Consider the following 57,671-nt stretch of genomic DNA (forward strand, 5'->3'; position numbering starts at 1 on the left):
CGATTGAAAAGTTGTATGCTATAGCAGAGATATTGTCGATTGGTATTGTAGACCTAATTCCTGTATCAAATGAAAAAATCTGTCTTGAAGATGAGGGAGAAGAAATACTAAATCTAGTAAGAGAATATAAAAAGATTAATGATCAGGAATTACGTAGAATGTTTTGTTTACTAACCAAATTTGTTCAAGTTAGTGAGAAAAATAGTAAAAAAACGGAGAGAATAAAAATTGCAAAAGGTCTTATTAAAGCAGGAGTTTCTGTTGATACTGTTTCAAAAACAATTGGTCTGTCTGCTGATGAATGTGTTGAAGAAAAAACGGGTTCTATCTACTACCAAATAGGAAAAAAGATAAAGGAGTGGAGGGCAGTACGGGAGTATACTCAAAAGGATTTGGCTGAGAAAATGGATACAACACGTGATGAAATAAGCAACTATGAGCAAGGACGTGTGGCCATTCCACTGGAAAAATTATATGCAATAGCAGAAACATTATCAATTAGCATTACAGATCTGCTCATAGAGGAAGATGAGATAGTAGAAAGTGAGCTACCTGATTTAATAAAAGAATACAAAAAAATTGAGAGTCAAGAATTACGCTATGCGCTAATAAAATCTCTGTTTGAAAGCATACAAATTTGTGAGGAGAAAATTAGAGAAGAAGAAAGAATCAAAATTGCAAAAGATTTAGTAAAAGAAGGAATTTCTGTTGATATTATTTTGCAAGCGGTAGGCATCTCTTTGAACGAAATTCAACAAATTTAAAATAAAAAATCATTATATATTAATATTTTTACTTCTTAATGAAAAAATAAGTAAAAAAGATTGAAAAATTGATTTGACTTCACTCGAAAGCTATGGCTCTATGCCAATGCTGATAAAAAAACAGCAGTAAATATTTAAAAAAAGTTTGTTGTTAGTGAAGGGTAAATTATATGAATAAAAGTAAAGAAGAAATCGAATTCAGAATATTAGAAAGCAAAGGCAAAGCACTACTTGATCGTGAAATAATGGAAACGTTTTTAAGTGCAGTACATGAAAGACCACAAGCTCAAGAAATTGCTAAAAATCTGGTGAACACTTATACGGGAGTAGGAAGGATTTTAGGCCGAGAAATGGATGACCTGAAAGTTATAGAAGGAGTAACTGATTCTGCAGTAGCAATGATTATGTGTGTTAAGGAAACACTAGAAAGGGTACTGAAAGAAAAGCTTAAGAGTGAGCCAATAATGGACTTACAAGGGCTAGTAGAGTACTTAAACGTAAGTATAGGTCATGCAGAGAGGGAATGTGTAAAAATACTGTACTTGAATAAAAGGCGTCAACTAATTGGAGAAGAATCCTATATTGGTGAAATGGAAAAAGCACCAGTATACATAAAGGAAATTATAAGAAAAGCATTAATAAAGAATGCAACATTAGTAATAATGTCACACAACCATCCTGGGGGACGCTTAGAACCATCAGAAGAAGATCAAGAAGTAACGAAGAGCTTAGCAGCAGCATGTAGTACTGTAAGCGTTAGGTTATTTGATCACATTATCATCACAAGTGGTGGCTATTTTAGCTTTAGAGAAAACGGATTGTTATAGCAGAAAGTATTTGCAAATCTACTCACTATAATTTATAATAAGTAATACAGTGTATAATAACTATACACTTAGAAAGTATATTTAATAGCGGAGGCTAATATGAATAATAAAATAATTGTACCTTTTAGTGATAAAGAGGGGGGTGTTTACGAGTTAAACGTTGATCTTGATAGATTATCAAAAGGTGAGATGTTAAATGCTATTGTAGGAATTGGTCGTACTAAGGAGCAATCCACCTTTGTAAGCAAAATTAATAATGCTAAAAAGCTTGGAGATAAAGAAGTAGTACCTTTCCCTTGTAGAGAAGTTCGCGAAAACCAAATCAACTATGGGAAAGGATTTGACTATATTTATGGCACAAAACCTTTGAGTAATCAAGCAGATTATCCAGAAGGGTTAAATCCATTTGCTTCAGCTTTGCAAAAAATAAAGCCAAGTATAAGCGAAAGCGAAAAGTTGAGCTGGTTTAAAAGTGAAGTGGTAGAGGCAAAAAACGTAAATGAATTGCACAAAACTATAGACCAAGTACTAGCCTCTGGAGCAAGAATAAATGCATATAACGATGGGGAATGGAGCATTGCAGAGTATGTAGTATTGGGTACACATTTTCATAAATTTGATAAGACTGATCGAAAAAAGATAATGCGTAAATTAATGCTAAGTGGTGCAGATTTTCATGATACTTTATTGCAGAATAAACTAATAGGTGAAATCTATAATGAGCTACAGCCAGAAGTTTGACCTTACCCAGAAAAAGTAGACAGAAAGTTAAGACGTTTTTGCTATGAGAATGATGAATCAAAAAGCTCAGGAATGCAATAGTTAATAGTAGAATGTCTACGCTGTTTATTATAAAAAATTTCTATATATTCAAATATTGCGGTTTTAGCTTGTTGTGCAGAGTGTTGTGAAGTATCAATGAGTAACTCTCTCTTAAGTGAACTAAAAAAGCTCTCTGAAACAGCATTATCATAACAACAACCTTTGTGACTCATACTAGAAGTAATATTTTTTGTACTTAGTAAAAATTGATAATTTTTAGAGGTGTATTGCGATCCTTGATCGCTATGAAATAGTAGGGGAATGTTCAAAAAAGTGTGTCAAAGCGAATTTTTAGTTCAACTCAATTTTTAACCTATCAGGAAAAAAGATATCAAGTTGAGATATAGTTAGAGCCCAATTAGGCAAAGCCATAGCCCATTTTTGCTCTATCTTTTTTATAGCACAATATACCAATTTGTACAAGGCATTTGTACTGGTAAATGAACCTTTGGTTTTAGTAAATTTTCTGATTTGTCTGTGCAACCCCTCAATTGGATTGGTGGTATAAATTAGCCTTCTAACAGGGCCAGAATACTTAAAATAACTAGACAAATTTTCCCAATTGTTTTGCCACGATTTTATGACTAAAGGATATTTTTCACCCCATTTTTCCTCCAGTTCAAGTAAATAATTTTCGGCGATTTCTCTACTTGTAGCACGGTATATTTTTTTCAAATCATTCATAAAAACTTTTATATCTTTGCTGGATACGTATTTTAGTGAATTTCTTATTTGGTGCACAATGCATAACTGTACCTCAGCATTGGGAAATACGCTATTTATAGCTGTAGGGAAGCTTTTCAGACCGTCAACACAAGCTATCAAAATGTCTTCTACTCCTCTCTCTTTTAAGTCATTTAATACGCCTAGCCAGAAGTTAGCTCCCTCACTTTCTGCTAAGTAAAAACCCAGTACTTCTTTTCTGCCATTTTGGTCTATTCCTAATATATTGTACATGCATTTACTTATGCAATGTCCATTCTCTTTGACCTTAAAAAACATCCCATCCATAAATACTATCGGGTATACTGATTGTAGGGGACGACTCCTCCATTCATTGATTATAGGCAGTAATTTATCTGTAATTCCAGATATCTCTGCTGCAGATATTTTATGGTCATAGATTTCTTCCACATAGGATGCTATATCCCTGTATCCCACACCGCTTGCAAACATGTTCAAGACCTTTGTTTCAAGTTCTGGATGTAAGCTTGTTTGCCTTTTTTTCACTATCTGTGGTTCGAAACTTCCCTCTCTATCTCTTGGTGTCAATAGTTCAAATACTCGTCTTCAAAGTTTTGCCATTCTTTCCGTTTCTTCGATTCTTTTCTTCTCTTTCATTGGATAAATGATGCTCTATTTCACCTTCTAGACTTGCTTCCAGCAGCCTTTTTACAAATGGTGTTAATGCTCCATCTCTCCCCATCAATGGTTTACCTTCCCTTATTGATGACAGTATATTTGCTTCCAGCTCTTTGTAATCTACCAGGCCAGTCGTTCCATTTTCTATTTTGTAACTCATATATCAAACCTCTATTTTTTGTTTCTATTTTATTTTTATTTCTCGGTTTGACACACTTTTTTGAACATTCCCTGAAAAATCATCTTCTTCTAGATAAGAACTCCCTAAAAAAATAAATGTAACAAATAAAATGCCCATCTCAAATGTTGCTATATTTCACGATATTTCCTTAACTTGACGCGTATGGTTTATTTAACACTCCCATTTATCTTATTTTTTATTGGCAGACAGCTTGCTTAAACCCATAAAATCTCTTCATCTGCTTACTCCACAGCATCGGTATTTCTCTCAAGTCAACCAACTTCAAATCTCTTGGCTGCCTTCCATTTACTATATCTTCTTTAATTTTTGGTGCTAAATAATTTAATCTTAAAATTTGGTGTATACGTCTTGTACCTATATTAATTTTGGCACTCAGCTCTTTCACACTTCTGTATTTTCCTTCTTCTAGTTGCCGTTTCTACAGATGGGCTCTTACCACTGCTTTGAGTAACGCATTATTTGTTTTTCCTTCTGGCTCGATTACTGTGCATTTGTTTCCTTTCTTCTTCATTGGTATAAATTTTTCCTCTGATTCAGAACTCACCTCTATTCCATCCTCTCTCACCAATACTGTTCTTATTAACTTTTTCACTACTTCTTTCTGTTTTCCAAAACTTAAATTTTTCCACTCTTCTGCTTTTTCTCTCCATTTTTCATATAGCTGCTCCGCTTTCTTCATTATTTCTTTTTCCACTTCTCCTGCTACTATTGTTCGGTTTATTGATTCACAATTCTTTCCCCTTAAGTGATTGTTGCATACGTAATATCGGTACCTTTTATTCTCTTTTTTTGAGTACGTCAAAGGGTTCTGTCGCATTTGTAGGGAAGTAGAAAGAAGAATGATATAATTGTCTAAAAAAAAAGCAAAGATGTTTCGTATCAATCAAAAATTGTTGCCATATTTCAAAGGATTTAGCTTTTCAGCGGATGTTATCTGTATACATGAAATGTCGATTCTCTTTGAGCTATCGAGATTTGGAAGAAATGATGAGTATAAGGGGAGCAAAATGCTACGTTACAAAGGTGGGTTATCACCACTGATAGATGAGGCAGTAAGGAAAAGAAAGAAGCAGGTTGGTAGTAGTTGGAGAGACTTACATTAAATTAAACGGTAAATGGGTTTATTTATATATTGTAGACTTCCTCTTGTGTGTTAGTAGAGACAAGTCTGCAGCACTTGCATTCTTTCGTAAAGCCTTCAGGAGTAACTATCTTCCTGAGAAAATTGTAATTGATAAAAGCGGCAGTAATACTGCTGCTCTTGATGATTTGAATGCAGAAATTTCTGAAGATTACAGTTCTTCAAATAAAATATCTAAATAATATTGTTGATAGATTTATCAAAAAACTAATAAAGCCAATGCTTGGGTTTAAAAGCTTCCATTCCGCAAAGATTACCATCACAGGCATAGAAAATATTCGTATGATTCAAAAAAGACAAATTATTAAAATAATGTTTCTACTTTTGAGAATTTTGCTATGTTAATGGCTTCATAACTCCTATAATCCCACCTTTAATGATCTTCTTTCCTATGGTTTATAGATGCAACAGAACCTTTTTTAGTGCTGTGCATATTTGGCAGTAGACGTTTACTTATTACTAAATTTATTATAGTATAATTTAAAATCCTCATGGTATCGAACCATTTCACTAAGTACAATGATAAAAAAACTAGCCTTTCTATGTCTAATATTCGTTTTGATGAGTAGTTGTAGTTTTAGCAATAGGTGTAATCACACTGCAGGTCATTATAAAATTGGCAATAGCTATACAATAAATGGTATCACCTACCACCCAAAATACTGTAGCTGTTACGAAGAAGTAGGAATAGCATCGTGGTATGGAATAGAAGATCATGGCACAATTACAGCCAACGGTGAAGTGTTTAATCGTCACTTGATTTCTGCAGCACATAAGACCTTGCCCCTACCCTGCTTTGTTCGTGTTACTAATTTAGAAAATGGAAGAAAGCTTGTTATAAGAGTTAATGATAGAGGGCCATTTGTTGAAGGTAGAATAATAGACTTGTCAGAAAAAGCAGCACAATTTTTAGGACTTCATAAGTCTGGGCTTGCGAAGGTAAAAGTCGAGTACTTAAGAAAGAGGTCAGAACAATTGATACAAAATACTCCTCATTACAAAAGGCAATATGAAAAAGAAATGCAGAAACGTCACCCAAAACAAAACAATGCAGAAAGTAAGGGATATGTAGCATTTTTTGTAAACGCTCAAGTAGCTAAATCAGCTGCATCAAAGCTTCGTAATCAAGGAATAGAAAATGTTAGATTGCTTTTCAAGAATGATCAATATTGCGTAAAAGTAAGTTAAAACCTGCATTACAGATTGTGTAGCATGCCAGAAACTATTTGACAAATGAGAATGTTCCAAAAGCATGTGCGTCAAGTTGAGAAACTATCGTGAAATATAGCAATATTTAAGATTGGTATTTTATTTGTTACATTTCAGGTAGTGACAGCTACCTCAGCTAGAGCTGTAAAAAATAATCTACCACTCAAGAAATTTCATTAAAATTTCTCGGGAGTGTTAAATAAACTGTGTCAAACCGAGAAGTAAAGTAATAAATTGATAAAAAAATGGAGGTTTGACAATGAGTCAAGCAAACACAACTACCGGTTTGGTAGACTATAAAGAATTAGAAACAAATATCTTATCATCTATACGAGAAGGAAGACCATTGACAGGAAGAGATGGAGCATTAACACCATTTATAAAAAAACTGCTAGAGGGAAGGCGAGATAGAAAACCATTTGTCGGCTGAAAGCGAAGAAAACAACCGAAGAAATTCAAAGACTTTACGGACAAGTATTTGAACTATTGACACCAAGAGATAGAGAGGGAAGTTTCGAACCACAGATAGTGAAAAAAAGGCAAACAAGCTTACATCCAGAACTTGAAACAAAGGTCTTGAACATGTTTGCAAGCGGTGTGGGATACAGGGATATAGCATCCTATGTGGAAGAAATCTATGACCATAAAATATCTGCAGCAGAGATATCTGGAATTACAGATAAATTACTGCCTATAATCAATGAATGGAGGAGTCGTCCCCTACAATCAGTATACCCGATAGTATTTATGGATGGGATGTTTTTTAAGGTCAAAGAGAATGGACATTGCATAAGTAAATGCATGTACAATATATTAGGAATAGACCAAAATGGCAGAAAAGAAGTACTGGGTTTTTACTTAGCAGAAAGTGAGGGAGCTAACTTCTGGCTAGGCGTATTAAATGACTTAAAAGAGAGAGGAGTAGAAGACATTTTGATAGCTTGTGTTGACGGTCTGAAAAGCTTCCCTACAGCTATAAATAGCGTATTTCCCAATGCTGAGGTACAGTTATGCATTGTGCACCAAATAAGAAATTCACTAAAATACGTATCCAGCAAAGATATAAAAGTTTTTATGAATGATTTGAAAAAAATATACCGTGCTACAAGTAGAGAAATCGCCGAAAATTATTTACTTGAACTGGAGGAAAAATGGGGTGAAAAATATCCTTTAGTCATAAAATCGTGGCAAAACAATTGGGAAAATTTGTCTAGTTATTTTAAGTATTCTGGCCCTGTTAGAAGGCTAATTTATACCACCAATCCAATTGAGGGGTTGCACAGACAAATCAGAAAATTTACTAAAACCAAAGGTTCATTTACCAGTACAAATGCCTTGTACAAATTGGTATATTGTGCTATAAAAAAGATAGAGCAAAAATGGGCTATGGCTTTGCCTAATTGGGCTCTAACTATATCTCAACTTGATATCTTTTTTCCTGATAGGTTAAAAATTGAGTTGAACTAAAAATTCGCTTTGACACACTTTTTTGAACATTCCCAGTGAATATGTTGATAAGTAAATTTCCGCTTTTTTGTACGTATAAAATTAATTTACTTATCAACATATTCACTAACCAGTTACAAAATTTGTGTAAGATACTATTTTACATAATTGGAGCGTTTTTTGATTTTAAAGCACTAAACTTTCAGCCAAACTCCTAGCTCTGTAGTTTTTGATATGATCTGGATCAAAAGCCTTCTTTGACCTTAAAACACCAAAAACAATATGGAGTAACTTACGCATTGCAGCTCCCACAATGGCCATGTTATGCTTGCCTTTCTCTTTTAACCTTTTGCAAAAAGTCATAATAGTAGGATTATGATTCTTAGCTACTATGGCAGGAAAGTACATTGCCTTACATAATGTTCGTGAACCGGATTTACTTAATCTGGGCTTGGCATGTACAGACGTACCTGACGTTATATTTCGTGGTATAGCTCCAGCATATGCTGCCAATTGCCTGGCATCCTTGAAAGCTTTTATGTTAGGAACTTCAGCCAAAATAGCTACTGCTGATTCTTCTCCTATTCCTGGAATGGTCAATAGAAGTTGAAAATTTTCCAACAATTCTTTGTGTTTATTTAATAGTTCACGTAAGGAGTTTTTTATTCTTTCTATTTTTTGTTTTATGTTCATTGCAAGGTCTTCCCAAGCATTTGCAACTTCTTTAGGCAGTCTCTCTTTTTTTTCTAAGTGGTTATTTACTAATGTCAATTCATCTTTTAACGCAGCCGAGCAACGATAAAGATGCTTTAATTTCTTTAACTCAGGAGAAGGTGGTGCCCAACGAATAGGTTCCTGTCTTTGGCAATAATCGGCAATTATCTCTGCATCAGTCTGATCATTCTTTTGTCGTATAAGCTTACTTGTATCTTCAAGGAGTAGGGCATTGTAGCTAAAATGTCTTGCAGGGAAGGTGAAGCCGATAGATTACTTATGCCAAAAAGGCTGACAAAAAGATTTTGCTCCCTTCCCATATAGAGTTAAAAGACAGAACAGTATCTTTGGAATTATATCCCGTATTACAAGGTTGGTCTAAACTCTCAATTCGTTATAGTCCTAGAGGAAATTTTATGCAAGTCAATGCTATTTTAGGTGTAGACATTTCTAAAAAGAAACTTGATGCTTGTTTATTGATAGACAACAAAGAACGACATAAAGTTTTTCACAATAACAAGGAAGGTTTTGAAAAGCTTGTAGCTTGGTGTAATAATCACGGAGCAGTCCTTATTCATCTCTGCCTAGAAGCGACTGGTTGTTATAGTGAAAATATAGTTAATTTTATGTATGACCTTGGACATAATGTAAGTGTGGTAAACCCTGCTCAAATCAAAGCTTTTGGCAAAAGTGAGCTACTCAGAAACAAAACAGATAAGTCAGATGCTGCCATGATTGCTAGGTTTTGTATTGCTAATAAACCTAATCTTTGGAAACCTGCGCCTACTGAAGTCAAGCGTTTAAGAGATCTCTATCGTTGTTTGCAAGCACTTAAAGACGACAAGTTACAACAGATGAATCGCTTGGAAAATAAAAATATGGATTCCCGTTGTAAGCAAGCCATACTTGAAGTAGTTGCTACAATAGAAACAGAAATTTCTGCTATAGAAAAAGAGATTTGTGAGCATGTTAATAACCATTCACACCTAAAAAATATGATAGAAAACATCAAGACTGTAAAAGGTATAGGACATCTTACTGCTGTTGCTATCGTTGCAGAAATGCCATCTGTTGATAATTTTGATAATGCTAGACAATTTACAGCCTTTGCCGGTCTAAATCCTGAATATTACCAATCAGGTTCATCTGTCAGTAAAAAAAGTAGAATATGTAAAATAGGGTCGGAACGTATTCGCAAAACTCTTTATATGCCAGCTATAGTAGTCAAGAATCATAATTCTCACTTTCAAAAGTTTTGCCAACGTTTAGCAAGCAAAGGAAAATGTCCAATGGTAATAATTGTCGCATTAATGAGAAAATTAATGCATGTGGTTTTTGGTATTTTAAAAAATAATCAACCATTTAATGGTGATTTAGTGAAATAATCAGTTGACATGAGAGACAGTATCTTTTAGCTCCAGCCCTGGTCCTTTTAAATAATGATTTGTTCTATGCGAAGTTATGATATAATTTTACCTTACATATAGTAAAGGTGTTTTATAGATAATTATGATTAGCTCTATACAAGAACCTAATGAACTCAGAAAACGTTTACAAGGATTTTATCGTACTGATGAAAAAAGCTGTGTACGTTATCTTGTAGAAAAAGTAGAACTTTCGGTTGATTCGAAAAACAGAATTTACAATATTGCAAAACAAGTTATTGAAAAAATCAAACACAATAAATTAAGTATTGTAGATTCCTTTATGCAGCAATATTCGCTTTCCAATGATGAAGGAATAGCATTGATGTGCCTTGCTGAATCGCTACTTAGAATACCAGATGATTACACAATAGACGAATTGATCAAAGATAAAATTACCAACCAAGAATGGAATAAACACTTGGGGCGTTCCTCTTCATTGTTTGTTAATGCTTCCACATGGAGCTTGATGATAGGTAGCAGTATATTGAGAGATAATGAAGGCGATTCGAAGTTCTATTACGCAATTTCTAAGTTACTTAAGAATTTAGGAGAACCGATCATTCGCAAAGCAGTAAAACAAGCAATGTCTATGCTTGGTAATCATTTTGTTGTTGGAGAAACCATAGAAGAAGCTTTAAGATATGCAAAACTAGATGACAATAGTAAGTTTTTATACTCTTTTGATATGCTTGGCGAAGCTGCTCACACAGCTGAAGATGCAGAAGAGTGTTTTGATTCATACATGCACTCAATAAAAGCTATAGGTGCAACTACTGAAGTGAATGATTGTTTTAAATCCCATGGAATTTCAATAAAACTTTCTGCTTTGCACCCACGTTATGAATTTGGTCAATTTGACCGAATTGCTGGTGAGATATTTACTAGGGTTTTAGAGCTCTGTCGTGAAGCAAAAAAATACAACATTTCACTATGCATAGATGCAGAAGAATCAGAAAGACTTGAGATGTCATTAGTTTTATTCGAGCAACTGCGTCTTGATGAGTCACTTTCTCAGTGGGGAGGGCTTGGCTTGGCTGTACAAGCATATCAAAAACGTGCTTTATCTGTGCTTGATTTTGTTGAGGATGTTGCTATCCGATCAAAGCATAAAATTATGGTGAGGCTTGTGAAAGGTGCATATTGGGACTCAGAAATCAATTGTGCACAAGAGCTAGGGTTAAGTGGTTATTCAATATTTACAAGAAAAAGCTATACTGATGTATGCTACCTTGCGTGTGCACAGAAGCTTTTAAGCAAAGTAAATCACTTTTACCCATGCTTTGGAACTCATAATGCCTATACTTTTGCTACTATAATAGAGCTTGCTGACAAAGATCATCCTGGATTTGAGTTTCAGCGTTTACACGGAATGGGTGAGGATTTATATGATTATGCAATGTCAGAACTTGCAACAAGCATCAGCTGTCGTATATATGCACCAGTTGGTAAACGTAGTGATTTATTACCATATCTTGTTAAGCGTCTTCTTGAAAATGGAGCTAATAGTTCGTTCGTCAATCAAATAAATGATCCTAACGTTAAAATTGAAGAATTAGTCTCGGATCCATTAGAAAAAGCTAAAAGTTTAGAATATGAACCTCATCAAAACATTCCATTGCCACAAGATATTTTTGGAGAGGAAAGAAAAAACTCCTTGGGGATGGATATTAGTGATTCAATTACAGTTTCGCAATTTGCAAATGATATAAAAAAATTTAGTGAAAAGAAATGGCAAGTTGGGGCAATAATTGATGGAAAGGCACTACTTGATAGTGCTGAATTTATCGAAGTAGTAAATCCTGCACATTTGGAAAATGTAATTGGAGAAGTGTCAAGTACAACAAGCGCTCAGGCTTTAAATGCTCTTGAAATAGCACATAGTGCTTTTACTAAGTGGCAGAATATTTCAGCAGAAGAGCGCGCTAAATGCCTTGAAAAAGCTGCAGATTTGCTTGAGGAAAGGATGAAAGAGTTGGTTTACATTCTCATCTTGGAAGCAGGAAAAATTTTATCCGATGCAATAGCAGAAGTAAGAGAGGCAATCGACTTTTTGCGCTATTATGCAATGATAGCAAAAAACGAACTGAATGACTGGAAAAAATTGCCAGGTCCAACAGGTGAAGATAACTTCATCTTTTTTGAGGGCAGAGGAGTTTTCTTATGCATATCACCGTGGAATTTTCCACTTGCTATCTTCATTGGGCAGGTTTCAGCTGCACTTGTAGCAGGTAATGCAGTGCTGGCAAAACCGGCAGAGCAAACGCCGATTATTGCCTATGAAGCCGTTAAGATACTACACGAAGCTGGAATACCAAAAAATGTATTACATCTTGTTCCAGGAGATGGTCGATATTTAGGTAAAATATTAGTGCCAGATAATAGAATTTCCGGTGTAGCTTTTACCGGCTCAACACAGACCGCTCAAATAATTAATAGAATGCTTGCCAGCAGAGATGGTCCTATTGTGCCACTTATCGCTGAAACTGGTGGATTAAATGCTATGATTGTTGATAGTTCTGCTCTTTTAGAGCAGGTAACTAAGGATGTTTTAATTTCTGCATTTCGCAGTGGCGGTCAACGTTGTTCTGCTCTCAGAGTGCTATTTATTCAAGAAGATATAGCAGAAAAACAGATAAAAATGATATGCAATGCAGCTCAAGAACTAAAGATAGGTGACCCAATACAACTGAGCACAGATATTGGTCCAATAATTGACAAAGCATCTATTGATATGCTCACTAAACATACGGAAAAAATATCAAGGGATGAAGATTCAAACCTTTTGTCCAAGGTACCCATGGATACAAATTCTTATAATGGTTATTTCTTTCCTCCGTACATTTATGAGATACAAAAAATTTCGCAATTAAAGCAAGAAGTGTTTGGGCCTATTTTACATATCATACGTTTTAATAAGTCGCAGTTAAATGAAGTTATAAGTGATATAAACAATACAGGATATGGACTTACGTTTTCTTTGCAAAGCCGTGTACAAAGTAAGATCGATTTAATAAGCAAGAAAATATCAGTTGGAAATGTATACATCAATCGCAATCAAATAGGTGCAGCAGTTGGAATGCAACCATTTGGCGGTAGAGGACTGTCAGGTACCGGACCAAAAGCTGGTGGTCCTAATTATCTGCAACGTTTTTCTATAGAAAAGGTTGTAAGTGTCAACACTACAGCATGTGGCGGTAACATTACACTTGCGTGTTTGGATTGATTTGCAATTTCTAAGTTGGAAGTCCGTGCAGTTGTGTATGCAGTACTAAAACCTAAAACTCATACACTGAAAGGATAGTTGTGATTCTAAGGAGGATTCAAAGAAAGTCTTGTCTTTAATAAAAGAAAAAGGTTGCTATAATTCTGATAAAAGCACTATAAACAAAATGAATGTAAAAAATATCTTATTAGCGTTTTTAGTACAATTTATATTCGATTTGTCATTATTTGCGGCTGATCCTATTTTGCTTAATTGTATTGAAACTCCAGGGATTTATGATCTTGAAACAAGGCCAAAAAGCTTTAACTCTTCAAATAATTTAAGAAGAAAACCTGGCTCTCCAAATAATGCAGCAGGAGAATTAATAAATGTAGTGGGTAGAGTTACTGATGTAAATTGCTTACCGATACAAAATGCTGTGGTTTCTATATGGCACGCAGACTCACTTGGCATGAGCTATTATGATGAAAATGTGGAGCTTGATCCAAATTTTGCTGGATCAGGAAGATTTGTAGTAAATAACCTTGGCTATTATAATTTTATTACAATAGTACCAGGTAAAATTGGTGATAGGGCTCCACACATCAACTTTTTGGTCCAACATCCAGATTTTCCAGAATTCACAACACAAATGTTTTTTGCTGATCATAATTGCGATAACTGTGATGATCTTCTTCTTGGTAATCTTATTGAGAGTGGACTTGCAAGCCTTCTGATAGCACCATTTACTTATAACAATCAGGCCATGAAGACCTACACATTTAATATAACCCTAGGTGGGCATAACAAATTTTCTGATAAAAGATAAAGCCCTTGCATATCAGGGGAGTTCATAGTAGTCTTAAGCGCTATTGTACTTAAAATGTATATGAAAAATATCTTACTAATGTTTTTACTATGTTTTATGTGCAGCTTACAATTATTTGCAACGGAGATGTCAACGATGAAGATAACAATTTCTAAAGCTTTACCCGATTTTGAGACGCTAGTGGTAGGTTTGTTTGAGGGTGATAAGCTCATAACTAATGTTCTACAAGATAAGCAAGCTATAGATAACATCAAGAAATTTAGTGGTTTTAATGGAGGTTTTGGTGAATTTTTCTCCGTTACTTCATCAGAGGGAAAAAATATTATAGTTGCTGGTCTTGGAATGAGAGATGAATGGGATGAAAGCAAAGGATTAAATATTGGTGGTAAAATATATTGTGAGCTAAGCAGATTAAGAATCAAGCGAGCAGCTATTTCAATCGAGGGCAGTACAGCAAATGTTGCATATGGAGCATTTCTGCGCAGTTTCAAGTTTAATAAGTATAAAACTAAAAAGGATGAAAAAATTACAGAAGTAGAGGAAATTACATTATTAGTAAAAGATGAACAGTTAAGTAGCATTGAAAAATCATTTGAGCGTTTAAAACACGAAGGTGAAGGTATCTTTCTTGCACGTGCTTTTACTACTGAGCCACCTAATATTTTATATCCAGAGTCTTACGCTAATCGTATAAAAGCTGAACTTACTAAACTTGGTCTTGAGGTTGAAGTGCTTGATAAAAAGCAAATGGAAGAGAAAAAAATGGGAGCCCTGCTTGGAGTAGCACAAGGAAGTAGTAAAGAGCCAAAGTTAGTGGTGATAAAATGGAATGGGGCTTCTCAAGAACAAAAACCAATAGCTTTTATAGGCAAGGGTATAACGTTTGACACTGGTGGAGTGTCACTTAAACCCTCACGCGGTATGGAGTCAATGAAATATGACATGGCAGGTTCTGCTACTGTAGTTGGAGTGATGCATACTCTAGCTGGGCGAAAAGCAAAAGTAAATGCAATTGGTGTGGTTGCACTTGCAGAAAATGCAGTGGATGGTAATGCTCAAAGACCGAGCGATGTAGTCACTTCAATGTCTGGACAAACAATAGAAATATTAAATACCGATGCAGAGGGAAGACTAATACTTGCGGATGCTTTATGGTATACACAAGATAGATTTGCACCGAAATTTATGATCGACCTTGCAACTTTAACTGGTGCTATAGTGGTTGCACTGGGAAATAATGAATATGCTGGTCTTTTTTCAAATAACGATGAATTAGCGAATCATCTGATTGATGCAGGAAATGAAGTAAATGAGAAATTATGGCGTTTTCCTATGAATGAAACTTATAACAAAATTATTGATTCGCCGATTGCTGATGTGCAAAATATAGCTCCTGCAGGTTCTGGTGGAGATAGTATAATGGCTGCACAGTTTCTACAGCGTTTTGTAAACGACGCTTGTTGGGCACATTTAGACATTGCAGGCACTGCTTGGCACGAAAAAGGCACTGATATTTCTCCAAGAGGGGCAGTAGGTTTCGGTGTAAGGTTGCTAAATAAGTTGGTTGAGAAGTACTATGAGATTAATAATTAAGGATCTTTGTATTGAGTTTATAGCTTAATTTACGGCTACATGAATGTCTATTTATAAGACGTAGAAAATGATATCATCAAAGTAACTTACATTTTCTTTTTTGGGGATTCTAAAGTTACACACTTGAGCAGCATCAAGAGAAAGTATTTTGTTCAAATGATGATTGTAATGATGGACTATTAAAACTTTAAAGCTATTTGGTATTGACGGTATATACTTAAGTGTTAGAATAAAATAGGAAGTTTTTAGGAGTTTATATGGCAGCAGGCGGAAAAGCGAAAACAGCTAGTAAAAATAACCCTACTCAGCGTAAGAAAGCAGAACAAAAAATGTATAAGGATAAACCGGTAAAGCCGGTTAGATATATAGACCGTGATTCACGTATGAACTATATGTCTGCTCAATACGATAACGGCAATCTAGTTGAAGATGAGGTAAGCGGCAATCCTATAAAGTGGGAAGCTGTATAGTAGTTGTGGTTAAAGTTACTATTAATTCTAAGGAATGTGAAGTAGAGCATGGGCTCACTATAATTCAAGCTTGTGAAGTTGTGGGCGTTGAAGTTCCGCGGTTTTGTTATCATGAGCGTTTAGCAATTGCTGGTAACTGCAGAATGTGTTTGGTTGAAGTTGAGGGTGGCCCTCCAAAACCAGTAGCTTCTTGTGCAATGCCAGTTGCAGAGGGTATGGTTATTCACACGGATACTCCCAGGGTAAAAAAGGCGCGTGAAGGTGTGCTTGAGTTTTTGCTAATAAACCACCCGCTTGATTGCCCAATTTGTGATCAAGGTGGTGAATGCGATTTGCAAGATATCACGATGGCTTATGGTAAAGGAATCAGCAGACTTGATGAATATAAGAGGGCTGTGCCAAAAAAACATTTTGGTCCGCTGATTGAAACTGCAATGAACAGGTGTATTCATTGCACTCGGTGTGTTAGATTTTTGTCTGATGTTGCAGGTACAAATGAACTTGGAGGAATTGGAAGGGGAGAAAATATAGAGATTAGTACTTACATAAAAAGGCATATTAGCTCTGAATTATCTGGGAATATTATAGATCTTTGCCCGGTGGGAGCTTTAACTTCAAAGCCCTATTCTTTTACAGCACGTCCATGGGAGCTATCACATTGTGAAACTATAGATGTGCTAGATGCTGTGGGAAGTAATATTAGAGTTGATTGTCGTGGTCCTGAAGTTATGCGAATATTGCCAAGACTCAATGAAGAAGTGAACGAAGAATGGATATCAGACAAAACTCGTTTTGCTTACGATGGACTCAAAGTACAACGCCTCGATCGACCTTATATAAAAAAAGAGTGCAAATTAATTCCAGTTGATTGGAATGAAGCATTGGCTTTTGCTGCAAAGAAACTAAAGAGTACGAAATCAAACAAAATAGCTGCAATTGCAGGTGATTTAGCAGATTGTGAGTCTATGCTTCTACTCAAAGAAGTGATGCAGAAGCTTGGTTCGGGGAATATAGACTGCAGGCAAGATGGTGCAAATCTTATATCAAGTAATCGTGGATCTTATGTGTTCAATACCACTATTCAGGGTATAGAAAGTGCAGATTTATGCTTGCTAATCAATACGAATCCAAGGATAGAAGCACCAATAATTAACGCAAGATTGAGAAAGAGATATTTACAAGGTAATTTCACTATTGCAAATATTGGTCCTAATCTTGAATATCTATATAATGTTGAAAGATTAGGTGATGGTCCAAACGTTCTAAAAGAAATAGAAGAGGGAAATCACAAATTCTGCGAGTTACTGAGTGCGGCTCAGAACCCTATGCTAATTATCGGTCAAGATGCATTAATAAGAGATGATTCTGAATCAGTTTTAGCTCTAGCTGGCAAAATTGCAGAAAAATTTAACATGATCAGAGATGACTGGAATGGCTTTAACGTACTGCATAAGGCTGCAGCAAGGGTTGGTGGACTCGATATTGGATTTGTTCCTAGCAAAGGTGGAAAAGACATTAATCAGATGCTAAAACAGGCAGAAAGTGGCGAGGTGGAAGTTGTTTATCTTCTTGGTGCAGATGAAATTGATACATCAAAATTAGAAAATACATTTGTAATTTATCAAGGCCACCATGGTGATAGGGGAGCGCATATAGCAGATGTCATTCTACCTGGAGCTGCATACACAGAAAAATATGCAACTTATGTAAATACTGAAGGGCGAGTACAGAGAACAAATTTAGCTGTTTTTCCTCCTGGTGAAGCAAAGGAAGATTGGTTGATTATTAAAAATTTATCCCAATATTTGAGCCTTTCCTTGTTATATGATAGTTTATTTGATGTGAGAAAAAAATTAGATACTATCGGTCCACAGTTTAGAAGTGTTGATCAAGTGGTAAAAAATACATGGGTACCAATCAGCAATGGTAAAATAAATTTAAGTAATACGCCTTTTACTTTAAAGGAGTGTAATTTTTATATGACAGATTCAATAGGTCGTGCTTCAAAAATAATGGCAGATTGTACTAAGGATTTTTATGAACACTCTACTTAATATTTTATTTATTCTAACACCATTATTACTAATAACTCTGGTATATTTTCAACGAAAATTAAACTCTATATTTTTGTGTAAAGAACAAAATACATTAGAAAAACAGTTCGTTTATAAGCTAGTTGATTTTATCAATGATATTATTGCACTATTTACGGAAGGATATGTATGGATGGCAATAACATTTATTATAGTTACCGAGGGAAGAGGGAATTATTTACCTCTCACAATGATCTTAATTATGATGTCACTAGTGTCATTCATATGCATATCATTTTACTATTCTATTAAGCTAAATGCTGTACAGAAAAGTGTTGTCCTATTGATTTCAATAGGGACATTGTCTTTTGTGTCTAGAGCATTTGCTGTATTTTTTATTGCCACAATTATGAACTATTTTTTTGATTTAGGGTTGCATGTACTTGATATTTGATATTCTTTTTCTTCTTATTCCACTTTTGCTTTCAGTAGCATATTTAGTGTACTTTGAGCGTAAAGTTATTGGTGCAATTCAACTAAGGCATGGTCCAAGTGTAGTAGGGCCATTTGGGCTACTACAGCCATTTGCAGATGCTATCAAATTGATAATTAAAGAGCCGATAATACCATTTAGAGCAAACACCATACTGTTTATTATGGCTCCAATGCTCACCTTTATTTTAGCATTCATTTCCTGGGCAGTTATACCATTTGGAGCTGAAATAATTACAGAAAATGGACAGCAGGTAATAATCCCTAAGGTAATATCAAATATTAATGTTGGAGTGCTTTATGTGCTAGCTATATCCTCTTTGGGAATATATGGCATTATTATTGCAGGCTGGTCTAGTAATTCTAATTATGCATTTCTTGGCGCTATAAGGTCAGCTGCTCAAATGATTTCATATGAAGTTTCAATAGGTCTAATAGTTGCTACAGTTGTTATTACAACTGGCACATTAAATCTTGGAGAGATGGTGGTAGCGAAACATAATATGCCATTTTGGATTGATTTATTACTAATGCCTATAGGAATAATATTTTTTATTTCTTTGCTTGCCGAAACTAATCGTCACCCATTTGACTTACCAGAAGCTGAAGCAGAGCTCGTCTCTGGGTATAACGTCGAGTATTCATCAATGCCTTTTGCTCTCTTTTTCTTGGGAGAATATGCAAATATGATTTTAGCAAGCGCTATGATGACAATATTCTTTCTAGGAGGGTGGTATCCTCCATTAGAGCTTAGTTTGCTGTATAAAATTCCTAGTTTAATCTGGTTTGTTTTGAAGATAGTTGTACTTTTGTTTATATTTGTTTGGATTAGAGCTACAATACCTCGTTATCGTTATGATCAATTAATGCGTCTTGGTTGGAAAGTATTTTTGCCAATATCGGTACTTTGGGTAATACTCATTTCAGGAGTGTTGCTTTTTACTGGGAATTTGCCTGGATCCAATGTTTAATTTCCCAAATACAAGGTTAAGGCGTAGGCGCTCAGGCAAGTGGATTCGCAATTTAACAAGTGAAAGCACTTTATCAGTAAATGATTTGATTTTTCCCTTATTTGTTCATGACGGAGAAGAAACAATTGAGCCAATTTCTGGCTTACCTGATATCAAATGTTATTCAATAGATGGATTAATTTCTATAATTCAGAAAGCTAAGGACTCGGGGATTAATGCTGTTGCAATTTTTCCTGTAGTTGATAGTAAACTAAAATCTGAAAACGCCGAGGAAGCGTACAATCCTGACAATTTAATCTGTAAAGCAATTTGTGCTGTAAAATCAAATGTACCGGATATTGGCATTATTGCAGACATTGCACTAGACCCATACACTACTCACGGTCATGATGGCATTTTAAAAAGCAGTAGGATAGATGTAGAAAATGACGAGACTGTGTCAGCATTATGTAAGCAAGCACTTGTTTTAGCAAAAGCAGGATGCGATATAGTTGCTCCTTCTGATATGATGGATGGCAGGATAGGAAAAATAAGAAAAACATTGGATGATAATAACTTTCAGAATGTGTCAATATTGTCCTATGCAGTAAAGTACTGTTCTAGCTTCTATGCGCCGTTCAGGCAAGTTGTCGGTTCGTGCGCATCATCAAATTTCATCGACAAAAGTGGTTATCAAATGGATTATAGAAATGCACGTGAAGCAATCTGCGAAATCGAAATGGATATAGATGAAGGTGCAGATTTTATTATGATAAAGCCGGGTATGCCATACTTAGATGTAATAAAAACAGCAAGTGAAAAGTTTAATTTTCCGATTTTTGCTTACCAAGTAAGCGGTGAATACGCAATGATAAAAGCTGCAGCAAATAATGGCTGGCTGGATTATAACAGAGTGATTTATGAGTCCTTAATTGGTTTTAAACGTGCAGGTGCAAGTGCAATATTTACCTATGCTGCACTTGATGTTGCAAAAAATTTGGTATCTACTTAGCAGTGTGGAACATCTAAGTAGGTAGCTGGCCGAAGTGACTTGACAAACCTTCCCACTTTCCTTATCATATCAATAAGAGTATTTATCCTTGTTTTTAATCTTTGCAGATTTAACAACAAAAATTCAGTAAAAAACTCAGGTATATATTGGCAGATTACATAAAATTATAGCGGCTGCATGTCTTTTTTATTTTTTCTACATTCAGCCAAATCGCGCTTAAAATAAGCGTTAGCACATTATTACAATGCCAATTTAAATTATAAAACTCACTACTGGGGGATTCTTTCGCCTTTTTTTTCGCCTGGTAAATTTTTTAATATTTTGAATTAGCTATACATACTGACATCATATCACAGTGCGTGACACTGTGATCCAGAAAAACTAACCGCAAATTGAATCATAATAAAGACTAGATTCCAGCGTCATGAGCTGGAATGACATCAACTTTTGAATTCCAGTTATGCAAGAGATCTAATGACGCAAAGGGGCTACTTGAATGACAGGAAAAGGAGCACTGGGATAGAGGCACTAATATGAAGAAAGAAGGGATAACGGTTATTGGTAAATTTAGATCGTTTTTAACTATTTGCCTTTTTTCTATGCAAGAAGTGTATTGATAAGTCCATTACAATTCAGTATTGTGAAAAATATAAGTCAAGTGTTAGTTAGGACATGGGGATTTTTTTTCAATTTTTGGGTAAGGTGCTAGGCAAGGTTTTTCCTGCCAAAATAGTAAGCTCTTTTTTAGGAGTAGGATATTTACCGGGTTGGCAGCATTATTGGTCTTCTTTTCTAATATTATTTATTACCGACATTATATTAATGCTTACATACGGAGGTGATTTTATACTATATAAAATGCCGAATTCAGGCATAGTTGTAGCTGCTATTTTTACCAAGCTAGCAATAGTTATGTTAGTGCTGCAATTAGTTGGCATATCTATTTTTCATACTCAAGATCCTTCAGCCAGCAGTGATGAGAATATAGTAATACAAATAGCATCAGGACAGGTGATGACTGTTGCGTTTTCGATGCCGGCAATAATGTCAATTTATTATATTGTAAGTAAATTCTATTTAAGTATATGCAAGGCAATACTTCAATGTCCATTTTGGTTTAATGATCTTATGCATTTGTTCTTTTTCTTTATAATACCTTATTTATTTTTTAATATTGTAGAAGTAATAAAACCATGGCCGATAAGTACGATACAGCTTAGTTATAACAATGCAATATCAATCACATTTGAAGGGATTTTTCATGTGTTTTATGCAGTGATTTTATTGTACTTGACTGCATTTATATTCTGCGATCTGACTATGCATGATGCGATTGTTTTAAACAAAAGCATATTTGAGTATGTAAAAGAAAGTTCAATAGCCTTGAGTGACTATTTTCATGGCACTATTAAAAAAATAAGTATAGAATAGTACTTATTTGCTTATGTATTCAGTTTAAAAGATATACAGTTTGCGTGAATCTACAGGATATAATAAAGGGATTACAAGATTTTTGGGCAGATGAAGGGTGTACTATACTTCATCCATATACGTCTGAAGTTGGAGCTGGAACACTACATCCCGCAACAATCATGTCAGCGATTGACGAAAAATCAACAAAAATTGCGTATCTACAACCAGTAATCAGACCTGCAGACGGACGCTATGGCGACAACCCTAATCGTTTATATCAGCATCATCAATACCAAGTTATAATAAAACCATCTGGCAGCAATTTGCAAGATATTTACTTAAATAGCTTAAAAGCTCTTGGTGTATCGACAAAAGAATATGATATTAAGTTTATTGAAGATGATTGGGAAAACCCAAGTGTTGGCGCATCCGGTCTTGGTTGGGAGGTTACATGCAACGGAATGGAAGTAACACAACTTACTTATATACAGCAAGTGGGAGGTATTGACTGCATAATAATTCCTGGTGAAGTAGCATATGGGTTAGAGCGTTTAGCAATGTGCATACAGGGTGTAGATAATGTTTACGACATAATGTGGAACGGTAGCGGTGCAACTTATGGAGATATTTTTAAACAAAGAGAGCGAGAGTTTTCTTACCTGGCACTTGATTATTATGATACTAAAGTAGTACAACAGCAGTTTGAGGATACAGAAAAACTGTGTAAATTCCTTGTTGAAAAAGAATTGCCGATAGCAGCTTATGACCAATGTATTAAAACGAGCCATCTACTTAATCTACTTGATGCAAGAGGTGTGCTTGGTGTGAATGAACGTACAGCCTATATTGGTAGAGTGAGAGAGTTAACAAAAAAATGCTGTGAATTATATAGAGCAAAGTAGAATATGTTGTCACAATTATTGTTTGAATGTCTTTCAGAAGAAATTCCATCAAGGATGCAGAATTCATCTGCAGCTCAGGTTAAGAGCTATATCACTAATGCTTTTAGTAAAAATAATGTGAAATTTGCATCTATAGAAGTTTATGTGACTGCACGTCGCATTGCTCTTTTTATTGATGGCATAAGTGCTTTGGAGCTAAAAGATTCTAACAATGAGATTAAAGGACCAAGAGTTAATGCACCGAAAAGTGCTATCGAAGGTTTTTTGAGAAAAAATCGGAAAGGTGAAGAAGATTTACTCATTCGCAAAGTAAATGATGAAGATTTTTACTTCATTAAGAGAGAAAGCTGCTTATTTAACATCAACGGGTTTCTCAAAAATCAACTGGAGGAAATGCTAAAAAACTTTTCTTGGCCAAAGAGTATGAGATGGAGTGAAAGAAAAGAGAGATGGGTTAGGCCAATTAAAAATATTCTATGTATTTTAAATGACGAAATAATACCTATATCTTTTGCAGGGGTTACAGCATTCAACGTGACGTATGGTCATAGGTTTCTTTCAGGTGATGCAGTACTTACTGTTAAAACACCCAAAGACTATTTTGAATTGTTAGAAAAAAATAATGTCATTCTCCAGTTGGACAAAAGAAAGCAATTTATACTAGATCAGATTAATAAGTTTACAAAAGAGGAGAACTTACAACTTGAAAAAAATGATTATTTACTTAATGAATTGGCAGGGCTTATAGAGTGGCCAATAGTATTATTTGGTAAAGTAAAATCATCAGAATTACCAAAGGAAGTAATACTTAGTATAATTAATACGCAGCAAAAGTATCTTGCTTTAAGTGATGGACAGAAAATATCACATTTTGTTACTGTTGTAAATGTTAACAACAATGAAGTTGTCAAAGGCCATGAAAGAATATTAGAAGCACGTCTTGCTGATGCCCAGTTTTTGATATCTCAAGACAAGAAGGAAAACCTAGATTACTATGTCAAAAAATTGAGCTCTATTTCATTTCATGCTTCGCTCGGTAGCGTAGAAGAAAAAGTGAAGCGTATTATCGCTCTTTCAAAGTATATAGCGATATTTATTCCACATGCTTCATTAATTAAAGTTGAACGTGCTGCATATTTAGCAAAGGCAGATCTTGCAACGTTGATAGTGAAAGAATTTCCGGGATTGCAAGGAGTAATGAGTGGATACTACGCTTCTTATTTTCAAGAGGATAAAGAAGTAGTGGAAGCTATAACTGAGCACTATAAGCCAATTGGATCGGACCAAGAATGCCCTAAATCTCCTACTGCGATTGCTGTAGCTATTGCAGACAAAATGGATAGTTTGGTTGGCTTAATTGCAGCAGGTGAGAAAATCTCTGGTTCGTATGATCAGTTTGGTTTGCGGAGAATGACAATTGGTATAATTAGAACAATACTTGAAAATAATTTGCATATTCCAATTAGATTGCTGATAGATAAGTCAGTATCTTTATGTTCAAGGCTTCTATTGAATAAAAATATAACTCCAGTTGATAAGCCAAGTGAAAAACAAATTTCAGAACTAGTATTTAAATTCTGCTTAGAAAGGTTCAAGATTATTTTAAAAAATAGAAATATAAGGCAAGATGTTGTAGATTCAATACTATATAAAGTCGATATTAATGATCTGCTGAAAGCGGAAAAGCAAACTGTGATATTGGATCGTTATCTTAGTACAAAAGAAGGTGAACAGGTTCTAAGCACTTATAAAAGAGCCAGTAACATGATGAGCAAAGTGAGAAAAAGTGATGGCACTACTTATAATGCATCTTACAGTAAGAAGTTTTTGATTGAAGATGAGGAGATTGCGCTATCAAATTGTGCTATAGCTGCTTGTAAAAACATCAAACAAGCGATAGAAAATAACGACTTTAATACAGCGCTTGATGAACTTGCTCGTTTTGCTCCATTTATCAATCAATTTATGGACAGTGTAAAGATTAACTGTGATTCTAATGAGCTTAGAATAAACAGGTTATCTTTGCTTGCAAATGTTGTTTCTACCTTTCATTTAGTAGCAGAGTTTAACCTTATACAGGTTAAACAATTGATAAATGCTCAGGCAATATAAGGAACAAATCAAATCATCTCCACAATCCTGTGGCGTTTATAAGATGGTTGGAGATAAGAATAAGGTTTTATACATTGGTAAAGCAAAAAACTTGAAGTCGAGATTATCCGACTACCTTCAATTCGAAAACCTTTCTGAACGAATCAGAGTAATGATCTCACAGGTTATTAAGGTTGAAATATTCATCACTGAGAATGAAATCGAAGCATTGCTTCTTGAAGCACAGTTAATAAAATCGTTAAAACCATCTTATAATATTTTGCTTAGGGATGGAAAATCTTATCCTTATATAACAATTTCTAAGCATGATTATCCAAGAATAGCGAAATATAGAGGTAAGTTTAAGAAGAATGAGTTTCATTACTACGGCCCTTTTCCATCTGCCGCTGCTGTTAAGAACACTATATTATCATTGCAAAAAGCTTTTCTCTTAAGAGTATGTTCAGATCAATATTTCTCTTCAACAAAAAGACCATGTCTTGAGTATCAAGTTAAGCGCTGTTCAGCACCATGCGTAGATAAAATTACAAAAGATGATTACTGCAAATCAGTAAAACAAGCACAAGATACTCTGCTAGGAAGGAATAAAGAAGTGCAAAGACAGCTATTTTCTACAATGGAAAAGTGCAGTAGGGAAATGAACTACGAGCTTGCTGCTGTCTATAGAGATCGATTGAAATTTCTTCAGCAAATTCAAATGCAGCCAATGGATTTTTCTTTTGAAGAAGATGCAGATTTCTTCAGCATTGTATGTGAGGCAGACTTAGCATGCATTGGTGTACTATCTTTCAGAGATAAAGGTAACTATGGAAGCATTCCTTACTTCATTGAGAATTGTAGTGATCATCCAAATGATGAAATTTTATCCACCTTTTTGGTCAATTTGTATAATCCAGTTAATACACCAACAGCGCAAATTTACGTTCCCGATTTTATTAAGGATAAGGAAATTATAGAACAAGCACTTTATGCTCTTACTCAAAAATCAATAAAAGTTTTGTATGCGAAAAATAGTAAAGAGCGTGATTTGTTGAATTTTATTTACAATAATTCTAAGCATAGCCTAGAGCAGAAGCTTACTGATTATAGAAATAACCTAGAAAAGCTCGAAGAGCTTAGCAAAATCTTTTTGTTACCAAATATTCCAAAGCGTATCGAGGTTTATGATAATAGCCATATATCTGGAAATCAACAAGTTGGTGTGATGATTGTTGCAGGGCAGGAAGGTTTTTTAAAAAGTGAATACAAAAAATTTACTATAAAAGAAGAAATTTTAGGTGATGACTATAAAATGATGAGAGAAGTGCTGACTAGACGTTTCTCTGGCAATATAAAAGACATCATTCCTGATTTTTTACTGATAGATGGTGGGCCAGGACATGTTTCCATAGTGCAGAATGTGTTGGAGATATTGAATATAAACGTTCCTTTTGCTTGTATGGCAAAAGGTCATGATCGTAACGCAGGAAATGAAAGATTTTATGTGCCGAGCAGAGAAGAATTTACTCTAGCAAGTGACAGCAAGGTCATGCTTTATTTACAATTGCTGCGTAATGAAGCTCACCGTTTTGCAATAACTTCGCACAGAAAAAAACGCGATAAACAGTTTTTTGCTTCACAATTAAGCAAAATATCTGGTGTTGGCAGTAAAAGAAAGAAGGCACTCATGTCTCATTTTGGTTCGGTAGAAAACATAAGCAAAGCTTCTCTAGCTGAAATTCAAAACGTACCTGGAATTAGTAAAGGTTTAGCAGAAATCATTCTTCAACACTTGAATTCTAAGAAAGGTACTCCTAAATAGGTACTCTAAAATTAACCTTTATTTCTTCTTAATAAGACATAAAAAGCTCCTTTGCCACCATGTTTTTTTATGGCTTGCTGATAGTATAAGATCATATTTCGAACTTTTGTATCATTCAACCACTTATTTAAGCTATTCTTTATAGTGTCTATTTTATCTGTACTATTACCATGCCCCGTAATTACCAATAAGCACCTATTCCTTGCTTGATAATTTTTGATAATAAAATCTATCAATTTACAATAAGCATCATCTATACTATAGCCATGCAAATCGAGTTTATCGCTTATAAAATATTTGCCCCTATCGATCTTTAATTTTGTATTGTAGTCAAGACAAAATGATGAATCACCATTATCAGTATTAAGAAAATTTTCTTGTAAGCCAGAGATACCTTTATCAATCATAGATTTTATATTTACTTTGTGATCAACTTTCAAAGTAACTTTTCCACATTCTATTGGCTTAACATTTTTTTGCCAATCTAACTCATCATCTGACATAAATTCATTAATTGAACTGCATAATTTTACAACAATATGTAAACACAGTAAAATATTGCTTACTCTATAAAAATCTGATTTTTAATAATGAGATGAAATCATCAAAAGCTAATGAAAACTGTTGGATATATGGAAAGCACACTTGTATTTCAGCATTAAGAAACAAAAATAGGCGGTGTATAGAACTGTTAGTAACAGAAAATTTCTACAGAGAATTTGAGAAAGAAATTAAACAATGTGCAGATAGTAAGGGCATTAAAGCTCGACTGGTAGAGAACAAAATGTTCAATGATGTTTTACCCAAAGGTGTAAATCACCAAGGAATTGCTTTAAAAGTTACTCCTATTTTTCACAGCTTAAATATTGAAGAAATAGCTGAAAGATCAGGTGAAAACTCTACTATAGTCATTTTAGATCAAATTACTGATACACACAATATAGGTTCGATTTTAAGAACCTCAGCTTGTTTCAACATTGATGCATTGGTTTTACCGTATCACCATTCACCAAGCGAAAATGCATCTATCGCAAAAGCAGCAAGTGGAGCACTGGATATTGTCCCTCTAATATACGTTACAAACATAGTAAAGACGATGGAGTCTTTAAAAAAGATAGGCTACTGGTGTTATGGGTTTGATTGCAATGCAAAGGAAAATATAGATGAAATAAAGAATTTTGGGCAAAAAAGAGTAATTGTTTTTGGTTCTGAAGAGAAAGGAATGCGGAGACTAGTTAAAGAAAATTGTGATTATCTTTTAAAAATCCCAATGTCAAACGTAATTAACAGTCTAAATGTTTCAAACGCAGCAGCAATAGGACTATATTCCATCTACATTAAAACAAAAATCACTGCAAATTAGTTGCAATGAAAAATATACTTTTTGCCTGCTATCAAGACCGTTGGAATCTAGAAAAAAGAATGCCATTTTAGCTTCACATGCACAGCTGGAAGATGTCATCCCAGTGCGTGACACTGGGATCCAGTTAAATTTGCGAGTATAAAAAAAATATAACGTTTCTGATGATGATGGAAAAATGGATGCCAGTGTCTGGGCACTGGCATGACATCTTCCTACAGAATAATGTTCGTACAGCTGTGTATCACATGCTGTAATGACAACAGTGAATGACATCTTGCGATGTGGGAATGTTCAAAAAAGTGTGTCAAAGCGAATTTTTAGTTCAACTCAATTTTTAACCTATCAGGAAAAAAGATATCAAGTTGAGATATAGTTAGAGCCCAATTAGGCAAAGCCATAGCCCATTTTTGCTCTATCTTTTTTATAGCACAATATACCAATTTGTACAAGGCATTTGTACTGGTAAATGAACCTTTGGTTTTAGTAAATTTTCTGATTTGTCTGTGCAACCCCTCAATTGGATTGGTGGTATAAATTAGCCTTCTAACAGGGCCAGAATACTTAAAATAACTAGACAAATTTTCCCAATTGTTTTGCCACGATTTTATGACTAAAGGATATTTTTCACCCCATTTTTCCTCCAGTTCAAGTAAATAATTTTCGGCGATTTCTCTACTTGTAGCACGGTATATTTTTTTCAAATCATTCATAAAAACTTTTATATCTTTGCTGGATACGTATTTTAGTGAATTTCTTATTTGGTGCACAATGCATAACTGTACCTCAGCATTGGGAAATACGCTATTTATAGCTGTAGGGAAGCTTTTCAGACCGTCAACACAAGCTATCAAAATGTCTTCTACTCCTCTCTCTTTTAAGTCATTTAATACGCCTAGCCAGAAGTTAGCTCCCTCACTTTCTGCTAAGTAAAAACCCAGTACTTCTTTTCTGCCATTTTGGTCTATTCCTAATATATTGTACATGCATTTACTTATGCAATGTCCATTCTCTTTGACCTTAAAAAACATCCCATCCATAAATACTATCGGGTATACTGATTGTAGGGGACGACTCCTCCATTCATTGATTATAGGCAGTAATTTATCTGTAATTCCAGATATCTCTGCTGCAGATATTTTATGGTCATAGATTTCTTCCACATAGGATGCTATATCCCTGTATCCCACACCGCTTGCAAACATGTTCAAGACCTTTGTTTCAAGTTCTGGATGTAAGCTTGTTTGCCTTTTTTTCACTATCTGTGGTTCGAAACTTCCCTCTCTATCTCTTGGTGTCAATAGTTCAAATACTCGTCTTCAAAGTTTTGCCATTCTTTCCGTTTCTTCGATTCTTTTCTTCTCTTTCATTGGATAAATGATGCTCTATTTCACCTTCTAGACTTGCTTCCAGCAGCCTTTTTACAAATGGTGTTAATGCTCCATCTCTCCCCATCAATGGTTTACCTTCCCTTATTGATGACAGTATATTTGCTTCCAGCTCTTTGTAATCTACCAGGCCAGTCGTTCCATTTTCTATTTTGTAACTCATATATCAAACCTCTATTTTTTGTTTCTATTTTATTTTTATTTCTCGGTTTGACACACTTTTTTGAACATTCCCTGCGATGTCATTTACTAGCACTTACATTACCAATCCCAAGAAAGAGGTGAACTTGAATCTGTTGGAATCTCGAAGGATGGCTGTGACACTATCTCTTTTATCTCATTTCTAAGCCATTCACTACCTTCTTGCCCAGCATCCGTGATAGCTTGCTTGAAACTGCTCTCTAGTACAGCTTTAGCAGCTTCAGTGACGTGACCATTACCATTTATAGCATTTCCTATTGTAGTTAACTTAATTAACTCAGCGTTTAAGTCAGCAGGCATCTTATCAGTCTTAGTTTGTATTGCAGTAACCTTATTTCCTAAATTAGCAGCACTTGTAGCATCTTTTATAGCAGCAACATCAGCAGTAAAGGTATCTGTAATCTTATCAGTCTTAGTTTGTATTGCAGTAACCTTGTCTCCTAAATTAGCAGCATTTGTAGCAGTTTCTATAGCAGTTACTTTAGCTGTTAAGTCAGCTGGAATAGTATCAGTTTTAGCCTTTATAGCAATGACATCAGCTCCTAAGGTATCTGTAATCTTATCAGTCTTAGTTTGTATTGCAGTAACCTTGTCTCCTAAATTAGCAGCATTTGTAGCAGTTTCTATAGAAGTTACTTTAGCTGTTAAGTCAGCTGGAATAGTATCAGTTTTAGCCTTTATAGCAGTGACATCAGCTCCTAAGGTATCTGTAATCTTATCAGTTTTAGTTTGTATTGCAGTAACCTTATTTCCTAAATTAGCAGCACTTGTAGCAGTTTCTATAGAAGTTACTTTAGCTGTTAAGTCAGCTGGAATAGTATCAGTTTTAGCCTTTATAGCAGTGACATCAGCTCCTAAGGTATCTGTAATCTTATCAGTCTTAGCCTTTATTCCTGATATCAGATCTGTTCCGACTTGAGTTTTTATGGTAACTAAGTCAGCGCTTAAGTCAGCTGGAATAGAATCAGTCTTAGTTTTTATTGCATCTACATTAGTTCCAATACCTAATAATGTAGCAATTGCACCTCCAGTCATGAAGTTTGTTGCTGTAGCACTGTAATCTATTTCAGCAGCACCATTAGGTTCATACTTAAAAGTGTTGAAAACATTAGTAGCATTGTCTACACCAAAGGTATACTTATTCTGTGCAGCATCTTCATAAATTATGCTTTTAATGTTAGGGGATGGTACATTTGCTCCAGAGTTGTCTTTAAAAGTTAAACTAGCCATATCACTTTCCGTTAATTATAAAAACCATAATGTGCATGAAAATAATATAAATTCCGTAAATACTAGATTTTGCATAAGATTTCCTTGAAGCTTTTCGCTTCAGAATTCTTCTCTTGTGATCTAAGTATGTAGCAGACGATGTCATCCTAGTAGCCCCTTTGGTGTTATTCCAGTGCTTGACACTGGAATCCATTTTTCCATCATAAGAAACGTTGATTACTTTTATACTAGCAAATTTAACTGGATGCCAGTGTCTGGGCATTGGAATAACAAAAAGAGGGCAGGGCCCTCCTTGTATATTAGATATAGGCTGAGTTATGATCGTGATAAACGTGATCGCTTGCGCAGTCGAACATTTTCACAAAACCATTCTCTAGATAGAGATTATATTCATGATGTTGATCTAATAACTCAAAGTTATCTTGTGTTTCTAAGCTGAAGTGACTTGAATCTGATAGCAATTCGTAATTTGGATTATCTATTTTACTAATGCTGCTTATTACTTTGCCATTACCATTTGATATAGCCAAACTATAACTATCACCATCCTTCATTATTTTGATGGATACCTTATCTTCAGGTAACACTATAAGCTTTTTCGTGTCACTATCGTGAATTAGAAATTTGCCATCTTTAAAGTAATACTTGTCTTCCGGCAAAGCACCAATCTTATAATCCGATGTATGCAGTTTGTTCCAAAAATCTAACACAGATTGCTTATCTGCTCCTTCTGCTCTATTATACAAGGCTTTCACATCATTATAATCTATGATTACATTTGCCTTATGCTTTCCTTCTACATCTCTATCATAGCTCTTTTCTATTTTCAAGATTGTGTCTTTCAACACTACCTGCTCTTTCTCCTCCACTGAAGCTGACCTTTTTGCCCTTGTTGGAATTTGTGGTTGATCAGACTGTATTTCACTATTGTCGTTTGATACAGTTCTCTCTTCAGCAACAACATTAGTAGTACTATGAACTTCTGTCTTAGTTTCACTTACTTGCCCTTTTGGACTTTCGGTTTCCCTTGTGTATATCCTTTGATAGTCAGTGTAGCCTTTATTAGTGTCACCGATATCGCCACTGCCTTGATCAAAAGTTATTTTTTTGCTTCCATTTCCCATATTCTCAATTTCAACTTGAGGAGAAACAGATGCGAGGAAATCATTATAGCTGTAGTTATAATCAGCAGAAAAGAATATTTGCCCTTTGAAGTTATGGAAGTTATTAGATAACATTCCTATTTCTTTATCAGTATCACCATCAAATAGTTTTACTTTAGTGAAATATGTTTGATCTTTTATTCTAACTATTTGACCACTCGAGTTTCTTTGTATCTGATAATCATTTGGATCATGTTTAATTGTAAAAAGTTTACCAGGGGCATATTTTTCTAAGTTTATAAGGCCCACATTTATATGTTTATGAGAATAATCTCTCTTTTCATATTCATGTGCAAATACTGGGTCAATATATTTGTATTCGTCTGGTATGCTACTGTATTCTCTTCCTTCAGAATCAGATGGTGCTAATTTATATTGTCCATCTTTTTCCACCAATTTTAGGTGAGTAACATTGCCTGGCAATTGAAACCTTACGTTTTTTCCATGATCATGAATGAACAAGTTACTTTCATTTATAACTTCACCTCTTTCATTTTTCATCTCTTCAGTGATATAGAAGCCCATATTTTTGAATGCATGTAGATTTTCGCCTCCTTGCTTTACAACCGCTTCGTATACATCGTCGTCTGTTCTATCAGTCCCTTTATCATCCAATAATGTTCCTTTTTCTACGATTACACCGCTTTCTCTTTGCTCATCAGAATATTGAGCATGCTTTGAATCCTGATGATTTAGAATTTTGGTCCCTCTAAGAAGCAGAGAATCTAAATCTTTTTGAATGTGTCCAGTGCTAGGATGCAACAATTCATTTTCATGTAAATGTGCTTCATCAAAGTATTCATCACGTTCAACTGTTCTGCCATCTATCAGAGAAGCTTTATAATGACCATTTTCTTTTGTAATAGCCATATAAGCACCACCGTCATATTGAGTATTCAAGTTGTGCAATATGTCCTCAAAAACAAAAGTTTCTTTAGTTTGACCTTCAACTTGCTTAAAAAAGCCCGATTCGCTCGACAACTCTCCAAGCTTTGTATTCCCATCATATATAGATAGTGCACCCATATCTCCGTGACCAAGAGCTTTGATAGAGAAAACTTTACCTTCTTGTAGATTAATATGAGCACCTCTGATTAGGTTTGGATCGATATTAACCATCTCTTCTAACATCTTTTCTACGTCAATGTTCTGAGTTTCTTTTACTTGTTTCAAGCCAGCGTTTATGGTTTTATCAAGCAAATCATCTTTCAGTTGTGTATATTTGTCCTGTGTAGCATTATATAATCTCTTATCTTCATTATGATAATTAGTGCTGGCTGAATTGCATTTTTCTACAAATTTCTCATAAGAGATCTCTCCTCTTTTGTATTGCTCGTATGCATCATGACGCTGTGTTTCTTCCTGTTCACGAAGGCTTTTCAACACATCATTATATTTTATATCCTTCTGCTTATCTAAGTCTTCTTTCCCATCATAGTAAGATTTTCTAAGATCTTCACCATATTTTGATAATATCCTCAAAGCTTGCATTTTATACTCTTGACTGTTTTGATATTCATTACCTTGTTGATCAGAGTAAGTCAGCTTAACCTGCCCATCAGTAGTTTTTACTGCCTTTAAGAAATGATATTCCTTTGATATATCGAGGGTATCATTTGTTGCCCTATTAACAGCACGAGCATAATCGTAAAATGACACATGCTCTACAGCAGAGAAACTTCCAACGTTTTCTCCATCTATTTTTTCTATATTTGCTTTATAATACGATACATCTTTAATTTCTCCACCCACTATTTCTTGACCAGTTGCTATAAAATCTCCTTTTGTAACTTGCAAAGCGTTGAGATGTTCCATTGCAGTTTCTGTATCATTCTCAGCAAGCCAACTTTTGAAGTCAGCATCATGTCCTTTTATGTCTTTCAAGAAACTTTTTGATTCATCTGAGTTACCTTGACGTAAAGCATCTAGGTAGTCTCTTAATAAACTAGGATCTTTTTCCTGTAAGTACATTATCAACGCATGACCAGTTTTATACACTAAACTGTTTTCTTCACCATTGGCTGAGTATTGTAAATTTAAAATTCCACCTAGATCCAAATTTGCGGCTTCAGTTTTATCAATGCTTGACCCTTGAGCATTGAACTTGTGATCTGAATGATGTTCAAAGTAATCTGCAATTCCCTCCATTAATACTGTAGGTAGAGATTTTCCTCCTGTAGCCAAGTAAGTTAAACCATGTGCAAATTCATGCTGAAGGTTATGAACGCCACCTTGCTGATAGACATACATCTCAGCAAAAATATCAGCTTCTCCTTTGTGGTAACATTTACCACCTTCATCTCCAAGGTAAGAACCAAAACGTTCGCTTCCACCAAGGTGAGTGTAATCAGCCTTATCATCAAACACATAAATTTTGAATGTTTGTTCTGAGCTACCAGGCTCCAGCTTAAATGCATCTTTAAAATTAGTAGCTGTTTCTCTTATCTCACTTTCAATGTGAGCAACTTTACTTGCTCTTAAATTATGAGAATAAACTTCTACTTTAATATTTAAATCTTTAACTTCTATGATATGCTTATTGTTAAAATATTCTTCTTTAGTTATATTTTTATTTACTTGTTGACTGATTGTCATAACTTTAACCTCTAATTTATTAGTCTCCACAATATCAAGCATAAAGCTACTTCCGCTAAGAAAGTGTAAATTCTCATATTGATATAATTTATATCTTAATAAAAAAGTATAGATAGTTAACTCAATATGAAAAATCGAGAATATAGCTAAAATTCCATAGCTGTTAATAAGTAGCGGAATTATAATTAAGAAATTTACTGAGTAGAAAAAAAGGTAAAAAAATCCTTTAGTAGCGAGTTTTATAATGTAAATTGGCGTTGTAATAATGTGCTAACAAGCGCGATTTGGCTGAATGTAGAAAAAATAAAAAAGACATGCAGCCGCTATAATTTTTATGTAATTTGCCAATAAATATCTGAGTTTTTTACTGAATTTTTGTTGTTGAACCCGCGAGGATCAAAAACAAGGATAAGTACTCTTATTGGTATGATAAGGAAAGTGGGAAGGTTTGTCAAGGAGTTTCATTCAGCAAGAAGTCTAAAAGCAAATTGACTTTCATTTCACTGAAGCACTATACTAAGGTTAAGATGGGTAATTAGCTCAGTTGGTAGAGCACTTGCTTGACGTGCAAGGGGTCGCTGGTTCGAGCCCAGTGTTACCCACGTTTTTTTGCTCATAAAAAGATTTTGTATGACAGCAGTGCACAATGGCAAACACTCAATAGCAGAGTCCAAGCGCTTAATTTATTCTATAATAATAGTTGCAATAACAATGCTTATGGAAATAGCAGGTGGAATGATTTCACACTCACTTGCTCTGTTATCAGATGCAGGACATATGCTCACTGATCTTTTTGCCTTGGTTTTAAGCTGGATAGCACACAAATTTTCAGCTAAGAAATCTGATTTACAGAGGTCATATGGGTATCACAGATTGCAGATAATTGCAGCATTTGTTAATGGTTTAACTCTATTTTTCATTGCAGCAGTCATTATCATTGAATCAATAAAGAGATTCATTTGTCCGGTCAATGTTGAATGGAAAGTAATGCTAATAATTGCCACACTTGGCCTGATCTCTAACATTATAGTCTTTTTTATATTACATAGTAAATGCGAAAGTAATATAAACATAAAAAGTGCTGTATTGCATGTTATCGGAGATATTTTAGGTTCTGTAGCTGCTATACTTGCATCCATAATTATCATGTTTACCGGATGGCAAATAGTGGACCCTATTTTGTCAGTATTTGTCAGTGTAATAATCTTAAACAGTGGCTATAAAATTCTCAAGAATTCTTGCCATATACTCCTTGAAGGTACACCTGAGAGTGTATCTGCTGAGGAGATAAAAAGTGAGATTGTATCTAAGTTACCTGAAGTGATAGATGTGCATCATATACATGCATGGTCACTATCTGATAATTATTTTATACTTACTATGCATGCCAAGATAAAGCAAAATGGACAACACACTAATATTTTGTATGAGATAAAAAAAATACTATTAAATAGGTTCGAAATTGCGCACTCTACAGTTGAAATTGAATACGATGAGTGCGTAGACAGTAAAATACTTAAGCATTGACATCTATAGGCTATTTGTTATTACTACAATATCATAATATTATAGAGAGTAGGCTATGATAGGTGTTTCCCAAATACAATTTCCTGGAAAGGATTCTTACAGATTAAAGACAGCAAGTTACTTCGCAGCTTTTGTTTCTTTAAGCATTTTAGTTAATCCTGCCAATGTCTTTTTATCTTTTGCCACATTGTTTTTTAGATCTGAAATAAAAACTTTTTACGTTTATAAAGACATAAAAGCTGCAAAGCAGGAAAAAATAAGTAAAAAGGAATATTGGGAAATATTTTTTGAGAAAAATAAAATTAAGATAGCATCTTTCCTTTTATTTTTTGCTTCTGTAACATATCTAACTTTTACAATTACTTTTCTACTTGTTTCGTTACTTGCAACAATACCACTTGCAATGGTTTTAATTCTATTACAAAGTGAATTAAGGCCAAAGGATTTTAATCCATTTACGTTACTCAAAGCTGCTATAAGTTTCTTTTTAGAAGGCATAAAAGAAAATACTCGCAGTATGACAAATAAGTTTGATGGTACTTATGAGCATTTACTGCCCCATCAATTGAATGACGATATTAGTAATAATATTGGTAAGTTAATACGCAAATATGATCTAGTACCAGAAGACGCTATTAATAATGAGGGATTTAAAGAATTTATTGAATATATAAATCACTTACATATGCTTGATGGCCAACCATTTAGTAATGAGAATAAGGGAAAATTAGTAATGTTTTTGCAAGATTTTTGCAAAGGTAATGAGAAACATAGCTCTGGTTTCACTGGTGGACAAATTCTTCTGTTAGTTCTTAGAGCCTGCAATGATGGAGATAGAGAAGCTGTAAAAAATAAAAAAGACGCGTTGATTGCAAATTTACTAGATAGCCAAACTTTCTCTAGAAAAGAACGAATTCCTAACACATGTTTTACTGGTGTTATCTACAGAATGTTAAGTACATTAGAGGGTATTCATTCCGATCCAGAGATTAAATTTACACCACCTAGACAAATGCTCCTTACAGAAGCAGAAAATGAAGCACGTAAGTTTATGTTAGACAGGCTAAAAAATAAGAAGAACAGTAAAGAAATTCTTAGGGCTTGGCATAACGCCCAAAATAATTATGAAGATGATAAAAGTCAAAAAATAGTTGATGATTTTATTGCAGAAGTAAGTATTTCCTTAATGAGAAATTTACTGAGTTTTACTTCTCAATATAGTGAACAAATTGTGCTGACGTTAATGAAAAATATTAACTCTGTAAAGTTAAATAAATTAGAGCACTTTGCGCTGTCTCAGCACATAACAAATAAACTACAGGGGGATGGTTTAGACGATCAACTCGAAAACATCAAAGGAAAAGTCTTTTTGGAGCTTTTAAACCAAAATTTACTTAGAACAGATTTTTTTCTCAAGGACTCATCTTTAACTGAAGCTAAGAGAATAGCTAGCAAAATAATAAAAGAAGAAGTAAAAGAATTAAAATTGAAAGCCAAGAAGACTATTAAGGGTCAAGTGGCCAGAATGTTAGATAGTTTAAGAACGTTACCACTAGAGAAAAGGTGTTATAGGGTATACACGGAACTGAGTAAAAATAGCAGAGACGATAAAGAAGAAATAAAGAAAATTCTGCAAGAAAAGCTAGCAATAACAGAAGCAGTGATAAATAACATGTTAAAAAAAGAAGCTTCACACAGGCTAGAGATAGAGATTGAAGATATTTATAATCAAAATAAGCGCAATGTAACCAAACTTTATGAACAAATACAAGAAGTGAAGCAAAGATTCATTGAAGATGAATTTTTAATACCTCAAGAAGTAGAGAGTATAACAAGAGTAAAAATTACAATCTTAAATAAAGAAGATAAAATAATACCATCAAGCAGTTTATCTCGTAGTTTAAGTGTCAGTGATTTAACATCTCATCGCTTATAAAAACTTATGCTCTCTGCCTTGCAGAAGATTTGCAATATTTTTATAATGCTTCAAGAAAATTAATATCGCTACAGTGAGTAGTATAAGGAATAACTCCTTTTGAAAAAAGAAAGATGCTATAACAGCTGCTGTAGTAGCAGCCAAGGAAGCAAGAGAGGAGTACCGAAAGATAAAAAATACTACTAGCCAGACAAATACAAATGCTAATGCTATAGAAATGTTAAGTGCTACTAAAACTCCCAAAGTTGTTGCAACCCCCTTTCCTCCATTGAACCTTAGCCAAATAGGAAACATATGCCCTAGAACTGCTAAAATTGCAGATACATATATATATAAATCGTTATTATCACAAAATTGTTGTGCTGTATAAACTGCGATAAACCCTTTAGAGGTATCCAGAAATAACGCAAGAGCAGCAAGAAATTTATTTCCTGTCCTTGCAACATTTGTAGCGCCAATGTTTCCTGAACCTACTTCTCTTAAATTTATACCATTTATTTTTGCAATAATTAAGCTAAACGGTATTGAACCTAATATGTAAGATAATACAAAAACTACAAATATCTCTATCATAGCAAAAATCTAGCTAATTTTGTTATTCCTTAGCCTTTTTAGATAACATTGGACTTCATTGTTAATCTGATTGCTAAACAGTATAAGTGCTGTCATATTGATGAGTGCTAAACAAGAGAATAAAGCCCCACCAATATTAGCAATAGCCATTATATCTTTAGACAAACCTGACAAAAATGCAACTACCACCACCGCTATACGATATATTACTACACTTTTTACACCAAACAAATACAGCCATCCCATTTCACAACAATATACAAATGAAATTACTGAGGAAAACGCAAACAAAGGCGCAGCGATGGTTAAAAGTATAGGAAACCAAGAAGAAACTGTTTCAAATGCTTTTTGGGTGATCAATATTCCCTCGCCAATGCCAGTCTGGTATGCGCCTGTTATTACTATTGTTATTCCTGTCAAACAACAAATTAACATTGTATCAAAGCATGGTTCTATCATAGCAACTAGACCAGTCCTAACCGGCTCCTCATCTTTAGCTACAGCGTGAGTAATTGCAGCAGAACCAACACCTGCTTCACTGGCAAAAATTGCCCTTTGAATCCCAGCGACAAATGCTCCTACTACTCCACCACCAACAGCATTGAAGTCTATCATACTGGAAAACAATATTTTTAATGTATTGCTAAAATTGTGAATATTGAATGCAATAATCGTGAAACAACTCAAAATATATATGAGTGACATAATAGGCACCAGCGCAGAAGAGACTTTAGCTATTCTCCTGATTCCACCGATAATCACCAGAGCAAGTAACGTAGAAATTATGGAAGAGAGAAACCAAGGATGACCATCTATCCAATTTGAATAACCAGATAATATTGAAACCATTTGGTTAGTTTGAAACGCTACACTTCCACCAAGACCTGATAATACAAAAACCGCTGCATATATTGCAGCCAGTACGATACCAAGTTTTTTAAATCCAAACTCTTCTAGCCCATTTCTTATATATTGGAAGGGACCACTGAATAACTGCTCTTGACCTTCTGTTCTGTGCCTGAATGCTAAAGTCACTTCAGCGAATTTTGCTGACATACCAAAAAAGCCTGTAATCATCATCCAAGGTACCGCTCCTGGTCCTCCCATTGAAACTGCAATTGCAACACCGGCAACAGTTCCAAGGCCGACTGTACTTGAAAGTGCAGTTACAAATGCCTGAAAATGAGTAATGTGACCATCGTGATGATCTGTGTCATATTTTCCACATAAAATAGCGAATGCATGCTTAAACATCCTTATGTTGAGAAATTTAAAACGTAGTGTTAGAAATATATAACCAAAAGCCAATAGAAGAATTATAAATGGTACGTGAAAGATCTTGAAAAACAACACTTCATTCATGAAGTTGCTTACTCCATTTAATGCAGTGTCATAACTTTTATGAAAAACTGAAGCAGCGTATACATCGTTAAACGATAGGCAAAATAACATCATGCAAAGCAATCTATAAATCATGTTTAATACCTTTTGTAATAAGAATCTATTGTATTTAAGACTTCCCTTCTCAGTAGATATATTGCAACAGCATTTGGAATCATAAGGCACATAAACAGGCTATCGCCTAAATAAGATATAAATTCTATATTTTTTGACATACAACTGATATACACTGAACCCACTATAAGAATTTGGAACAATATCAGTACTTTTTTGTTACCAAATAAGTACAACAGGGCAACTTCACAGTAGTAATAGTAAGCTATTATTGTGGAAAATGCAAAGGAAAACATTATCAGCGGAAGAGCTAGCTTGCTAAATAAAGGTAAGGCTGTTGAAAATGCTGAGCTAACTAACGTAATATCACCTACGGTATTAGTGATATGCATATCGGTGATAATTATCACAATACCAGTCAAAAATGAGACTAATATTGTGTCTACAAATGGTGCAATCATTGCAACACTTCCAACTTTAACTGGGTCTTTCTCTTTTACAATCGAATGTGCTATAGCTGCTGTTCCAGTACCTGCTTCATTAGCAAACACTGACCTTCTTACCCCTGCTATTAATCCACTCAATACTCCACCTCCTATAGCTGATTTGTTAAAGATATCTTGAAATATTATAGATAGAGCATTCAGTAGATTATTTCCGTTTACACAGATTAAATATATACACATGCCTATATATAACATTATCATGATCGGCCCTAAACCTGTTGCAACTAAAGCAATTCGCTTTATTCCTCCCAGTATTACAATTAATACAAATAGCGAGATAATAACAGATGTGTTGTATTCAAATAAGTTACTTGACAACGCTGCAATTTGATTTGCCTGAAATGGTATGCCGCCTAGAATCATTGCAACAAGCAGCATAACTGCGTAGATAAATGCAAGGAATTTGCCAGTCTTCATAAATCCAATCTTTGCAAGTCCATGTTCCATATAATAAAAAGCCCCACCAGTTGTGTTTTCAGAGCGATGAGTAAATGCAAGCACTACTTCAGCAAATTTTATTGACATGCCAAGTACTCCGGTAATTATCATCCAAAAAACTGCACTTGGCCCCCCTATTGTAATAGCTATTGCAACTCCTGATATTGTTCCAAGACCAACTGTTCCTGAAATTACCGTTGCAAATGCCTGAATGTGGGTGATTATGCCGTTATTATTATGGCTCTCTAGGTTGAATAGTGTTTGTATCCCATATTTGAACAACCTAAAGTTAATGAATTTGAATCGAATCGTACAAAAAACCCCAGTTGCAATTACCCAAATAATTATAAATGGTATGTTGAATATCTTTATATATAAAAAAGAGTTTAATAGATCAGTTGCTTTTACAATCATGCTGCTCACTACTTTTATATAGCTAATGAGTTTTATATGTGTAGTATATATAAAGTCCAGTGCTTATTGGAATAGTAAGTATATACAATGCACCTAAAATTGGTAGTGTTATCCAGGGCTTGCTTATAAACAGTATGATCAATATTCCAAAAAACGACACAAATATATAGGATAGGCTTCTAGGAACATAAATGTACTTTGCAGAGAAAGTTGGAATATGACTTATCGAAAAAAATGAAATGGCCAAAAAGTAACAAGCTGTATTCTTTACGTTAAAAAATTGCTCTATAAGAAGTAAGTATTCACTCTCATGAGATTGAAAGGTAATAATTATTGGTAACAGAGCAAGTAAAGCGCATACAGGAGCTGGAACGCCGGAAAAGAAAAATTTTTTCCAGTATAATTGTTCTGAATGTAGTAAAACATTGAATCTTGCAAGTCTTATTGATATGCAGATTACATATATCATTACTAAGATCCAACCTACAACTTTAATTTCCTTTAATTTCCAAAAATATAAAAGAAAAGCAGGTGCTGAACCAAAATTTAGAAAATCTGCAAAAGAATCAAGCTGTGCTCCAAAATCGCTAGTTGATTTTAGAATTCTTGCTATTCTGCCATCCATTCCATCTATTATTGCTGCAATGATAATAAAAATTGCTGAAAATTCCCATTGTTCATTAAATGTGAATTTAAGTGAAGTAAGGCCAGCACATAAACCCAGTAAAGTTATAAAATTTGGAAATAACTTGGTAATAGGTAATGATTTACCGTTACTTTCATCGTTATTCATACAATGTCAAAGGTAAGCTTCTCTTGTTTATTTAAATCTGCTATAACTGTCTCACCACCAATAACAGTTTGGCCTTCTGAGACTCTTACCTCTATTCCAGCAGGGATATAAATATTTACTCTACTGCCAAATCTTATAATTCCAAACCTTTCACCTGCTTTTACATTCTGAGACGCTCTTAAATTACAAACAATGCGGCGTGCGATAAATCCAGCTATTTGTTCCACAATGATTTCTTTTTCCTTTTCATACTCAATCACAATAACCTGCTTTTCATTTTCATTACTGGACCTATTACTCATTGCAGAAACAAACTTGCCTTTCTTGTAGCTCATTTCCTTTATCGTACCAGATATTGGTATACGATTCACATGAACATTTAAAACACTTAGAAATATGCTGACAAGCGTAAACTTTTTCTCTTCTCTATTCTCTTCTGATAAAGGGTAACTAACTTCTTCAATTTTTGAAACCACACCATCAGCGGGACTTAATATAAAATCCTTATTGTTTGGTACAGCTCTTGCTGGATCACGAAAAAAATAGGTACATAATAACGTTGGAAATAAGCAAGTAATTCCAGCTCCCCAAGATATAGAGAATGCTATACATGTTACGATAAAGGAAACAACTATAAATAAATAACCTTCTCTGTTTATGTTAGGTAAACCAAAGCACATAATTTATTCTCGATAATTCATTATTAACAATTTATCATTTATAATTTCTCATGAAAAGCTTTTTTTCACTTCTTCACTTTTGGAATGCTTATATAAGCATTGATGGATATTAAATCTTTAATAAAAATTAAAGATTTTTAGCTGTTGTTAATATTATTTTAATAAAAAATTAACAATAATTCTTAATAATATATGAATTATTATGTTCGTAATTTCGTATGACAGGGGAAATAGAAAAAGATGAATCTCCTTCCTTATACTCTGCAATTCGGATGGGTGATATTGAAGCTACAGAGCTGCTAATAAAGTTTGGTGCAAATGTCAATGATAATTATGAACGTAATCGTACACCACTACATATTGCTATCGGGTATAAGCAGTTTGAAATAGCGAAATTGCTGATAAATAACGGAGCAAACGTTAACGCAAAAACTGGAAATCATGGCAAAGATGACTTAACACCAATGCACCTTGCAATTTTTGCAAACACGCCAGAGTTTATAGAATTGCTAGCTAGCAATGGTGCGTCAATTGATGAAAGAGAAAGCACTGAAGGACATACACCTTTTCACCTTGCTACTTTATATGGAAATAAAAGTGTAATACAAGCCTTAGTTGACAAGGGACAGAATATTGAAGATATTGATAATAATGGGCGTACAGCTTTATTTTTAGCTATTAGACAATGCACTGAAGCAAAGGATGATAGCAGAGTAGAAGTTATCGAGTATTTGATAAATAAACTCAAAGCAGACATAACGAAAAAAGATAATAATAACAACACAATACTTTTTCCTGCTGCTAATAATTGTCCTGGAAAAGTAGTGGAACTCATCATTAAACAATATATAGAAAGCTTTGGTAGAGATCGGTTGAAGAATTTTATCAACCACAAAAATAAAGCTGGAATGGATGCCTTGGATATTGCACTCAATAGTGGAAATGAAAAGGCCATTGAAGTACTTAGCTCATATGGAGCAGATATCGAGAATAAAGTAACTCCCAAGATTACTGTAGAAAAACCAAATAGTACCTTAGATGGAGCGGAAAGTATAGAAGTGGTATCCCCAATCAAACAAAAATAAAAGCAGCTCTAAATTCCTTGCTTTATTTACATTCTTTCTATAGCATGACATATTAATGTTAGAATAGGGTATGTTTGCAGGTCAAAATAATAATCAACAGCAAAATAGAAATAGAGCACAGGCTTTAATAGAAAGAGTGCAAAATGCTTACAACAACACTAATAAAATTAAAAGATTCATTAATATAGTTTTATTAGTAAGTATGATTCCTTCATTTTTTCTTCTTGTACAGCTCTCTTTGTATTTATCATTAGTAAATTATTTTTTCAAACCAAGGGAAAATGAAAAAAGATTATCAGCGTGGCCAAAAAATGTTATTAGAATAACATTAAGCATTTTTTTAATTATACACATTATTAATTCCTGTGTGCTTTTGGTACTGCCTATATTGTGCTTATGGTTGCTAAACAAATCACTCATTGAAGAAATACAGCAGTTTAACGATTTAATACAACAAATTCCAGAGGAAGAAAGGCCTATTTTCTTTCAAGATTTAGCAGCCATTCCTTTTATGGCACAAACTACTCATGACCCAAGTGCAGTTGCTAGTATAAACTTGAGTGTTGATAGACTCATAGAAAAGTATAAAGAGAATTTAAGCAAAGATGAATTCTATGTACAGCTAAATAGAGGCAACACAACCGACATTGAAGAGTACATCAAACAGTCAAATGAATTTACAGAAGGCGATAAATCTCATGCACTTGAATGCTTAAGATTTATCAATAGAACAGGAGATAATTTTAAAGACAATCATAGTAAGTTAACACTAAAGCAAGCAGCTATTTTATGTTGGAAAGCCTGCAATGATAGAAATACAGGAACAGAGAATCAAAGAACTCCTTTGAATGATGAAGACATAAAAAACAGAAAAGATATGTTTTTAAAAGGTCTTGTAGACGCTGCAACAACTTACGGTAATCAAGGTCAAAGTTGTGCAGGTGGAACATACAATAAATTATTTGAGTCTTTATCTGGCTTACATCCATCAGTGGTTATTACACTCGATGGAGAAGAGGCTAGAGAAATGATAAAAGAAACGATCACACAAAAATTCCCTGAAATGGCCAGAGCCAATTTCACCAATTTCTCTGGAACAGAACAAGAAAGGATCCGTAGCGAGTTACCAGAGTTATCATCTGAAACAGTAAGGTATATTATGACTACGCATTCAGCTCTTGAGAGAAGGTGTCAAGAGTTCAGCAATAGATTAAACAATGATAAAAAGAATGAAATATTAGAAGAGTGTATGAGCAACTTATCCTGTGTTGAGCTAGAAAGTCCAATTGAAAGAAGAAGGTAAATTGTATTTGATTGTAGCCATTTATCTTGAAATATGAAGCAGAGTTTTGTATGATTATTTGAACTTAAGTTTATGTATTGAAATAACATGTAAAACCACTTCGTGTAGGTGATGTATTATATTTTATCTACATGTCAAGGATCCTTCTTTCAACTTAAAGATGTTGCTAATCAGCACATACAAATGTAATATTAATTAATATTTATAAATAAAGCAATTCCATGGAAAGTAACTACAACGCTGACGCAATAAAAATCCTAAGAGGTCTTGATGCTGTAAGAAAGCGTCCAGGTATGTACATTGGTGATACTGATGATGGATCTGGTCTGCACCATATGGTGTACGAGGTTGTTGACAATGCGATAGATGAGTCTTTAGCTGGTTATTGTAGTAAGATTGAAGTTAGCATAAATGAAGATGGCTCAGTATCTGTAACCGATAATGGTCGTGGCATTCCAACTGATATTCATGCAGAGGAAGGAATATCAGCAGCAGAAGTAATAATGACCCAATTGCATGCAGGAGGTAAATTTGACAGCAATACCTATAAGGTTTCTGGAGGATTACATGGTGTTGGAATTTCAGTTGTTAATGCGTTATCGAGTTGGCTGGAATTAACCATCTGGCGCAATAAGAAGGAATATTTCATACGCTTTGAAGATGGTGAGTCTGTTGAATCTTTAAAGGTAATTAATGAAAACAAAAATAAAAGAGGAACTAGAGTAACGTTTATGCCATCAACGGGGACTTTTAGTAGTATTGATTTTAGTTACTCCACTCTTGAGAGTCGCATCAGAGAATTGGCATTTTTAAACTCAAATATTGAGATCATTTTGTGTGATCTCCGTAATAAACCACATGTAAAGTCTCATTTTAACGATAGTAAAGAGTCTGAAGATAATTTTGGTACAGCTAATTTTGTACGGTACTTAGACAAGAATAAGACACATGTTACTAAAATTGCCAGCATTAGAGATAATGTAAAAGATCTAGGTACCAGTGTAGAAATATCAATGGAGTGGAATGATTCCTACTATGAGAATATGCTATGCTTCACAAATAATATAAGACAACGGGATGGTGGTACGCATTTGGCAGGGTTTAGATCTGCACTAACCAGATGTATCAATAACTATGCAAACAATGAAGGTTTTTTGAAGAAGGCAAAAGTGAATTTGACTGGAGAAGATGTTAGAGAAGGCTTAACTTGTGTTTTATCTCTCAAGATGCCTGATCCTAAATTTTCTTCACAGACAAAAGATAAATTGGTCAGTTCTGAAGCGCGGGCAGTTGTAGAGAGCATAGTTTTTGACAAGTTGAGTACAATACTTGAAACTGACCCCAAGTTAGCAGCAAGTATAGTAGAAAGAGCGATTAGGTCAGCAAAAGGAAGAGAAGCCGCAAGAAAAGCACGAGAGTTAGTTAAAAATAAAAACAATATTAATATTGCAACTCTACCTGGAAAGCTTGCCGATTGTCAGGAAAAAGTTCCTGAGTTATCGGAATTGTTTATAGTAGAGGGTAATTCCGCAGGTGGTACTGCAAAGCAGGGACGTAATCGTAAAACACAGGCGGTACTTGCTTTAAGAGGGAAAATTCTAAACGTAGAACGTGCAGGGCTGGATCGTATTTTTTCATCTGCAGAAATTGGCTCTCTGATCACGGCAATTGGGGCTGGAATAGGGAGTGAGCACTTCGATATTGAAAAAACTAGGTATCATAAAATTATCATTATGACAGACGCAGATGTTGATGGCTCGCATATAAGAACTTTGATTCTAACTTTCTTTTTTAGACATATGCGTGAAGTAATTGAGAAAGGATATTTATACATAGCGCAGCCACCGCTCTATAAAGTTACAAAAAATGCTAAAGATACTTATATCAAAGATGATGAAAGTTTTGAAGAGTATATAGTAAATTCAGCGATTAAAAGATTAACATTAAATGGTGTAGGCAAAGATTTGCGTTTCGTTTTGAATAAGTGCCTCAGTATTTCAAACATTAGCAAAAATTATGATAGGGAAATACCAAAAGATCTCTTAGAATCATTGCTAATTTTAAGCAAAAAGAATGCTCTATTGTCTGCTGATGAGATATTAAAATATTTAAAATTGATGTATAGTGAATATAATTGGGAAGTAGAAGTAAAAGATGAGGAAATTCACATTGCTAAATTGTTTCAAGGGTTAGCAGACAAATATGTATTCTCGCTTAGTATGCTTGAAAGTAAAGAAATACGGAATATATTGAGTTCTCTTGATAACATAATTGACTTATTTAATGGTGATTCATTTTTACAGTCGCAAGAAACTGAAATAAAAATAAAGTCTCCAAGTGCACTCGCAAAAATAGTGATGGATTATGGTAAAAAAGGTTTAACTCTGCAGAGATTTAAAGGCCTTGGTGAAATGAATGCTGATCAGCTTTGGGAAACTACACTCAATCCAGAAACTAGAACTCTGCTAAAAGTTGAAATAAAAGATTGTGAAGAAGCAGATAGCATATTCTCGGTGCTAATGGGTGATATAGTTGAACCACGTCGTGACTTTATAAATAACAATGCACTTAACGTGCATGATGTTGATATTTGATTTTAGAAACGCTAAACCCTTATGGCTTAGCATTGTGTGCCAAACCGGCTATTTAAAACGTACTACTAACCAATCCATTTCAGAAATCTGAATTGATCTCGGTTGTATTCCCGTTTTCGATCATAAATATATAGATTTTCTGTCCTATTGTTGTTATAATTAATGCCTCGCTAAAATTGAATATTAATGAATGAATTGAGAAGGCTCACTATTACAGAGATGCATGATGGACTTAGGCGGGGGGATTTTTCTGCTGTTGAGCTTGTAGAGACGCATGTTAATGCAGTTGAAAATGAGCAACTAAATGCATTTGTAACAAAAACCCCAGAAATCGCGATAAAAGCTGCTAAAATAGCAGATGAATACTTCTTGAAACAAAAAGATAATATTTCACCACTTATGGGCATACCAGTTGGTGTTAAAGATTTATTCTGTACAAAAGGAATAAAAACAACAGCATGCTCAAAAATGCTGGAAAATTTCATCCCGACTTATGAATCTACGGTATCTAACTTGCTTTTAAAAAATGGAGCAGCCATGCTTGGTAAACTTAACATGGATGAGTTTGCTATGGGTTCTGCGAACACAAACAGCTATTTTGGTCCTGTTAAAAATGTATGGATTAGAAAAAGTGACGGAGAAAAAGTTGTTCCTGGTGGATCATCTGGTGGATCTGCAGCATCAGTTGCTGGGTTTTTATGTGCTGGAGCACTAGGAAGTGATACTGGTGGTTCTGTACGCCAACCAGCAGCTTATTGTGGAGTTGTTGGAATAAAGCCAACTTATGGAAGGTGTTCGCGTTTTGGTATGATTGCGTTTGCAAGTTCTCTCGATCAAGCAGGAGTAATTACTCGTTCCGTTTCTGATTCAGCATTAATGCTTGAAATAATTTGTGGCTATGATGAAAAAGATTCAACATCGAGCAAAAGGACAGTGCCTAAATTTTCCAGTTTTATAAATGGTGATATTAAGGGTAAGCGCATTGGTATACCAAAAGAGTATAAGATGGATGGAATTTCAGATGAAATAGTTCATAATTGGGAAAAAATTGCTTCCTATTTAAAAGAAAACGGTGCTGAAGTTGTTGACATTACTCTGCCTCATACTAAATATGCGATACCGGTTTACTATCTAATTTGTTCTGCTGAAACTTCATCTAACCTTGCTCGCTATGATGGTGTACGTTACGGATTCAGGGTTGATGCTGATACCCTTGAAGAAATGTATTCGCTAACAAGAGCAGAAGGTTTTGGTAAAGAAGTGAAAAGGAGAATTTTAATTGGTGCTTATGCGCTTTCTTCAGGTCATTACAATGAGTATTATGAAAAAGCACAGTGCATTAGGGCATTAATTAGAAATGATTTTATAAAAGCGTTTGAAAAAATAGATTACATACTTGTGCCATCTGCTCCAACAGAAGCTTTTGGCTTAAATGAAAAGCCAGACCCGCTAATTATGTGCATCAATGATGTGTTTACCGTGCCGGCAAGCTTAGCGGGGTTACCTGCTATTTCTGTTCCTGTTGGACTTTCCAATGAAGGCTTACCACTTGCTTTGCAAGTAATTGGAAATTATTACGATGAAGCTGGAATATTAAATATGGCAAGTGTGATAGAGCAAAATTGTGGCAGAATAGTTAATTCCCTTACGTAATATGTTTTCTTATAGTAACTATAGCATTATGATTATTTTGGCTATAGGAAACAAGAGCTTGATTTTTATAGCTAAATAACAGACCATCAAAGGCACACATAAATATCTACAATGAAAGAAAAAACTTTCACAATCATTGATGGTTATGGTTTTCTTTTCAGAGCTTATTACGTTTTGCATCATTTGACTACCACAGCTGGTATTCCAGTAGGTGCTGTGTACGGTTTTCTTAATATGGTTCTGAAGTATATTTCCCATTCGGACTACTTAACTATAGCACTTGATTCTGGCAAAAAAAATTTCAGGCACAGTTTATATTCTGAGTATAAAGCAAACAGAGTAACGCCTCCTGAGGATCTAATTCCACAATTTACAATACTGAGAGAAGCGGTAGAAGCTTTTAACTTCAGCTATGAAGAGATTGAAGGCTATGAAGCAGATGACATAATTGCAACAATAGCTGCAAAATATGCCAACCACGAAGACTTTAAAGTAGTAGTAGTCTCATCAGATAAAGACTTATTTCAACTTTTGAATTACAACATTCTAATATTTGATCCTATTAAAAATATATACATAGATGAAAAACAAGTGATAGAAAAATTTGGTGTAAATTCAAATAAGCTTCTTGATTTATTTTCTCTAACTGGAGATGCATCTGATAACATTCCAGGTGTTCCAGGAATAGGCCCAAAAACTGCAGCTAAATTGCTGGATAAATTTGATTCGTTGGATAACATTATAGAAAACATCAATAACATTGAGCAAACAAGAGTTCGTAATATTCTTACTGAGCATAAGGAAAAAGCACTAATTTCAAGAGAACTTTTGTCACTATGCAAAAAAGTAGATCTTCAACATGATATTGTAAAATATGAAGTCCATCCTCCAAATATGGAAAAATTGTTATCCTTTTTGAAGAAATATGAATTTAATTCATTGATAGGAAAAGTAGAAAAGCTCTTTTCTTATAGTGGATCTAGCACAAAAGAGAAAATAGAATATAGTAGTGAAGAATTAGAAAAATTTTTGGAGCATTGCAGATATGAAGGTAAAATTGCAATTCATTGCCACTTTGAAAACAATAGATTGAACAAAATCTCCTTATCTTGTAGTGAGGATAATATTTTCTACATAGATCAAAGCTGCCTACAAGATGCACTTACTATAATAAATTCAACTTTATTTTCAAATGGGGTGCTTAAAATAGTACATGATATTAGAAAGATCAGAGAAATATTTCCTACAATAGAGAGAGTGCTAGACTCAATTGATGACCTGATGATCATGTCATACAGCCTTGACACAGGTAAGCATGATCACAGCATTCCAAACATAATTGCACACAATTTAAGTAAAAATGTAGAAACTTTCTCGGCAAAAATTTTAATAGCGATCCATGAGAAACTGACACAAAGATTATTTCAGGAAAAACTTTTTACGATTTACGAGCGCTTTGATAGACCTCTCATGAAAGTAATATTTGATATGGAGCAAAATGGAATACTGCTCAATATTCAAAAACTACAGGAATTGTCTGATAAGTTTGAGCAGCTAATTGCTGTACTTGAAAACGATATACATAATTTAGCAGGAGAAAAATTCAACATTGCATCGCCAAAACAATTAAGTGATGTTTTGTTTAATAAAATGGAGCTAAGTAAAAAGAAAAAGTCAAAATCTGGGTCTTATAGCACAAACTCTGAAGTTCTAGAGGCACTTGAAGAGGAGGGGACAGAAATCGCAGGTAAAATTTTAAGTTGGCGACATTCAAGTAAATTAAAGGGTACCTATACTGACGCGTTAATAAAACAGGTTGATCCGCTTGATGGTAGGATACATACAAGCTTTTCAATCACTGTGACTGCAACTGGAAGGCTGAGCTCTAGCAATCCTAATTTACAAAATATTCCTATCAGAAGCGAAGAAGGTAGTCTTATCAGGCAAGCCTTTATTGTGCCAAAAGGTTGCAAGATAATTTCTGCTGACTATTCACAAATAGAATTAAAAATCCTGGCACACGTTGCAAATGTTACCGCATTTAAAGAAGCTTTTGCAAACAGGCAAGATATTCATGATATCACTGCAAGACAAGTTTTTGGAGTGCAAGAAATAGATGAGCAATTAAGACGCAAAGCAAAAACCATTAATTTTGGCATTATATATGGCATTAGTCCATTTGGCCTTGCAAAGCGACTTGGCATTACCTTTCAAGAGGCTGCTGAATACATTAATTACTATTTTTCTTGTTACCCAGAAATAAAGGTCTATATGGAAAAAGCAGTATCTATCGCGAGAAATCATGGTTATGTAGAGACTTTGTTTGGTAGAAGATGTTTTGTAAGAGACATCAACAATAAAATTCCTTATCTAAGACAATTTGCAGAAAGGGCAGCAATAAATGCACCACTGCAGGGAACTGCCGCTGATATAATAAAACGCGCGATGATTCGGCTTTTTGATCAGTTAAAGTCAGGTAAAATAATCCTCCAGGTTCATGATGAATTACTTGTAGAAGTGGAAGAGAGCAGAGTGCAAGAAACAGCAAAACTTATGAAAGATATAATGGAAAATGCAGTAGAAATTTCTATACCACTTGAAGTAGAAATAAAAATTAGCGACAACTGGGGCTTTTCTTAATTATACCGTAGACCCTAAGAACCTGTCTTGAAAGGACTTAAGTAGTATCTGTTCAGATGCATGGCTAATGTGTAAATATTGAAGCAAAAGTAATGTCATCCCAGTGCTTGACACTGGGATCCAAATTGCTCACAAGCAACCTAATCATAGATATTAAAAGCAACGCTTTCAATGAGACTACAAAAGGCTGGATTCCAGTGTCAAGCACTGGAATGACACCTTATTGTTGTAAATTCACTTTTACCTTATTTTGCCACACCCCTGAACGGATGCCTTGAGTGGTTAATTTCATAAGTATAATAGTAGTCATATTAAAGAGTTCTTGAAGTAAGGAGAGTACACTCATACGTCAAGCAAACAACATTTACCTAAAATCTGTGACATTAGCAGCTTTCTTGCCCCGTTTTCAGTAAACAGTGATTTTTCTATATATTAGAAAAATTTTTATTTTAATTAGCGTTAAACAATAGGCGCCTATTGGTTTTTAGCTAAAGTAAAGGTCAAATATCTGGAATTCTGGACATAAAATCCCCCTGTGTAAAAAAAAGATTAGAAAAAAGTGCAGCGCACATACAACAGAGATTAAGCATATTTACATGCACTAAAGAAGATACGCTACGCTTTTTGATTAAAAATTTGACTGAAAAGTCTGCAGACAAAGATAGATTTTGAGCTCTTAAAATATCTCTAACTGTAATTATAATCAGATTTAAAATATATGGAAGCAATTTTTTACATTCCCTTATCACTTATATCATTTGTTACTCTTCTTTTTTGCTTTATTCTTTTCTTTTTCCCCTTTCGATACAGGTTTTAGGAAATTTGAACTAATGCGAAAAATATGCTATAATTATGGCATAGGTAAATGAAATAGGTCAACCATGACAGTTCCACCAGTAAAAGCAGAGTCTTCAAAATCACCTATAAAGGAAAGTGAGATAATTTTCAAAGAAGAACATAAGGCAATTTATGATGCCTTCATGGAAGCATTACAAGATAAAGCCAAATCACAGGAGAGCCCACGAATAACTAATGTTTTCATATCAGATTATGAGTACATACTACTTAATAATGTCAATCCAGAAGAGATAAGACCACTCAGTGAAGAGAATTTTTGTCAGTTTTTACTTTCTGTATTTAAAGAAGTTAGAGAGAAAAAATTAGCGAACAAAGAGAATGTCAAGAATGTTGAAATAAAGAAATTAGTAGATGATTGTGTAGCTGATATACGTGGTACAGAAGCTAAGGATTCACTAATAAAACTTGTTGGGTTACCATTGGGAATAAAAATAGACCCGAAAAATATTTCTGATTCTTGTATGAGTGGGCTAAAAGAGAAAATACCATTCTTAGGCGGTGGTAAAAAAGAGGATGATGAACCACTACTTAGTGATGAAGAGATGGTAACAAAGTTCTTACGTAAAGTTTTTCTTCCTATTCTTTTTTCCATTGCTTCAATATTAATTTTTGGTCCTACTACACTTGCGATAATTGCTACTGTTATTGGTACAATATTTGCTGTAAAGGGAGGAATTGAAGTTCTTTTTTCAAATAATAGGCCAGGTACTTTATATGACCCTAGCTCACCAGATAAAGATGATACAGAAAAGAGAGCAAAATTGAATGAAAAAATTCGCAATGGCATTGATGATATTTTAAAAACCCCAATTGAAAGACCTCTTGAAACAATTGCTGACGGGAGTAAAAAACAACCTACTCCGAAACAAGCTTCTCAGGTGGGAAATAAAGGGGGTGAGCAGCTTACTATGCTTGATGGAAAAATTACTATAGATCAGCCAGCCAAAAGCACAGAAAAGACAGCAGTCAAGTAAGACCTATTTGCCAAAGGTGAATTGTGGGAATGTTCAAAAAAGTGTGTCAAAGCGAATTTTTAGTTCAACTCAATTTTTAACCTATCAGGAAAAAAGATATCAAGTTGAGATATAGTTAGAGCCCAATTAGGCAAAGCCATAGCCCATTTTTGCTCTATCTTTTTTATAGCACAATATACCAATTTGTACAAGGCATTTGTACTGGTAAATGAACCTTTGGTTTTAGTAAATTTTCTGATTTGTCTGTGCAACCCCTCAATTGGATTGGTGGTATAAATTAGCCTTCTAACAGGGCCAGAATACTTAAAATAACTAGACAAATTTTCCCAATTGTTTTGCCACGATTTTATGACTAAAGGATATTTTTCACCCCATTTTTCCTCCAGTTCAAGTAAATAATTTTCGGCGATTTCTCTACTTGTAGCACGGTATATTTTTTTCAAATCATTCATAAAAACTTTTATATCTTTGCTGGATACGTATTTTAGTGAATTTCTTATTTGGTGCACAATGCATAACTGTACCTCAGCATTGGGAAATACGCTATTTATAGCTGTAGGGAAGCTTTTCAGACCGTCAACACAAGCTATCAAAATGTCTTCTACTCCTCTCTCTTTTAAGTCATTTAATACGCCTAGCCAGAAGTTAGCTCCCTCACTTTCTGCTAAGTAAAAACCCAGTACTTCTTTTCTGCCATTTTGGTCTATTCCTAATATATTGTACATGCATTTACTTATGCAATGTCCATTCTCTTTGACCTTAAAAAACATCCCATCCATAAATACTATCGGGTATACTGATTGTAGGGGACGACTCCTCCATTCATTGATTATAGGCAGTAATTTATCTGTAATTCCAGATATCTCTGCTGCAGATATTTTATGGTCATAGATTTCTTCCACATAGGATGCTATATCCCTGTATCCCACACCGCTTGCAAACATGTTCAAGACCTTTGTTTCAAGTTCTGGATGTAAGCTTGTTTGCCTTTTTTTCACTATCTGTGGTTCGAAACTTCCCTCTCTATCTCTTGGTGTCAATAGTTCAAATACTCGTCTTCAAAGTTTTGCCATTCTTTCCGTTTCTTCGATTCTTTTCTTCTCTTTCATTGGATAAATGATGCTCTATTTCACCTTCTAGACTTGCTTCCAGCAGCCTTTTTACAAATGGTGTTAATGCTCCATCTCTCCCCATCAATGGTTTACCTTCCCTTATTGATGACAGTATATTTGCTTCCAGCTCTTTGTAATCTACCAGGCCAGTCGTTCCATTTTCTATTTTGTAACTCATATATCAAACCTCTATTTTTTGTTTCTATTTTATTTTTATTTCTCGGTTTGACACACTTTTTTGAACATTCCCAAAACCAAGGTTCATTTACCAGTACAAATGCCTTGTACAAATTGGTATATTGTGCTATAAAAAAGATAGAGCAAAAATGGGCTATGGCTTTGCCTAATTGGGCTCTAACTATATCTCAACTTGATATCTTTTTTCCTGATAGGTTAAAAATTGAGTTGAACTAAAAATTCGCTTTGACACACTTTTTTGAACATTCCCTAAAAGGTCTGCAGACCGAGATAGATTTTGAGCTCTCTAAATATCTCTACCATCATTATAATGGCATCTTGAGTATGCGGAAGCAATTTTTTCATTAAAATAAAAAATTTTATTCTACAGCGAATAAAAAGGAGTTTGCTAATTTTCATACTGATCGGATTTCACTACTCAAACCTAGAAACTTTAATGTATCAAGGTATCTGTTCAGGGGAATGTGCAAGTCATTGCTCCCTTTCTTGTCATTCCAGTCACAGCTGTACGAACATTGTGGTTTGTGGGCAATTCGCGTAGCAGACGGTGTCATTCCAGTGCTTGACACTGGAATCCAGATTGGGCCTAAGTTGGTAAACACTTTACAACGTTTTGGATGGAACTCTGTGAAAGGACTGGATGCCAGTGTCAAGCACTGGAATGACACCATTTGCTGTGCAATTTACCTGCAAAAATGAATGTTCGTACAGCTGTGTGCTTGACGCTGGAATCCATTATACTCCGTAAATTTAACTGGGTGCCAGTGTCAGCTACTTTCATGACATCAACTGATTTTTCTTTGCATTACAGTTATGCAAGAAATCTATTGTATAATATTATTATCACCCTCTTGATAGTTTGTTAGCTCCTCTCTTCCTGAGTTACTTGGTGCAATTATTTGATCAGATTCAGTTGATGGTTCATCAGATCCAAACAACCATGAAAAGAAATTACCAAAAAATGACCCTATTAAAGAAAAAGGCTTCATAAATATACTAAACAAGTTACTAAAAAAAGAACTTTCTGTCTCTGTAGATTCTGGAGTAGAAGCAGCATAAGCTTGTACATCTGTTTCTTCTATGCTTTCCTCCTCTTCCTCTCTATCTTCACCTACATCTTCCTCTTCCTCTAAATCATCTACTTGTCTCTCTCCCTGTTGTGTATCAGTATCCTCCTTTAGATTTCCTTCATTATCTTTCGATTCTATAATGTCATCAATTTTTTTTTTGGCTTTTTTTAATAGAGTTTTTATTTCTTCTGTGCTAGCTAAATCTAAAGGAGTATTTCCATCCTTATCTGCTAAATTAATATCTATTTCTTTTATTTTCAGTAGGGCTTCTACTACTTTTATATCGCCACTCATAGCAGCATAGTGTAAGGGAGTCCTTTCATATAGATCTTGTGCATTAACATTTGCTCTTACTTGTATTAGAACATTTACTATCTCCAAGTTTTCTTTGTGAACAGCCCAATGTAAAGGAGTCCTTCCATCTTTGTCCACTGCATTAACATTTACCCTTGCTTTTATTAGAGCAATTACCATTTCAAAGTTCTCCTTTTGAATGGCATAATATGAAATAGTCTTTCCTGTTTCATCCGATATATTAACATCTGCTCCTTTACTTATTAGGTGTCTCACTTTCTGAACATCACCTTCTTGAACAGCCTTAAGTAAAGCAGCATTTATTAATGGCACTTTTATTTCTTCGTCAATAGCTAAATCTAAAGGGATCTCTTCGTTTTTACCTGTTATACTAACATCTGCTCCTGCTTTTATTAGAGCCACTACTATCTCTTTGTTGTTGTTTTGAGCAGCTAAATGCAAAGGAGTCTCTCTGTTTTTATCTCTTATATTAAGATCTGCTTCTGCTTTTATTAGAGCTACTACTATCTCTTTGTTGTTGTTTTGAGCAGCATAATGTAGAGAAGTCTTTTTGTTGTTATCTTGTGCATTAACATTAATTTCCTTGTTTCCTAATAGGGCTTCTGCTATTTTCACATTGCCACATTTTATTTTAGCATTAGCATGCCGATCCCAATCCCAATAATTATTTACCTCATCTTGATTTGATATATCATGGTAGCACATTTCAACAGCCAAATGTAAAGGAGTCTGTCCTTTATCATTTTTTGTATTAACATTTGCTTCTTTCTTTAATAGGTCTTCTACTGCTTTCAAGTCGCCAAGTCTGGCAGCCAGATGTAGAGAAACCTTACAATACTCAGCTTTTACTTCTTCGTATTTATTTAACACGTGGCGTTCTCGAGAAG

34 protein-coding genes, 1 tRNA gene and 10 pseudogenes (2 of these 45 cut by a window edge) are annotated in these 57,671 nt (G+C 34.5%); 30 read left to right on the forward strand and 15 right to left on the reverse strand.

Annotation, left to right across the window (positions count from 1 at the left end):
• From wmk to ACQH21_RS03400, 3 genes and pseudogenes are all read left to right on the forward strand, one after another.
• On the forward strand, positions 1-764 hold the 3' portion of the coding sequence (wmk, locus tag ACQH21_RS03390; RefSeq protein ID WP_264330403.1) for a WO male-killing family protein Wmk. 148 nt of this gene lie to the left of the window's left edge; only the last 764 of its 912 coding nucleotides appear in the window; the start codon falls outside the window, past its left edge; its stop codon occupies positions 762-764.
• A gap of 170 nt (positions 765-934) precedes the next feature.
• Positions 935-1,591: a JAB domain-containing protein gene (locus tag ACQH21_RS03395; protein ID WP_264330402.1), complete on the forward strand. Its 657-nt coding sequence runs from the start codon at positions 935-937 to the stop codon at positions 1,589-1,591.
• Positions 1,592-1,690: 99 nt separating this feature from the next.
• Positions 1,691-2,329, forward strand: a pseudogene (locus tag ACQH21_RS03400) (hypothetical protein); the annotation flags it as partial.
• A 44-nt stretch (positions 2,330-2,373) separates the two neighbouring features.
• Here the strand turns inward: ACQH21_RS03400 and ACQH21_RS03405 are convergent.
• From ACQH21_RS03405 to ACQH21_RS03415, 3 pseudogenes are all read right to left on the reverse strand, one after another.
• Positions 2,374-2,670, reverse strand: a pseudogene (locus tag ACQH21_RS03405) (integrase core domain-containing protein); the annotation flags it as partial.
• A gap of 34 nt (positions 2,671-2,704) precedes the next feature.
• Positions 2,705-3,935: pseudogene (locus ACQH21_RS03410) on the reverse strand (IS256 family transposase).
• Between the two features lie 217 nt (positions 3,936-4,152).
• Positions 4,153-4,779 (reverse strand): annotated as a pseudogene (locus tag ACQH21_RS03415) (zinc ribbon domain-containing protein); the annotation flags it as partial.
• Between the two features lie 67 nt (positions 4,780-4,846).
• Between ACQH21_RS03415 and ACQH21_RS03420 the strand changes: the two are divergent.
• The 3 genes and pseudogenes from ACQH21_RS03420 (at position 4,847) to ACQH21_RS03430 (ending at position 7,794) form a co-directional block, all read left to right on the forward strand.
• Positions 4,847-5,474: pseudogene (locus ACQH21_RS03420) on the forward strand (IS6 family transposase).
• Positions 5,475-5,637: 163 nt separating this feature from the next.
• The gene (locus ACQH21_RS03425; RefSeq protein ID WP_425384491.1) at positions 5,638-6,306 is read left to right on the forward strand and encodes a septal ring lytic transglycosylase RlpA family protein; all 669 of its coding nucleotides are present in this window, start codon (positions 5,638-5,640) and stop codon (positions 6,304-6,306) included.
• A gap of 280 nt (positions 6,307-6,586) precedes the next feature.
• Positions 6,587-7,794 (forward strand): annotated as a pseudogene (locus ACQH21_RS03430) (IS256 family transposase).
• A gap of 165 nt (positions 7,795-7,959) precedes the next feature.
• Here the strand turns inward: ACQH21_RS03430 and ACQH21_RS03435 are convergent.
• A pseudogene (locus ACQH21_RS03435) lies at positions 7,960-8,697 on the reverse strand (IS110 family transposase); the annotation flags it as partial.
• 206 nt (positions 8,698-8,903) lie between these two features.
• Here ACQH21_RS03435 and ACQH21_RS03440 point away from each other — a divergent pair.
• The 13 genes from ACQH21_RS03440 to uvrC all read left to right on the forward strand — a co-directional run bounded on the left by ACQH21_RS03440 (position 8,904) and on the right by uvrC (position 26,723).
• On the forward strand, positions 8,904-9,872 hold the full coding sequence (locus ACQH21_RS03440) for an IS110 family transposase (RefSeq protein ID WP_425384089.1): 969 nt from the start codon (positions 8,904-8,906) through the stop codon (positions 9,870-9,872).
• 124 nt (positions 9,873-9,996) lie between these two features.
• Positions 9,997-13,137, forward strand: coding sequence for a bifunctional proline dehydrogenase/L-glutamate gamma-semialdehyde dehydrogenase PutA (gene putA / locus ACQH21_RS03445; protein WP_425384492.1), 3,141 nt, complete (start codon positions 9,997-9,999; stop codon positions 13,135-13,137).
• Positions 13,138-13,303: 166 nt separating this feature from the next.
• The gene (locus ACQH21_RS03450) at positions 13,304-13,945 is read left to right on the forward strand and encodes a protocatechuate 3,4-dioxygenase (protein ID WP_064085711.1); all 642 of its coding nucleotides are present in this window, start codon (positions 13,304-13,306) and stop codon (positions 13,943-13,945) included.
• Positions 13,946-14,080: 135 nt separating this feature from the next.
• On the forward strand, positions 14,081-15,538 hold the full coding sequence (locus tag ACQH21_RS03455; RefSeq protein WP_425384493.1) for a leucyl aminopeptidase: 1,458 nt from the start codon (positions 14,081-14,083) through the stop codon (positions 15,536-15,538).
• Between the two features lie 257 nt (positions 15,539-15,795).
• Positions 15,796-16,008 (forward strand): hypothetical protein, encoded by a 213-nt coding sequence (locus ACQH21_RS03460; RefSeq protein ID WP_006279675.1) that lies wholly within the window; start codon positions 15,796-15,798, stop codon positions 16,006-16,008.
• Positions 16,009-16,013: 5 nt separating this feature from the next.
• On the forward strand, positions 16,014-18,062 hold the full coding sequence (nuoG, locus tag ACQH21_RS03465) for an NADH-quinone oxidoreductase subunit NuoG (RefSeq protein WP_425384494.1): 2,049 nt from the start codon (positions 16,014-16,016) through the stop codon (positions 18,060-18,062).
• A gap of 73 nt (positions 18,063-18,135) precedes the next feature.
• The gene (locus ACQH21_RS03470; protein ID WP_246038627.1) at positions 18,136-18,495 is read left to right on the forward strand and encodes a hypothetical protein; all 360 of its coding nucleotides are present in this window, start codon (positions 18,136-18,138) and stop codon (positions 18,493-18,495) included.
• Positions 18,479-19,504 (forward strand): NADH-quinone oxidoreductase subunit NuoH, encoded by a 1,026-nt coding sequence (nuoH, locus tag ACQH21_RS03475; protein WP_425384495.1) that lies wholly within the window; start codon positions 18,479-18,481, stop codon positions 19,502-19,504. The genes ACQH21_RS03470 and nuoH overlap by 17 nt, the downstream gene beginning before the upstream one ends.
• Positions 19,497-20,495: a porphobilinogen synthase gene (hemB, locus tag ACQH21_RS03480; RefSeq protein WP_010404406.1), complete on the forward strand. Its 999-nt coding sequence runs from the start codon at positions 19,497-19,499 to the stop codon at positions 20,493-20,495. Before nuoH ends, hemB begins: the two co-directional genes overlap by 8 nt.
• A 672-nt stretch (positions 20,496-21,167) precedes the next feature.
• Positions 21,168-21,926 (forward strand): hypothetical protein, encoded by a 759-nt coding sequence (locus tag ACQH21_RS03485; RefSeq protein WP_010404500.1) that lies wholly within the window; start codon positions 21,168-21,170, stop codon positions 21,924-21,926.
• Between the two features lie 44 nt (positions 21,927-21,970).
• Positions 21,971-22,810 carry a glycine--tRNA ligase subunit alpha gene (locus ACQH21_RS03490; protein ID WP_425384496.1) on the forward strand — a complete coding sequence of 280 codons (840 nt, stop codon included), beginning with the start codon at positions 21,971-21,973 and terminating at the stop codon, positions 22,808-22,810.
• 3 nt (positions 22,811-22,813) lie between these two features.
• Positions 22,814-24,922 carry a glycine--tRNA ligase subunit beta gene (gene glyS, locus ACQH21_RS03495; protein WP_425384497.1) on the forward strand — a complete coding sequence of 703 codons (2,109 nt, stop codon included), beginning with the start codon at positions 22,814-22,816 and terminating at the stop codon, positions 24,920-24,922.
• A complete protein-coding gene (gene uvrC / locus ACQH21_RS03500) occupies positions 24,906-26,723 on the forward strand; it encodes an excinuclease ABC subunit UvrC (RefSeq protein WP_425384498.1) in 1,818 nt (605 codons plus the stop codon). The genes glyS and uvrC overlap by 17 nt, the downstream gene beginning before the upstream one ends.
• 11 nt (positions 26,724-26,734) lie before the next feature.
• Here uvrC and ACQH21_RS03505 read toward each other — a convergent pair whose 3' ends face one another.
• A complete protein-coding gene (locus tag ACQH21_RS03505) occupies positions 26,735-27,226 on the reverse strand; it encodes a Smr/MutS family protein (RefSeq protein ID WP_029237658.1) in 492 nt (163 codons plus the stop codon).
• 92 nt (positions 27,227-27,318) lie between these two features.
• On the opposite strand from ACQH21_RS03505, the gene rlmB reads away from it, so the two are divergent.
• On the forward strand, positions 27,319-28,086 hold the full coding sequence (rlmB, locus tag ACQH21_RS03510) for a 23S rRNA (guanosine(2251)-2'-O)-methyltransferase RlmB (protein WP_010404482.1): 768 nt from the start codon (positions 27,319-27,321) through the stop codon (positions 28,084-28,086).
• A 317-nt stretch (positions 28,087-28,403) separates the two neighbouring features.
• On the opposite strand, the pseudogene ACQH21_RS03515 reads toward rlmB, so the two are convergent.
• From ACQH21_RS03515 to ACQH21_RS03525, 3 genes and pseudogenes are all read right to left on the reverse strand, one after another.
• Positions 28,404-29,634 (reverse strand): annotated as a pseudogene (locus ACQH21_RS03515) (IS256 family transposase).
• Between the two features lie 98 nt (positions 29,635-29,732).
• Positions 29,733-30,902 carry a hypothetical protein gene (locus ACQH21_RS03520; RefSeq protein ID WP_425384499.1) on the reverse strand — a complete coding sequence of 390 codons (1,170 nt, stop codon included), beginning with the start codon at positions 30,900-30,902 and terminating at the stop codon, positions 29,733-29,735.
• Positions 30,903-31,201: 299 nt separating this feature from the next.
• Positions 31,202-34,660 (reverse strand): peptidase M2, encoded by a 3,459-nt coding sequence (locus ACQH21_RS03525; RefSeq protein WP_425384500.1) that lies wholly within the window; start codon positions 34,658-34,660, stop codon positions 31,202-31,204.
• A gap of 529 nt (positions 34,661-35,189) precedes the next feature.
• Here ACQH21_RS03525 and ACQH21_RS03530 point away from each other — a divergent pair.
• From ACQH21_RS03530 to ACQH21_RS03540, 3 genes are all read left to right on the forward strand, one after another.
• Positions 35,190-35,262, forward strand: a tRNA-Val gene (locus ACQH21_RS03530).
• A 28-nt stretch (positions 35,263-35,290) separates the two neighbouring features.
• Positions 35,291-36,187 (forward strand): cation diffusion facilitator family transporter, encoded by an 897-nt coding sequence (locus ACQH21_RS03535; protein ID WP_264686688.1) that lies wholly within the window; start codon positions 35,291-35,293, stop codon positions 36,185-36,187.
• A 55-nt stretch (positions 36,188-36,242) separates the two neighbouring features.
• Positions 36,243-38,123: a hypothetical protein gene (locus ACQH21_RS03540; RefSeq protein ID WP_425384501.1), complete on the forward strand. Its 1,881-nt coding sequence runs from the start codon at positions 36,243-36,245 to the stop codon at positions 38,121-38,123.
• On the opposite strand, the gene plsY is transcribed toward ACQH21_RS03540, so the two are convergent.
• Genes plsY through ACQH21_RS03565 form a run of 5 tightly spaced genes read right to left on the reverse strand, consistent with a single transcriptional unit; the run spans position 38,118 to position 42,982 of the window.
• Positions 38,118-38,696 carry a glycerol-3-phosphate 1-O-acyltransferase PlsY gene (gene plsY / locus ACQH21_RS03545; protein WP_425384502.1) on the reverse strand — a complete coding sequence of 193 codons (579 nt, stop codon included), beginning with the start codon at positions 38,694-38,696 and terminating at the stop codon, positions 38,118-38,120. The two genes, ACQH21_RS03540 and plsY, sit on opposite strands and share 6 nt — an antisense overlap.
• Positions 38,697-38,705: 9 nt before the next feature.
• Positions 38,706-40,172, reverse strand: coding sequence for an alanine/glycine:cation symporter family protein (locus ACQH21_RS03550; protein ID WP_425384503.1), 1,467 nt, complete (start codon positions 40,170-40,172; stop codon positions 38,706-38,708).
• A 2-nt stretch (positions 40,173-40,174) separates the two neighbouring features.
• A complete protein-coding gene (locus ACQH21_RS03555) occupies positions 40,175-41,509 on the reverse strand; it encodes an alanine/glycine:cation symporter family protein (RefSeq protein ID WP_064086016.1) in 1,335 nt (444 codons plus the stop codon).
• A 22-nt stretch (positions 41,510-41,531) separates the two neighbouring features.
• A complete protein-coding gene (locus tag ACQH21_RS03560) occupies positions 41,532-42,302 on the reverse strand; it encodes a CDP-alcohol phosphatidyltransferase family protein (protein ID WP_265030561.1) in 771 nt (256 codons plus the stop codon).
• Positions 42,299-42,982: a phosphatidylserine decarboxylase gene (locus ACQH21_RS03565; RefSeq protein WP_425384504.1), complete on the reverse strand. Its 684-nt coding sequence runs from the start codon at positions 42,980-42,982 to the stop codon at positions 42,299-42,301. Before ACQH21_RS03565 ends, ACQH21_RS03560 begins: the two co-directional genes overlap by 4 nt.
• 218 nt (positions 42,983-43,200) lie before the next feature.
• On the opposite strand from ACQH21_RS03565, the gene ACQH21_RS03570 reads away from it, so the two are divergent.
• From ACQH21_RS03570 to ACQH21_RS03595, 6 genes are all read left to right on the forward strand, one after another.
• Positions 43,201-44,067: an ankyrin repeat domain-containing protein gene (locus tag ACQH21_RS03570; protein ID WP_019236893.1), complete on the forward strand. Its 867-nt coding sequence runs from the start codon at positions 43,201-43,203 to the stop codon at positions 44,065-44,067.
• Positions 44,068-44,137: 70 nt separating this feature from the next.
• Positions 44,138-45,370 carry a hypothetical protein gene (locus ACQH21_RS03575; RefSeq protein ID WP_425384505.1) on the forward strand — a complete coding sequence of 411 codons (1,233 nt, stop codon included), beginning with the start codon at positions 44,138-44,140 and terminating at the stop codon, positions 45,368-45,370.
• Between the two features lie 221 nt (positions 45,371-45,591).
• Positions 45,592-47,964 carry a DNA topoisomerase (ATP-hydrolyzing) subunit B gene (gene gyrB, locus ACQH21_RS03580; RefSeq protein ID WP_425384506.1) on the forward strand — a complete coding sequence of 791 codons (2,373 nt, stop codon included), beginning with the start codon at positions 45,592-45,594 and terminating at the stop codon, positions 47,962-47,964.
• Positions 47,965-48,150: 186 nt separating this feature from the next.
• Positions 48,151-49,617: an Asp-tRNA(Asn)/Glu-tRNA(Gln) amidotransferase subunit GatA gene (gene gatA / locus ACQH21_RS03585; RefSeq protein ID WP_064085246.1), complete on the forward strand. Its 1,467-nt coding sequence runs from the start codon at positions 48,151-48,153 to the stop codon at positions 49,615-49,617.
• A 111-nt stretch (positions 49,618-49,728) separates the two neighbouring features.
• On the forward strand, positions 49,729-52,257 hold the full coding sequence (gene polA, locus ACQH21_RS03590) for a DNA polymerase I (protein WP_425384507.1): 2,529 nt from the start codon (positions 49,729-49,731) through the stop codon (positions 52,255-52,257).
• An 881-nt stretch (positions 52,258-53,138) separates the two neighbouring features.
• On the forward strand, positions 53,139-54,089 hold the full coding sequence (locus ACQH21_RS03595) for a hypothetical protein (RefSeq protein WP_425384508.1): 951 nt from the start codon (positions 53,139-53,141) through the stop codon (positions 54,087-54,089).
• Positions 54,090-54,148: 59 nt separating this feature from the next.
• On the opposite strand, the pseudogene ACQH21_RS03600 reads toward ACQH21_RS03595, so the two are convergent.
• A pseudogene (locus ACQH21_RS03600) lies at positions 54,149-55,379 on the reverse strand (IS256 family transposase).
• Positions 55,380-55,447: 68 nt separating this feature from the next.
• Between ACQH21_RS03600 and ACQH21_RS03605 the strand changes: the two are divergent.
• Positions 55,448-55,615: pseudogene (locus ACQH21_RS03605) on the forward strand (IS256 family transposase); the annotation flags it as partial.
• A 608-nt stretch (positions 55,616-56,223) separates the two neighbouring features.
• Here ACQH21_RS03605 and ACQH21_RS03610 read toward each other — a convergent pair.
• Positions 56,224-57,671 carry the 3' portion of an ankyrin repeat domain-containing protein gene (locus ACQH21_RS03610; protein ID WP_425384509.1) on the reverse strand. It continues 214 nt past the right edge of the window, so 1,448 of the gene's 1,662 nt are visible here — the last part of the coding sequence; the start codon falls outside the window, past its right edge; it ends in the stop codon at positions 56,224-56,226.

The organism is Wolbachia endosymbiont (group B) of Eupithecia inturbata, assembly GCF_964030915.1.
Lineage (GTDB): Bacteria > Pseudomonadota > Alphaproteobacteria > Rickettsiales > Anaplasmataceae > Wolbachia.

What these genes read in the sequence shown, in the direction of transcription:
- ACQH21_RS03395 (WP_264330402.1), top strand. Translation starts at nt 935, where the DNA reads ATGAATAAAAGTAAAGAAGAAATCGAATTCAGAATATTAGAAAGCAAA.
- ACQH21_RS03425 (WP_425384491.1), top strand. Translation starts at nt 5,638, where the DNA reads ATGATAAAAAAACTAGCCTTTCTATGTCTAATATTCGTTTTGATGAGT.
- ACQH21_RS03440 (WP_425384089.1), top strand. Translation starts at nt 8,904, where the DNA reads ATGCAAGTCAATGCTATTTTAGGTGTAGACATTTCTAAAAAGAAACTT.
- putA (WP_425384492.1), top strand. Translation starts at nt 9,997, where the DNA reads ATGATTAGCTCTATACAAGAACCTAATGAACTCAGAAAACGTTTACAA.
- ACQH21_RS03450 (WP_064085711.1), top strand. Translation starts at nt 13,304, where the DNA reads ATGAATGTAAAAAATATCTTATTAGCGTTTTTAGTACAATTTATATTC.
- ACQH21_RS03455 (WP_425384493.1), top strand. Translation starts at nt 14,081, where the DNA reads ATGAAGATAACAATTTCTAAAGCTTTACCCGATTTTGAGACGCTAGTG.
- ACQH21_RS03460 (WP_006279675.1), top strand. Translation starts at nt 15,796, where the DNA reads ATGGCAGCAGGCGGAAAAGCGAAAACAGCTAGTAAAAATAACCCTACT.
- nuoH (WP_425384495.1), top strand. Translation starts at nt 18,479, where the DNA reads ATGTACTTGATATTTGATATTCTTTTTCTTCTTATTCCACTTTTGCTT.
- hemB (WP_010404406.1), top strand. Translation starts at nt 19,497, where the DNA reads ATGTTTAATTTCCCAAATACAAGGTTAAGGCGTAGGCGCTCAGGCAAG.
- ACQH21_RS03485 (WP_010404500.1), top strand. Translation starts at nt 21,168, where the DNA reads ATGGGGATTTTTTTTCAATTTTTGGGTAAGGTGCTAGGCAAGGTTTTT.
- glyS (WP_425384497.1), top strand. Translation starts at nt 22,814, where the DNA reads ATGTTGTCACAATTATTGTTTGAATGTCTTTCAGAAGAAATTCCATCA.
- uvrC (WP_425384498.1), top strand. Translation starts at nt 24,906, where the DNA reads ATGCTCAGGCAATATAAGGAACAAATCAAATCATCTCCACAATCCTGT.
- ACQH21_RS03505 (WP_029237658.1), bottom strand. Translation starts at nt 27,226, where the DNA reads ATGTCAGATGATGAGTTAGATTGGCAAAAAAATGTTAAGCCAATAGAA.
- rlmB (WP_010404482.1), top strand. Translation starts at nt 27,319, where the DNA reads ATGAAATCATCAAAAGCTAATGAAAACTGTTGGATATATGGAAAGCAC.
- ACQH21_RS03520 (WP_425384499.1), bottom strand. Translation starts at nt 30,902, where the DNA reads ATGGCTAGTTTAACTTTTAAAGACAACTCTGGAGCAAATGTACCATCC.
- ACQH21_RS03525 (WP_425384500.1), bottom strand. Translation starts at nt 34,660, where the DNA reads ATGACAATCAGTCAACAAGTAAATAAAAATATAACTAAAGAAGAATAT.
- ACQH21_RS03535 (WP_264686688.1), top strand. Translation starts at nt 35,291, where the DNA reads ATGACAGCAGTGCACAATGGCAAACACTCAATAGCAGAGTCCAAGCGC.
- ACQH21_RS03540 (WP_425384501.1), top strand. Translation starts at nt 36,243, where the DNA reads ATGATAGGTGTTTCCCAAATACAATTTCCTGGAAAGGATTCTTACAGA.
- plsY (WP_425384502.1), bottom strand. Translation starts at nt 38,696, where the DNA reads ATGATAGAGATATTTGTAGTTTTTGTATTATCTTACATATTAGGTTCA.
- ACQH21_RS03550 (WP_425384503.1), bottom strand. Translation starts at nt 40,172, where the DNA reads ATGATTTATAGATTGCTTTGCATGATGTTATTTTGCCTATCGTTTAAC.
- ACQH21_RS03555 (WP_064086016.1), bottom strand. Translation starts at nt 41,509, where the DNA reads ATGATTGTAAAAGCAACTGATCTATTAAACTCTTTTTTATATATAAAG.
- ACQH21_RS03560 (WP_265030561.1), bottom strand. Translation starts at nt 42,302, where the DNA reads ATGAATAACGATGAAAGTAACGGTAAATCATTACCTATTACCAAGTTA.
- ACQH21_RS03565 (WP_425384504.1), bottom strand. Translation starts at nt 42,982, where the DNA reads ATGTGCTTTGGTTTACCTAACATAAACAGAGAAGGTTATTTATTTATA.
- ACQH21_RS03570 (WP_019236893.1), top strand. Translation starts at nt 43,201, where the DNA reads ATGACAGGGGAAATAGAAAAAGATGAATCTCCTTCCTTATACTCTGCA.
- ACQH21_RS03575 (WP_425384505.1), top strand. Translation starts at nt 44,138, where the DNA reads ATGTTTGCAGGTCAAAATAATAATCAACAGCAAAATAGAAATAGAGCA.
- gyrB (WP_425384506.1), top strand. Translation starts at nt 45,592, where the DNA reads ATGGAAAGTAACTACAACGCTGACGCAATAAAAATCCTAAGAGGTCTT.
- gatA (WP_064085246.1), top strand. Translation starts at nt 48,151, where the DNA reads ATGAATGAATTGAGAAGGCTCACTATTACAGAGATGCATGATGGACTT.
- polA (WP_425384507.1), top strand. Translation starts at nt 49,729, where the DNA reads ATGAAAGAAAAAACTTTCACAATCATTGATGGTTATGGTTTTCTTTTC.
- ACQH21_RS03595 (WP_425384508.1), top strand. Translation starts at nt 53,139, where the DNA reads ATGACAGTTCCACCAGTAAAAGCAGAGTCTTCAAAATCACCTATAAAG.